49 protein-coding genes and 1 pseudogene (2 of these 50 only partly in view) are annotated in these 57,671 nt (G+C 42.3%); 28 read left to right on the top strand and 22 right to left on the bottom strand.

Annotated features, from left to right (window positions below; genetic code table 11):
- The 3 genes from IPM71_11460 to IPM71_11450 all read right to left on the bottom strand — a co-directional run.
- Window positions 1-804: the beginning of a HAMP domain-containing protein gene (locus IPM71_11460; GenBank protein ID QQS50205.1), read on the bottom strand. The gene continues 831 nt to the left of window position 1, outside the view; the window shows 804 of its 1,635 coding nt (coding positions 1-804); the start codon lies at window positions 802-804; the stop codon falls past the left edge of the window.
- A 41-nt stretch (window positions 805-845) separates the two neighbouring features.
- Window positions 846-1,241 carry a response regulator transcription factor gene (locus tag IPM71_11455; protein ID QQS50204.1) on the bottom strand — a complete coding sequence of 132 codons (396 nt, stop codon included), beginning with the start codon at window positions 1,239-1,241 and terminating at the stop codon, window positions 846-848.
- A gap of 63 nt (window positions 1,242-1,304) precedes the next feature.
- Entirely contained in the window at window positions 1,305-5,384 is a 4,080-nt protein-coding gene (locus tag IPM71_11450; GenBank protein ID QQS50203.1) for a PAS domain S-box protein, read from the bottom strand.
- Window positions 5,385-5,574: 190 nt separating this feature from the next.
- On the opposite strand from IPM71_11450, the gene IPM71_11445 reads away from it, so the two are divergent.
- Complete coding sequence (locus IPM71_11445; GenBank protein ID QQS50202.1) at window positions 5,575-6,495, top strand: DUF362 domain-containing protein; 921 nt, start codon at window positions 5,575-5,577, stop codon at window positions 6,493-6,495.
- Between the two features lie 2 nt (window positions 6,496-6,497).
- The gene (locus IPM71_11440) at window positions 6,498-8,054 is read left to right on the top strand and encodes a 4Fe-4S dicluster domain-containing protein (GenBank protein ID QQS50201.1); all 1,557 of its coding nucleotides are present in this window, start codon (window positions 6,498-6,500) and stop codon (window positions 8,052-8,054) included.
- Between the two features lie 456 nt (window positions 8,055-8,510).
- On the opposite strand, the gene IPM71_11435 is transcribed toward IPM71_11440, so the two are convergent.
- From IPM71_11435 to IPM71_11405, 7 genes are all read right to left on the bottom strand, one after another.
- Window positions 8,511-9,641: a T9SS type A sorting domain-containing protein gene (locus IPM71_11435; GenBank protein QQS50200.1), complete on the bottom strand. Its 1,131-nt coding sequence runs from the start codon at window positions 9,639-9,641 to the stop codon at window positions 8,511-8,513.
- 167 nt (window positions 9,642-9,808) lie between these two features.
- Complete coding sequence (locus tag IPM71_11430) at window positions 9,809-10,225, bottom strand: hypothetical protein (protein ID QQS50199.1); 417 nt, start codon at window positions 10,223-10,225, stop codon at window positions 9,809-9,811.
- Window positions 10,226-10,312: 87 nt separating this feature from the next.
- The gene (locus IPM71_11425; GenBank protein ID QQS50198.1) at window positions 10,313-11,944 is read right to left on the bottom strand and encodes an L-lactate permease; all 1,632 of its coding nucleotides are present in this window, start codon (window positions 11,942-11,944) and stop codon (window positions 10,313-10,315) included.
- Between the two features lie 40 nt (window positions 11,945-11,984).
- On the bottom strand, window positions 11,985-13,040 hold the full coding sequence (locus IPM71_11420; GenBank protein ID QQS50197.1) for a 2-hydroxyacid dehydrogenase: 1,056 nt from the start codon (window positions 13,038-13,040) through the stop codon (window positions 11,985-11,987).
- A gap of 45 nt (window positions 13,041-13,085) precedes the next feature.
- Window positions 13,086-14,165, bottom strand: coding sequence for a [FeFe] hydrogenase H-cluster radical SAM maturase HydE (hydE, locus tag IPM71_11415; GenBank protein QQS50196.1), 1,080 nt, complete (start codon window positions 14,163-14,165; stop codon window positions 13,086-13,088).
- A gap of 10 nt (window positions 14,166-14,175) precedes the next feature.
- Complete coding sequence (gene hydG / locus IPM71_11410; GenBank protein QQS50195.1) at window positions 14,176-15,600, bottom strand: [FeFe] hydrogenase H-cluster radical SAM maturase HydG; 1,425 nt, start codon at window positions 15,598-15,600, stop codon at window positions 14,176-14,178.
- Between the two features lie 8 nt (window positions 15,601-15,608).
- Window positions 15,609-15,851: a CopG family transcriptional regulator gene (locus IPM71_11405; GenBank protein ID QQS50194.1), complete on the bottom strand. Its 243-nt coding sequence runs from the start codon at window positions 15,849-15,851 to the stop codon at window positions 15,609-15,611.
- A 316-nt stretch (window positions 15,852-16,167) separates the two neighbouring features.
- On the opposite strand from IPM71_11405, the gene IPM71_11400 reads away from it, so the two are divergent.
- Window positions 16,168-18,060 (top strand): T9SS type A sorting domain-containing protein, encoded by a 1,893-nt coding sequence (locus IPM71_11400; GenBank protein ID QQS50193.1) that lies wholly within the window; start codon window positions 16,168-16,170, stop codon window positions 18,058-18,060.
- A 146-nt stretch (window positions 18,061-18,206) separates the two neighbouring features.
- Here IPM71_11400 and IPM71_11395 read toward each other — a convergent pair whose 3' ends face one another.
- From IPM71_11395 to IPM71_11365, 7 genes are all read right to left on the bottom strand, one after another.
- Window positions 18,207-19,088: a hypothetical protein gene (locus tag IPM71_11395; GenBank protein ID QQS50192.1), complete on the bottom strand. Its 882-nt coding sequence runs from the start codon at window positions 19,086-19,088 to the stop codon at window positions 18,207-18,209.
- A 16-nt stretch (window positions 19,089-19,104) separates the two neighbouring features.
- Window positions 19,105-19,491, bottom strand: a complete 387-nt coding sequence (locus tag IPM71_11390; GenBank protein QQS50191.1) for a response regulator — start codon at window positions 19,489-19,491, stop codon at window positions 19,105-19,107.
- Window positions 19,492-19,581: 90 nt separating this feature from the next.
- A complete protein-coding gene (locus IPM71_11385; protein QQS50190.1) occupies window positions 19,582-20,040 on the bottom strand; it encodes a hydrogenase maturation protease in 459 nt (152 codons plus the stop codon).
- A gap of 79 nt (window positions 20,041-20,119) precedes the next feature.
- Window positions 20,120-21,574: a Ni/Fe hydrogenase subunit alpha gene (locus tag IPM71_11380; protein ID QQS50189.1), complete on the bottom strand. Its 1,455-nt coding sequence runs from the start codon at window positions 21,572-21,574 to the stop codon at window positions 20,120-20,122.
- A gap of 14 nt (window positions 21,575-21,588) precedes the next feature.
- Window positions 21,589-22,140 carry an NADP oxidoreductase gene (locus tag IPM71_11375; protein ID QQS50188.1) on the bottom strand — a complete coding sequence of 184 codons (552 nt, stop codon included), beginning with the start codon at window positions 22,138-22,140 and terminating at the stop codon, window positions 21,589-21,591.
- 12 nt (window positions 22,141-22,152) lie between these two features.
- Window positions 22,153-22,863, bottom strand: coding sequence for a (2Fe-2S)-binding protein (locus tag IPM71_11370; GenBank protein ID QQS50187.1), 711 nt, complete (start codon window positions 22,861-22,863; stop codon window positions 22,153-22,155).
- Between the two features lie 10 nt (window positions 22,864-22,873).
- The gene (locus IPM71_11365) at window positions 22,874-24,676 is read right to left on the bottom strand and encodes an NAD(P)H-dependent oxidoreductase subunit E (GenBank protein QQS50186.1); all 1,803 of its coding nucleotides are present in this window, start codon (window positions 24,674-24,676) and stop codon (window positions 22,874-22,876) included.
- A gap of 358 nt (window positions 24,677-25,034) precedes the next feature.
- On the opposite strand from IPM71_11365, the gene ald reads away from it, so the two are divergent.
- From ald to hypB, 7 genes are all read left to right on the top strand, one after another.
- Entirely contained in the window at window positions 25,035-26,147 is a 1,113-nt protein-coding gene (gene ald / locus IPM71_11360) for an alanine dehydrogenase (GenBank protein QQS50185.1), read from the top strand.
- A 118-nt stretch (window positions 26,148-26,265) separates the two neighbouring features.
- Window positions 26,266-28,530 (top strand): carbamoyltransferase HypF, encoded by a 2,265-nt coding sequence (gene hypF / locus IPM71_11355; protein ID QQS50184.1) that lies wholly within the window; start codon window positions 26,266-26,268, stop codon window positions 28,528-28,530.
- A complete protein-coding gene (locus IPM71_11350) occupies window positions 28,521-28,769 on the top strand; it encodes a HypC/HybG/HupF family hydrogenase formation chaperone (protein QQS50183.1) in 249 nt (82 codons plus the stop codon). Before hypF ends, IPM71_11350 begins: the two co-directional genes overlap by 10 nt.
- Before the next feature lie 7 nt (window positions 28,770-28,776).
- Entirely contained in the window at window positions 28,777-29,862 is a 1,086-nt protein-coding gene (gene hypD, locus IPM71_11345) for a hydrogenase formation protein HypD (GenBank protein ID QQS50182.1), read from the top strand.
- Between the two features lie 188 nt (window positions 29,863-30,050).
- Entirely contained in the window at window positions 30,051-31,067 is a 1,017-nt protein-coding gene (gene hypE / locus IPM71_11340; GenBank protein ID QQS50181.1) for a hydrogenase expression/formation protein HypE, read from the top strand.
- Between the two features lie 36 nt (window positions 31,068-31,103).
- The gene (locus IPM71_11335) at window positions 31,104-31,445 is read left to right on the top strand and encodes a hydrogenase maturation nickel metallochaperone HypA (GenBank protein QQS50180.1); all 342 of its coding nucleotides are present in this window, start codon (window positions 31,104-31,106) and stop codon (window positions 31,443-31,445) included.
- Window positions 31,446-31,501: 56 nt separating this feature from the next.
- On the top strand, window positions 31,502-32,287 hold the full coding sequence (hypB, locus tag IPM71_11330; protein QQS50179.1) for a hydrogenase nickel incorporation protein HypB: 786 nt from the start codon (window positions 31,502-31,504) through the stop codon (window positions 32,285-32,287).
- 14 nt (window positions 32,288-32,301) lie between these two features.
- On the opposite strand, the gene IPM71_11325 is transcribed toward hypB, so the two are convergent.
- A complete protein-coding gene (locus IPM71_11325; GenBank protein ID QQS50178.1) occupies window positions 32,302-32,841 on the bottom strand; it encodes a ferredoxin in 540 nt (179 codons plus the stop codon).
- A gap of 290 nt (window positions 32,842-33,131) precedes the next feature.
- On the opposite strand from IPM71_11325, the gene IPM71_11320 reads away from it, so the two are divergent.
- From IPM71_11320 to IPM71_11255, 14 genes and pseudogenes are all read left to right on the top strand, one after another.
- Window positions 33,132-34,346 (top strand): IS701 family transposase, encoded by a 1,215-nt coding sequence (locus tag IPM71_11320; GenBank protein ID QQS52827.1) that lies wholly within the window; start codon window positions 33,132-33,134, stop codon window positions 34,344-34,346.
- A 304-nt stretch (window positions 34,347-34,650) separates the two neighbouring features.
- Window positions 34,651-34,995 carry a hypothetical protein gene (locus tag IPM71_11315; protein QQS50177.1) on the top strand — a complete coding sequence of 115 codons (345 nt, stop codon included), beginning with the start codon at window positions 34,651-34,653 and terminating at the stop codon, window positions 34,993-34,995.
- Entirely contained in the window at window positions 34,995-35,408 is a 414-nt protein-coding gene (locus IPM71_11310; protein ID QQS50176.1) for an ATP-binding protein, read from the top strand. The genes IPM71_11315 and IPM71_11310 overlap by 1 nt, the downstream gene beginning before the upstream one ends.
- A 15-nt stretch (window positions 35,409-35,423) precedes the next feature.
- Window positions 35,424-36,770, top strand: a complete 1,347-nt coding sequence (locus IPM71_11305; GenBank protein QQS50175.1) for a 4Fe-4S binding protein — start codon at window positions 35,424-35,426, stop codon at window positions 36,768-36,770.
- A 41-nt stretch (window positions 36,771-36,811) separates the two neighbouring features.
- Window positions 36,812-37,147, top strand: a complete 336-nt coding sequence (locus tag IPM71_11300; GenBank protein QQS50174.1) for a serine kinase — start codon at window positions 36,812-36,814, stop codon at window positions 37,145-37,147.
- Window positions 37,147-37,887: a PHP domain-containing protein gene (locus tag IPM71_11295; protein QQS50173.1), complete on the top strand. Its 741-nt coding sequence runs from the start codon at window positions 37,147-37,149 to the stop codon at window positions 37,885-37,887. Before IPM71_11300 ends, IPM71_11295 begins: the two co-directional genes overlap by 1 nt.
- Entirely contained in the window at window positions 37,884-38,432 is a 549-nt protein-coding gene (locus IPM71_11290) for an ATP-binding protein (protein QQS50172.1), read from the top strand. Before IPM71_11295 ends, IPM71_11290 begins: the two co-directional genes overlap by 4 nt.
- A 116-nt stretch (window positions 38,433-38,548) precedes the next feature.
- Window positions 38,549-38,956 carry a (2Fe-2S) ferredoxin domain-containing protein gene (locus IPM71_11285; protein ID QQS50171.1) on the top strand — a complete coding sequence of 136 codons (408 nt, stop codon included), beginning with the start codon at window positions 38,549-38,551 and terminating at the stop codon, window positions 38,954-38,956.
- Window positions 38,957-38,974: 18 nt separating this feature from the next.
- The gene (locus IPM71_11280) at window positions 38,975-40,768 is read left to right on the top strand and encodes an NADH-quinone oxidoreductase subunit NuoF (GenBank protein ID QQS50170.1); all 1,794 of its coding nucleotides are present in this window, start codon (window positions 38,975-38,977) and stop codon (window positions 40,766-40,768) included.
- 9 nt (window positions 40,769-40,777) lie between these two features.
- Window positions 40,778-42,556: an iron hydrogenase small subunit gene (locus IPM71_11275; protein ID QQS50169.1), complete on the top strand. Its 1,779-nt coding sequence runs from the start codon at window positions 40,778-40,780 to the stop codon at window positions 42,554-42,556.
- A gap of 39 nt (window positions 42,557-42,595) precedes the next feature.
- Window positions 42,596-43,083 (top strand): annotated as a pseudogene (nuoE, locus tag IPM71_11270) (NADH-quinone oxidoreductase subunit NuoE).
- Window positions 43,084-43,534: 451 nt separating this feature from the next.
- The gene (locus IPM71_11265; GenBank protein QQS50168.1) at window positions 43,535-43,828 is read left to right on the top strand and encodes an RNA-binding protein; all 294 of its coding nucleotides are present in this window, start codon (window positions 43,535-43,537) and stop codon (window positions 43,826-43,828) included.
- 12 nt (window positions 43,829-43,840) lie between these two features.
- The gene (locus IPM71_11260; protein QQS50167.1) at window positions 43,841-44,038 is read left to right on the top strand and encodes a cold-shock protein; all 198 of its coding nucleotides are present in this window, start codon (window positions 43,841-43,843) and stop codon (window positions 44,036-44,038) included.
- 196 nt (window positions 44,039-44,234) lie between these two features.
- Complete coding sequence (locus tag IPM71_11255; protein ID QQS50166.1) at window positions 44,235-44,951, top strand: hypothetical protein; 717 nt, start codon at window positions 44,235-44,237, stop codon at window positions 44,949-44,951.
- A 53-nt stretch (window positions 44,952-45,004) separates the two neighbouring features.
- On the opposite strand, the gene IPM71_11250 is transcribed toward IPM71_11255, so the two are convergent.
- Window positions 45,005-48,907, bottom strand: coding sequence for a starch-binding protein (locus IPM71_11250; GenBank protein ID QQS50165.1), 3,903 nt, complete (start codon window positions 48,905-48,907; stop codon window positions 45,005-45,007).
- Between the two features lie 394 nt (window positions 48,908-49,301).
- Window positions 49,302-50,594 carry an O-acetylhomoserine aminocarboxypropyltransferase/cysteine synthase gene (locus IPM71_11245; protein QQS50164.1) on the bottom strand — a complete coding sequence of 431 codons (1,293 nt, stop codon included), beginning with the start codon at window positions 50,592-50,594 and terminating at the stop codon, window positions 49,302-49,304.
- A gap of 277 nt (window positions 50,595-50,871) precedes the next feature.
- On the opposite strand from IPM71_11245, the gene IPM71_11240 reads away from it, so the two are divergent.
- The 4 genes from IPM71_11240 to pyk all read left to right on the top strand — a co-directional run bounded on the left by IPM71_11240 (window position 50,872) and on the right by pyk (window position 54,685).
- Entirely contained in the window at window positions 50,872-51,297 is a 426-nt protein-coding gene (locus tag IPM71_11240; protein ID QQS52826.1) for a winged helix-turn-helix transcriptional regulator, read from the top strand.
- Between the two features lie 87 nt (window positions 51,298-51,384).
- The gene (locus IPM71_11235) at window positions 51,385-52,035 is read left to right on the top strand and encodes an NAD(P)-binding domain-containing protein (protein ID QQS50163.1); all 651 of its coding nucleotides are present in this window, start codon (window positions 51,385-51,387) and stop codon (window positions 52,033-52,035) included.
- Between the two features lie 68 nt (window positions 52,036-52,103).
- Complete coding sequence (locus tag IPM71_11230; GenBank protein QQS50162.1) at window positions 52,104-52,988, top strand: NmrA family NAD(P)-binding protein; 885 nt, start codon at window positions 52,104-52,106, stop codon at window positions 52,986-52,988.
- A 263-nt stretch (window positions 52,989-53,251) separates the two neighbouring features.
- Window positions 53,252-54,685: a pyruvate kinase gene (gene pyk / locus IPM71_11225; protein ID QQS50161.1), complete on the top strand. Its 1,434-nt coding sequence runs from the start codon at window positions 53,252-53,254 to the stop codon at window positions 54,683-54,685.
- 579 nt (window positions 54,686-55,264) lie between these two features.
- On the opposite strand, the gene IPM71_11220 is transcribed toward pyk, so the two are convergent.
- Entirely contained in the window at window positions 55,265-56,449 is a 1,185-nt protein-coding gene (locus IPM71_11220; protein ID QQS50160.1) for a SpoIIE family protein phosphatase, read from the bottom strand.
- Window positions 56,450-56,479: 30 nt separating this feature from the next.
- Window positions 56,480-57,671, bottom strand: the 3' portion of a protein-coding gene (locus IPM71_11215) for a 4Fe-4S binding protein (GenBank protein ID QQS50159.1). It continues 677 nt past the right edge of the window; 1,192 of the gene's 1,869 nt are visible here — the last part of the coding sequence; its start codon lies beyond the right edge, outside the window; the stop codon is at window positions 56,480-56,482.

Here is a 57,671-nt window from a genome sequence, read left to right as displayed (position 1 = left end):
AATCGATTGCATGCCACTAATTACCGACCCTACAACCTCCCGAAGTTTTATGTTCATTTGATCGAGGGCTAACACCAATTTTCCTGTTTCATCTTGCTGATTGATTGCAAGGCTTTTAGTTAAATCGCCATTAGAAATTGCATTGGCAAACCCCATGGCAGATTTTAACGGTTTAGCAATATAATTGACAAGGGTAACAACCAGAATTACCGATACCACAATGGACAAAAGTGCGAGAAACAAGGATACATAATACACCGAGTTACTTTTGCGTATATATTCTTCATGAGCAATCTTAATTTCCCCGCCAACACTCTCCTCAATCATCAACAAATCATCGTGAGCTTCCTGAGCTGCGTCCTGAGCCTGGTTAAATAAACTCATAAAGGCATCTTTATCGATTATCCCATTGTTTAATTGTTTGACCATCTCGTCATAAACTAGTACAATTTTTTGTATCTCAACACCAGCCTGTTGCAATAACTCCTCCTCTTTTTCGGTATCTGCTATAGCTTTTATGCTTTCTAAATCTTCTCTGACTTCATTTGTCACTGCTTCCCACTTTGAGGAGAAAGCTTTGCCATCAAGACTAATCAGGGTGATGGCAAAAACCTGCAAAAGACGATCGCTCATGCCCGCAGCTTCTTCAATTACAATACCATCGGCAGCACGCTTTACACTTTCGTCCTGCAGTTCCTGTAGGGTTCTTAAATCAATGAGCGTATAGGTAATGCAAATACCAAATAGAAGAATAATGATGCTAAAACCAACTATCAGTTTCTGGGCAATGTTCAGATTTTTCATGAGGTTCAGTTTATAATATGTTAAATGATGGAAATGAGTATTTAGAATGAAATTTTTATACCTTCTGGGAAAAAATACCCCCCTTCTGCAACAGTTTTGATGGCACGGTCAAGGTCGCTGAAAAGATTTGTTTTACTTACAAAACCCTTAAATCCGGCACCTATTAATTGCTGCAAATCAACATTTTCTTTATACTGCGAAACCGCAATAATCTTCAGATTCCTGTTTTGCCAGGTAGAAAACTTGGTAGTATCGACTCCATTTAATTCAGGCATATTAATGTCCATCAGCACTACATCTGCGCTAACATTGGTAGCATCAAGAAATACTCTGCCACTGTCTGTTTCTCCTATCACCTGGTAATTCAAGTGGCCTTCGAGATACAGCTTCAGATTGGCACGAAAGGTATCATTATCGTCGACAAGGTAAATCTTCATTTTTGTGCTTTTAATAAATGTATCTAAAAACATTGAAAATATCAATAGCCCTATCCTTCAAATTTAATCTGTGTTTTTATTCGGAAGGCATATTTCGTAACGGATACCTCCCTGACTTGGATTTTCAAAAAAGACTGTACCCCCAAGCGATTTAACCCGGTTCACTATGTTAAAAAGACCCATACTGGTATTGGCATTTCTCTTTTCTTCGAATTGAAAACCTGACCCATTATCGGAAAAATGAAAATAAATATTGTGGACCGAACTTTTATAAACTATGTTCATCTCTGAGGCGCCGGAATGCTTTAGCGTATTATTTATAAGCTCGATGGTTACCCGGTAAAGTGTTATTTCCACATCGCTTTGTATTGGATCCGCTAAGTCGTATGCAAATACTACTTTTAGCTCATTAATTCGCTGAACTTTTTCGATAAATTTTTGAATGGCCACCTTTAATCCAAAGTCAATTAATACATGGGGACTTAAGTTGTTGGCAATAGACGAGGTCTGATCCAGGGCTTCTTCGATTCCTGACAGCAATTGGTCTTTCAGTTTATTGCGAAACTCCTCATTTTGTGTATTCATGTAGGTTTGACTCAGCAGTTTAATGGTAGAAAGAATAGGACCTAATCCATCGTGCAGGTCCTGAGCCACACGCCGTCGTTCCTGCTCTTCTGTCTGGATAATGGCATGTAAAATTTTCTGCTGCATCTGTTTCTGTTCAGAAATATCCCGAACCGATACTGCCCTTAAGGGTTGACTGGTGGATATTTTTTTCGATAAAATTTCTGCCAAAAAAGTCTTACTGTTATTCTTGTATATTTCAACTTCCCATGGCAGATTATAATCCTGCGTAGTTCTATCAATAGCCAATTCTCTGTCTTGAGATGAAAAGAAAGTATCAAAAAAATTTGTCCCCAGAATTTCTTCGAACTTATAGCCAGTAAGTGCAAGAAAAGCTTTGTTCGCGTCAATGAGCACACCATTTTTATGAATGATAATGCCTTCCTGCGAAATTTCTGCCAATTGTTTAAACCGCATCTCACTTTCGGTAAGAGCAATCTGCGAAAGTTTTTGCACGGTGATATCACGGTTTGTGGCCCGAACACCCCTGTAGCTGCCATTTGTATCGGTCACTTGACGGCATACATGCGAAATCCATTTTATTTTACCTTTTCGGGTGAGGATGCGAAACTCTATCGGATTTTCATTTCCTGGCAAATGTTGGAGATTTTTCGAATGTTGCATCCAGTCAAAACGATCCTCTTCGAGCACAATGGAATCGAATAGCTGCGGATTATTGACAAATTCTTCAGCCTTGTAACCCGAAATCCGCTCGCAGGATGGAGAAATGTAAATGTACCTGTCATCCGGTCCTATCCAGTATTCCCAATCGTAGGTATAATCGGCAAGGGCTTTAAACTTGCTATAACTTTCTTCCAGAGCCTTTTCAGCTAGTTTCCGATCGGTAATGTCATCGATGGTGAGCAGGTAAGTTTTTTCATTTTCGCCAATTGCCGGAACGACTGAAATGGTAATATCACGATTTTCAATGTACTCTTTGTTTTGAATTCTAACAGAGGTTTCTATTTTTGTAACGCCCATGCCAGAAGAAATAGCCTCTAATATAATCAGCCGTAGTGTACAAGATTTACAAACCTCACCTGTTCCACAGCCTTGGGGCAAATAGATGGTTTCAATGCAATTGAGCAGGTCGCCCGGCTGTCGATGCCTGACAGAATCTGTATCTAGTCCGCTGTATTGTTTGCCGGTTTTATTGATACGAAGAATTTCGGCATGCTCATTCAGCAGCATCATGATCACAGGAGAATTATCGAAAATAAGCTGTAACTGTTTTTCGTTCCTTTGAATTTGTATTTCGGCCAGCTTAAGCTCAGTAATATTTTTACCAACTGCCCATATATATTTTAATTCATTGTCCTCAGTAATGCCATACCACGAGGCGAGATTATAAGCTTCCTTTCCGTTGCTTAACATGGCATGAGTAGGGAAATTTACAATCTTATAGTTGGCTTGAATAAAGGTATTGATTGCTTCCCTGTATAAAGTATAGTCTAAAAAATCCTTCATTAAAACGCCAATCATTTCATCTTTTGAATTCAAACCAACTGCTTCCAAAAAGGCCCGGTTGGCATCCAGGCACATGGCACTTAGAATAAGATTGTGTTGATCCCGGGTGGGTAGATCGGCGCTTAAACCATCCGGAAGTTTCCAATAAGAAACAAGATCGTTCGATACATTTACGAAATCTGAATAGCGCATTTGGGTGAGGTGCAGCTCGGCTTCGGTGGCTTTGCGTGCCGAAATATCCGATTGTGTGCCGCTCATTCGCAGCGGATTTCCCGCCTTATCCCTTTCAAACACTTTACCGCGGTCCAGCACCCAAACCCAATGACCGTCTTTATGCCGCATTCTTACTTCGCATTCGTAAAATTCTGATTTGCCTAACACATGGCTATGCAGAGCTTCTACCGATACTGCCATATCCTCTGGGTGCACCAACTGGTTCCAGGTGTCGATGGTAGTTGGGATTAGCTCTTTGAGCGAATAACCCAAAATCTCAGCCCAACGTTCGTTGTAAGTGGTAGCACCTGTTTGCATGTTCCACATCCACAATCCCAGCCCGGCACCATTGATGGAAAGTTCCAGTCTTTCTTCACTTTCCCTGAGCGATTGCTCTGCTTCTTTACGCTCTGTGATATCTTCCACAAGGCCAACAATCCAGGTAATTCCCTTTTCTGTATTACGCTCCACAATTTCGCCCGTATCAAAAAACCATCTGTAATTCCCCTGGCGATTAAGAATCCGGTATTCTGCCTCGTAAATTTTTCTCTGGCCAGTAATACATAGCTCCATGCACCTGTCAGCATTTTCCTTGTCTTCGGGATGGATGTATTTTCCAAAATCGTCGATGCAATTAAATTCGTCGGGATTATAGCCTAACATTTCGGCCTTCCTCTTATCAAAAACCATTTTCCCGGAGGGCAATTCAACCTCCCACCAAGCCATATTACCCGAACGCAAGGCCGCCTCAATGCGTTGTGTAAGTTTTTTCTCACTCTTCTCGCGTACTTTTCGGGCCGACACATCACGGTAAACCCATAATTTTTCTATTTGCCCCTCACCCATGCCTACCGGAAAAAAATCGCGTTCAAAAAAACGACCATCCTTTAGTTCGAGCTCTTCGCCCGAAACTCTTTTTCCTTCGCGCAGGATACTGTCGGTGCGGTCGAGAAATGCATCAGAGTTTAAAAATTGATTACTGACGCGTTCGGCTACCTGCCGCGAATTGGCCTCTTCCAGCATTACTGGTGGAAGGTTGAGTTCAAAAAGTTCGCAAAACTTCTTATTGACACGCAAAACAATCCCCTTATACGACTCCAGTATCAAGCCATCGGGTACATTGTTGAACAGATTTGCCAGGCGCTGATTTTGTATACTCGCTATTTGTTCACTCACCACCAGCACCTCGTTCGAACGAAAAAGTTGCTCGTTGGTATTCCGAAGTTCTTCTTCAAGAGCATGCAGCTCTTTGTTTCGTTCGGCGAGCTCGGTATGCTTCAATTCCAATTCTTTTCTCGATTCTTCGAGTTGCCGGTAATGATTCATGTGCTCCAATTCACCACCAGCCTGTGAGGCATAAATTAAAAGCAGGGTTTCTTTAAATAAAGCATCTTGTATGGGTCTTTTAAAAAGCGATACCAGGATTCCGGTAGCCTGTTTTTTTGAATCAAAAAGCGAAACACCGAGGTAGCCCGAAACACCCATTTCTATCAGCATGTGGTCGTCAGGGAATAATTCCGTTACCTTATCAGAATAACAACAGGAAGGATTTCCAATAAGCGTTGCGCAGGGAGTATTGGCCAGTGTATAAGAGAAATTAGCTTGAAGGGCATTCTGACTAAACACCGAAAGGGTTTGTATGTCTGAGTCGTTGCAAAGCTTGCCGATAAAAGTAAAATCAGCCTTCAGTGCCTCATTTAACTGTGTGACAAGCGCATTAAAAAAATCGGTACCTAACTTGTAGGATTTTAGAATTACTGTATGACGTATCAGTTCCAGCTGGTGCAAGAGTTTTTTGTTGTCTTCCTTCAGCAAGTCAAATTCAATTTGGTCTATCATGAACTTTATATTTGGCTTAAACTAAATATACAAAAAGAAAAACGATAGTTAGTCAGTAATCACTGATTAAACCTTCGAAATGTATTCAATCCTATCAATCGTTAAAAAAGCGAAAGTGAATTTAATTAGTAGTTAAAATCTTTCATTTTAGGCAAAAAATGTTCTAATTTGAAGCCCTTAATATTCAATTATGAAACGAAGAGATTTTATCCGCACATCGGTAGGTGCCTCGCTGGCATCTGGGGCACTGATAGGAACAGGAGCATTGAATGAAGCCTTCGGCTCCCCTGCAAACCTGCAAAACTCTTACGACCTGGTAGCCATTAAAGGCGGCGAACCCGATACCATGTTTATGATGGCCATTGCCGAACTCGGTTGCATGGGTCGCTTTGTAAAAAAGGGACAGACCGTAGTGGTAAAACCCAACATTGGTTGGGATGCCCCACCTGAAAGAGCTGCCAATACCAACCCCAAGCTGGTAGGTAAAATTGTGGAACAATGTGTAAAAGCCGGAGCCAAATCGGTAACTGTGTTCGACAATACCTGCGATGAGTGGACCCGCTGTTACCGCAACAGTGGAATTGAAAAGGCTGTAAAAGATGCCGGAGGGCTTGTAGTCTCAGGCAATGACCAGTCGAAATACAGGAAAATATCCCTCCCAAAAGGAAAAAGTCTGAAAACCGCCGAGGTACATGAGTTAATTATTCAATCGGATGTGTTTATCAACGTGCCTGTATTAAAAAACCATGGGGGAGCCACCATGTCGCTGGCCATGAAAAACCTTATGGGAGTAGTTTGGGACCGGGGCTTCTGGCACAAAAACGACCTGCACCAGTGCATAGCCGATTTTGCTACCTACCGCAAGCCCGATCTGAATGTAATTGACGGTTACAATGTAATGAAACGAAACGGACCACGTGGCGTTTCGGTGCAGGACGTGGTGAATATGAAATACCAAATCCTTTCGGCCGACATGGTAGCTGCAGATGCTGCTGCAGTGAAGGTATTTGGATTGGAAATAAGCGATGTGGCACACATCGGGCTTGCAGAACAGTTAATGGTTGGCACAAGTAAACTCGATACCTTGTCAATCAAACGCATCAGTATTTAGGTATGCAGAAACATTTTAAGAAAATAAGGCTTGTGTTGGCCCTTGTTTTCTTTGCAGCTTTTCTGGTTTCATTTGCCGATTTCAGAGGAAATATGCCTTCCCGCTGGCATTCGGCTATTCTATACCTGCAATTTGTTCCTTCGGTAATTAAGTTTTTTACACCCCTTGCTGTGCTTTCCCTGGGGTTTATTGTGGTATTGTTACTTACGCTGCTGGCAGGACGGGTTTATTGTTCTACCATATGCCCACTCGGTGTTTTGCAGGATTTTTTTATCCATATCAGGTTAAAGTGGATGCCGAAGAAAGGACTCCGGTTTAAGCAAGCTCATCGTGTACTTCGTTATAGCGTTTTGGTGCTGGCTTTGATATCACTTTTATTTACAGGTGTTCTTGTTTTCAACCTGCTCGACCCCTATGCTCTTTTCGGGCGCATGGCAGCAAACCTTTATCAACCAGCACTTGGTTGGACTAACAACATCATTGCCAAGCTAATTCCTGCCTCTACCCTGCACGCTGTGAAAATAAATACCTTGCACCTGGCTTCCGTTAGTTTTGCCGGCGGCAGCCTGGCCCTGCTGATTTACCTTTCCATGGCATACGAGCGGCTCTATTGCAACAGCATCTGCCCGGTGGGTACATTTTTAGGCTTGTTGTCGAAAATATCTTTGTTTAAACTGAAAATAAACCCGTCTTCTTGCACCCAGTGCGGAAAATGTCAGTCTGTTTGCAAATCGAATTGCATCAACATAAAAAACATGCACATCGATGAGTCACGCTGTGTGAATTGCTTTAATTGCATTCCAATTTGTTCGGAGAATTCCATTACTTACAAAAAATCAGCCATCGGTCTGGCAAAAAAACCTGTCACTTCCAGCGATGGAGGAAGAAGATTATTTCTGGCCACCACCACAGCTTTTCTTGCCGCAAAAGCACTTCCTGTTTTTGCAGTCAACGAAAATAAATCAGAAGAAGAACACGAAGATAAAATCTGTTTCTTTAGCCGTGGCCCCATTGCACCCCCAGGTGCTATTGGCATTGATCATTTAAAAAGCAGTTGTGTAGCCTGTCACCTTTGTATTGCGGTTTGCCCGACAAAAGTTTTACAACCCAGTTTTCTGGAGTACGGATTTACGGGGATGAACCTTCCGAAAATGGATTTTGCAGTGAATTATTGCAATTACGAATGCCGCAAATGTGGCGAGGTATGTCCGACTGGTGCCATTGTAAAATTGGAAAAGGAACAGAAAAAACTCACCCAGGTGGGCAAGGTAGTACTGCGCATGAATAAATGCATCGTCGAAACAGAAGCAACAGCCTGCGGCTCATGCTCCGAACACTGCCCAACCCAGGCTGTGAAGATGGTGCCTTACTACAACGGCCTGCCTGCTCCTGAAATTGATCCTTCTATTTGCATAGGTTGCGGAGCCTGTGAGTATGCCTGTCCGGTTACCGATCCGCACCCTGCCATATTCGTGGCAGCCAACACTTTACATGTACTGGCAGAAAAACCCAAGCAAGAAGCACTCGAAACAGTTGTGGAAGAAGAATTTCCATTCTAAAATGAGAATATTTGGTCTCGAATGGTTTTGCTTTCCAAGATGGATAAACACACTTTTTTATTAGGTCTACCTCGCTATTTGAAGTTTGCAAAGCATGGTTATTTTTTACACTCACTTTAAGAATACACCGGATTGAACGAGAAAATACTGAAAAGATGCAAATGAAATCCTCCCTCTAAAAATATTTGGCTAAAAATGTCGGTTTTTACCCATACTAAATTGAGTCAAAGCACACACTTTTTAAGTAATTATACGAATACAAATGCACCTGTCTGCACCTTATCTTTGTATCATAAGATTTTGAAAAAAGGTTAGATAAGAGACTATAAGATTTTGATGTAGGGTTTGGTTGGATTTAGGTAGAAAAGAGGCTTCCGTTCCGGAAGCCTCTTTTTATTTTGTATCTACTGTAAATCGCCAATCAGACTGCAATGCAAATCGGTTCGAGGATTCAACCTAAAGCTTTAAAATTCTTTTCGTCAGCGGGTATTCGCCCTTTTGCCTGATCTGTAAAAGATACATTCCAGATCTGATATCTCCGACTTCAATGCTAGCAAAGGAATTGGAAATGGTACCGTTTACAACTATACGGCCAGTCAGGTCGTAAAGATCATAACTCGCTTCGGTTGCCTTTTCGAGCTGCACATATACAACTTCATTTGCCGGATTGGGATATATCCGGGCATAATCGTGAGTAGCAAATTTTACAGGTGTATAAAGAAGAGTATCACCATAGACAAACCTTAAACGACCCCAGCGGCTCATGTTTCGGGGTTCCATAGGCAGGCTGTCGTAATCGTTGGCCCAATATGCCCTGGTTTGTAATTCAAAAAGTCCGTCCAGCTCACGTTCTTTATCGGTTTCTGTAAGTTCAATCGCAAAACCAACCGTTAAGGAATCGATGATTTTAGCTGTAATGTAAGTCCCCGGAGTTGAACCGGTATCAACTAATGTAGTATCGTATTGAACCAAATGGGGGGCAAGAATAGAAAAATCAAGGGAAAGTTTTGAATAGCAGTAGTTTCCATCTTTCCAATGTACCATTTCGCAACCTGCATCCTGCAAGGACCCAATATCCACCCCGGCTTTTTCGCCTTCGAAGTCCGCAGTTCCCCAAACATACCTAATCCAGGCAGTAGAATGAACATAATCACCAGTAATATAAATGCTGTCTTCTGAATCCATCCATTCGCTGGTTTCAGAAAGATAGAAATAAAGTGCAATGGCATCGCGGTTTTCCAGTCCGCTGGCTATTGTCGGGTCAGGTACTCCGTTTTCATACCCGTTTACAAGGGAGTCGTCGAGCTGCCTGAAAAGAAAAAAGGCTTTGCTTTCGTACCAGGCCGATTTCATCATCAGTTCGAGGTCGGGCACAATCAAATCTCCATAATCGGGTAATCCGGTGTAGGAAATAAAGAGGGAGTCTATTACTTTATTGTCAGCAGTATCCGGTAAAGTCCATATGCCATTGGAAAGGGTATCCAATTGAATATCGTACTGTCGATTTTTCGATTTGTACTCCGCTTGTGAAAATGCACTCGAAAAGCCTGAAAATAATGTGAGGATAATTAAAAAATTCTTCATCATAACTGCTTGGTCTTAAAAGCTGCCCGAAAGTAATAACAATTGCACGATTTCTAAAACTTTCAAAAATAAATTGCCCTGATTTAGCAAAGATTAACATTGCTTTTTATCTGAAGATAGCATGGCATTCGGTATCTAAAACAAGGAAGTTTTAGCTCAGTAATAGAGTTTTAAATTAATGCCCAGGTTCCAGAAACAATGGCAAAAACCATATAAGCCAGGTAAATGATATTCACAGCCAGAAGCATAAGGTTAAACTCAATACGCTTTTTCCGTATCTGACGGCGCAACATGATGCCAACATTTGGAACTACTGAAGCCGATAAATAAAATAAAAAATGAATGTTGAAGAGCGAATCGTAAGGCTGAAGGCTTTCGTCGATTTGTTTGGGACCGAAAAGTAAAAGATAGGTAAAAATCAGAAAAGATGCCAGAAAGAGAAGATAGCTTCCTTTGAGGGCAATGGTTGTTATCGGCCTCTTGCGGTGTACCCGAAATGGTTTTAGAATGATAATGGAAACCACAAAAAGTAAAAGCAGACCGAAAACAAAGATTACTTCAAATACACTCTGAAAAAAAACACCCATACTTTGCTTGCATTTGTACACTGCAAGATAAGAAACTCACCTAAGCAAACAAAGTATTTAGCTTCCTTTGCTAAAGTATAGGTTCTCTCAGATAAAGACTGCCATAAGTGCAGCTATAAAGCCAAACACCAACATAGCTCTTACCGTTCTTTTTAAAATATGGCCTTCGATATTTCCTAGGGCCAACACCGACGAAACAGCTACAATGTTGTTAATGCTCACCATAGTACCCATGGTTCCTCCAACCGATTGTAGAGCCAAAATAGTGGTTCGTTCCAACCCAAGCTGTAAGGCGATGGAATCTTGAATGCCTCCAAAGGTCAGATTCGAAATAGTATTGGAACCACTGAAAAAAGCGCCAATGGCACCCAAAAAAGATGCGAAATATTTCCACGACTGACCCGTCAGGTCAGCCAGCGATCGGCCAATGGTAGTTACTGCCGAAGTTTCACCGCCCATCATCATCAGGTTCACAAATACCAGGGCACCCATCAAGGCTAAAGTAGGTTTCTTTAATTGCAAAAGAGTTTCGGACCAAACATCTTGTACTACCTTCTGTTTGGTGGAATAAATTAAAAAAGTGATGATTGAAATTACTCCGAAAGGCAATAAAGACGGAACATACAAAAGCTTATGGGTCCAACCGACAGCTGTTCCGAAAATACCTTCGAGCGATACTACCAACGAAGCACTCACGCGTAAATCGCCAAGCGAGCCAAGATTGAAAAACAAAGCAGGGTGTGTGGCATCCAGAAGTTGCCTGATTCCCAGCTGAGGAATACGGGTTACAATTAAAAGCAGCAGCGTACCCCACAATGGAAACGATGCCTTGATAATCTGGCCAGGCGATGGATTCGCAGAAGGTTCAGTAGTTAACGGAGGGTTATGCAGAAGCTGGCTGTCGCCGATTTTTTCGTGCAATTGGACCTCCGATTTCGATAAACCAAAACCAGACCTTGCCAGCAACACGGTGCCAGCCATGCCTACTGCACCGCCAACCAGCGAAGGGAACTCGTAGTTAAACCGTGCAACCAGGAGATAAGGTATAATGGTAAAAAGAACACTCGACAAAATGAAAAGCCAGTTTCGAAGCACTGATTGTGGTTTTACGACAAAAAGCAATGCAATTGCCGGAATTACAAGCGCTGCCACAGAATTGATCAATGCCGATTTAAATCCAATTTCAAGGGTTTCTGCAGCGCTCAGGTTTATTGCAGAAAACCCAAACCAGGTGGGAGTTCCCACGGCACCAAAGGTTACTGAGATGCTGTTCATGATCAAAGTCAGAATGGCAGTGCGCACAGGCGGAAAACCTAAACCTACAAGAATTGGAGCAGCCAGAGCAGCAGGGGTTCCAAAACCGCTTGCCCCTTCAATAAGAAAGGTAAATGTCCATCCTACCAACATTAGCTGAGCTACTTTATTCTGTGTAAGTTTATTCAGCCATTGCCTGATGATGGTCAGGCTTCCGGTTGCCTCCATGGTACGAAACAAAAACACTGCGCCTGCAATAATTAAAATAGGCGTCCAGGCTACCAGCAAGCCACTCAACACATTGGCATGTACCAAATTGGCATCGTGGCCAAAAACAACCATCAAAATAAAATACAATACTAAAGCAACAAGTGGCAGTGCTTTCGACGATGGCATACTATTTTTGCGGGTCATCAAAAATACCAGCAGCACAATGGGTAGAGATGAAAATAAAAGTTTTACCATTCGAATAATTCGATGTTTTTATCGGAATATATAAACTTGCCTATTTACCTTTAGGAAGCACCATGTTGGGCGAACTGTTCTTTTCGAGGTACTCCTTCATATTTTCGAAAGTAGTTTCAGAAATATTGTTCACCGCCTCCTTGGTAAAGAATGCCTGATGGGCTGTAATGAGCACATTCGGAAAAGTTTGCAAACGCACAAACTGGTCGTCTTGAATGACCTCTTCCGACAAATCTTCAAAAAACAATTCTTCTTCTTCCTCATACACATCAAGGCCGAGGTAACCAACTTTACCCTTCTTCAGCCCCTCTATCACAGCATTGGTGTCAACGAGAGGGCCCCGACTGGTATTCACAATCATCACCCCTTCTTTCATTGCTGCAATGGCATATTCATTTATCATATGAAAAGTTTCGTGGGTAAGCGGGCAGTGAAGCGAAATAATATCGCTTTGTCGGTAAAGGTCCTGCAGTTCAACATATTCTATGCCTTTTTCCATCATTTCCTTATTCGGGAATTTATCATACGCCAGAATACGGCAACCAAATCCGGAAATTATCTGACTAAACACCTGCCCTATTCTGCCAGTGCCAATTAACCCTATAGTTTTACCGTGTAAGTCGAAACCCAGCAAGCCATCGAGTGCGAAGTTACCGTCGCGGATTCTTGGGTAAGCCTTGTGGTATTTGCGGTTGAGCGATAAAATCAGTCCAAGGGTATGTTCGGCCACTGCATAAGGCGAATAGGCTGGCACACGTACCACGCCCATGCCCAGGGCATAAGCTTTTTCGATGTCAACATTATTAAAGCCTGCACAACGAAGGGCAATGAGTTTCACTCCTATTTTGTTCAAACCTTCCAACACCTCAGCATCGAGCTGGTCGTTTACAAACACACAAACCGCATCAAAGCCTTCGGCCAGCGGAATGGTTTTTTTATACATGCGAGATTCGAAATACGATATTTCGTATTTAAAACGGTCGTTTACAAGGTTAAAGGAATTTACCACCCAGGCTTTGGTGCTAAATACTGCGATGCGAAAGGTTTTTACATCTTGTGTCACCGTACTGGTGGTTATGCTTGCTATTGATTTCATTTTTTTGTTCTATGTTGAAGATAATAATTCGTAAATAAATTGTTTCTAACGATTTCTGTTCGAATAATGAAGGGAATCGCCCCAGCTGTCGTAGCCTATGGTATTACCTGCAAGAGCTACTCTTACTTCGAGGCAGTTTTTGCAATCGTCGGCCGAATCGTCGGTGCAGGGTTTATTCTGGTATAAAAGGTAATCGTCGCGATGGCCTCCCGGAGTTATGTTTGGCATAATTATGTTTGCGCCTACTTTCAATGCCTTTTCGCGCCCAAGTTTATCAATGGCTTGCAAAGCCGTTGCAGCAGCAATGTTGATACGAGGCATCATGAGCCGTAACAGGGCTATCATTTTTAAGGCCATCTGAAATCGATCCTCCTGGCTCCAGAGCTGATGGCGGTATTGATAAAGTGGGGTATCAGAATGTTCGAGGTAAGGGCCCATGCCCACCATATCGATTCCAAATTTCTGCATAAAAAGTAAGTCTCCGGCCAAATCGTCAAGGGTTTGAAAAGGGAGCCCTATCATTACCCCGGTTCCTACCTGATAACCTGTAAGGCGCAAATCTTCAAGTGCTTTCAGTCTGGGCTCAAAACGGTGATCTTTGTCTTGGGGATGAATTTTTTTATACAATTCAGGATTCGACGATTCGATGCGCAACAAGTATCGGTGAGCACCTGCCTGGTACCACTCTGCATAGGTTTCGCGAGTTTGCTCGCCAAGCGATAGCGTAATCCGTAATTCGCCCTGAGTAGCAGCATGTATTTTTTCGAGCAGATTTGTAATTCGCTTTGTGAAAGCAGGCGAACTCAACTCGCCCGACTGCAATACCAGGCTGGCAAACTTATTTTTCCAGGCAAAATCTGCAGCTTCTACTATGCTCTCATCCGAAAGGTTGAAACGATTGATATTCTCATTGTCGTTTCGGATGCCACAATAGAAACAATTTTTGGAGCATATATTCGAAAACTCTATCAAGCCCCTGAAGTAAACGACATTGCCTACCTCTTGCTCCTTTACTGCAGCTGCCCTTTCGAAAAGCTTTGTTTTCTCCTGATCTTTCAGTCCAAGTAAAAACACCAGCTCGTCGCGGCTAAAAACTGATTGATTTAGTAATGTATTTAAATCCATTCCTGAGGTACTAAAAATATAAATCACGTTCGCCTTGCCTGATCCGGTCTAGCCTGTTACGAATTTCTTTGACATTAGCCTGACCCTCTAGTGTTTCAAGGTTTTTTTCTATCATTTGCCATCCTTTGTCAAAGACATTCAGCGGTGCATAATCCTCGAGGTACTCGGCCAGAGTTAATATGGCATTGGGCGAACAAAAGCGTTTTATGAACCCAGGCACCGAGAACTCCATAAAGTGTTCGCCGGTTCGACCAAGGCGATAACAGGCAGTGCAAAATGAGGGTAGGTAATCCTGGCTTAACAGTTCTTCAATCACTTCGCTCAGTGCCCTGTCGTCGTTAATCTTAAACTGTTCCTTGTTCAAATCTTGTTCGTTTTCCTTTTTGGCATAAGCTCCCAGCTCAATTCGGGTACCTCCATCGATTTGCGAAACACCAAAACGCATTACTTCCTTACGCACAGCAGCATTTTCGCGGGCTGTAAGTATCAGTCCGGTGTAAGGTACTGCCAATCGAAGAATGGCAATCAGACGAGTAAATTCTTCGTCGCTTACAAGGTATTTTTTTTCAAATTTGATGTCGGAAGCCTCTTGCAACCTGGGAAAAGAGATGGTATGCGGGCCTACATTATAACAAGCTTCGAGGTGGTTGGTATGCCTTACCAGAGAGAGTACCTCAAAGCGCCAGTCGTATAGGCCGAAAAGGGCTCCAATGCCCACATCATCCAAACCGGCCTCCTGTGCACGGTCGAGCGAGGTAAGCCGGTAATTGTAATCGGCTTTGCGTCCGCTTAGGTGGTATTTCTTGTATTCTTCGGGGTGATAGGTCTCCTGGAAAACCTGGTAGGTACCAATACCGGCTTCTGCCACTGTTTTAAAACCTTCAATTTCAAGAGGAGCAGCATTGATGTTTACGCGACGTATTTCGCCATTGCCCTTTTTTACTTTATACACTGTTTGTGCGGCATCGGCAATAAATTGGGCATCGTATTTCGGATGTTCGCCAAACACCAATATCAACCTTTTCTGTCCTGTGTCTTCAAGGGCTTCCACCTCACTCACCAGTTTTTCTGTCGACAAAGTAGTGCGCTCGGCAGCCTTGTTGGAGGTCCTGAAGCCGCAATACTGGCAATCGTTTGTGCAAAGGCTGCCCACATACAAAGGGGCAAAAAGCACAATGCGGTTGCCATACACACGCTCCTTCAACTGGCGGGCTCCCTCCTTAATTTCTTCAATCAGTTCCGGATCGGTGGCAGCAATTAGCGAAGCAGTTTCAGCCAAAGTGAGTCTTTCTTTATCAAGCGATTTGGCAATTACCGAACGGATGTATTCTCTGTCGGTATTTGCACCGTGAATAAAACTCCAGATTTCATCTGCATCAATAAACGGCTGCATCGGTACATCGGGAATGCGGTACTTTTCGGGCTTAAAAATCATATGAAAGCTTACTTGTATGTCGTTAAAACCGACTTTACCTGTACTCCTTCCAATCGACCTAATTTACCGGTAAGAGAATTGATCTGGTCGCTTGTACCTTCGAGTATCACCGTGATGATACTAACCCCCTTGTCGCGCAGACCCTGGCGTGCAATGATTAAATCGGAATACACCGATAGCAAATGGTTCATTGCATCGATGTGTTCTTTGTTTTCGACAAGGATTACGGCAGCTCCAAATCTCTTTTCCATCAGCAATTCTTTTGGATCAGACTAAAAAGGAAATCTTCGGGTAAGAAGTCGGTTACCAACCCTCAGAATTTTCTGTTACAAAAATAACAATAATTCATCTGCTTCAACGAACGAGAGGAAAAAAAGTTGGATCAGGCAGCTAATATTGATTTTATAATCTTGATGCATTCAACTTTATCTATCTAAATATATGATAGTTAGAAATTTTAACATCAGCTTAATAATAATCTCCTTTAAACTTAACTCCTTTCAAAGATTTACTTCACAATGCTGCTTTAACTTGCCGCTGTTAACTAAACCTTATTTAGAAAATATTATGAAAACAAAAGCTTTACACTTAATTAACAAACACTTATGGAATGTATCTATTTATACATTCTTTGTATTGTTTGCATTATCACTCACATCGGTTCAGGCACAACCCGGATACGTAGCCGGCGATTTCCACCAACACACCACATTTACCGATGGTTCGTGGACAATGCCCCATGTATTTGAAAAATGCGAATACTATGGACTCGACTGGTGGGCCAACAGTGAGCATGGTGGCGGATTTAACCGCGATGGACGTAACTCGGGAGCAGACCTGGATACTACTGTTTATTGGGATCAGGATACTACAATATCCATTCTGGGAACGGTATCGATGAGTGGTGGCCATCAAAACATGTGGCGCTGGCAATCTCTAAGCCAGTTTTCTTTTCCACTTTGCAACGGATTACGGGCGCAGCATCCAAACAATCTTATTATTCAGGGATATGAAATGAATGTTCCAGGTCATGAGCATGGCAGCGTGGCCATTATTGGCGAACAATTTAACAAGAACAATAAAAATGTTGATGCGTTGGCACAATTTGAATACATGTTCGACAATTCTGACCGGGATGTAACAGGAGGATTGGCCATGGGATGGACAAAATCTACCGCCAGCAACCACGAAAAAACCCTTGAGGCTGCAAAATGGCTGCAGGATAACCACACCTATACTTCGTGGTTAATTCCCGCTCACCCCGAGAGACAAAGAAAATATACCATTTCTCATTTCAGGGATATGAATAACATTGCCCCCGATGTGTGTTTTGGCTTCGAAAGCATGCCCGGACATCAGAAATCTGCAGGTCGCGGAGGATATAGCACAAGCGCTTTTGGTGGCACCTATGGAGGATGCGGCTATTTTGCAGCACGTGTAGGTGGCCTCTGGGATGCCATGTTAAGCGAAGGACGCAACTATTGGTTGTTCGCCAGCTCAGACTTCCATGATATCGACGATGACTTTTATCAGGGAGAATACCAAAAAACATATACTTATGTAACCAAAAAGAACAGTTACCCTCATCTGCTCAATGGTTTACGTTCAGGCAATAGCTGGATTACCAATGGCGACCTGATTGATTACCTTGGTTTTACTGTTTACGAGGGTCAAAAAAAGGCTGAAATGGGCCAGAATCTGGCTTTAAAAGCCGAAAGTATTTCAATTGTAATCATTGTTCACGACCCCAGTGAACCTAACCACAACACTTACAGTAGTTATAATACACCTACCCTTCACCATATCGATCTGATTGCAGGAAAAGTAAAAGGAAAAATAGATCCTGCCAGTCCGGAATATGCAATAGACACAGTAGCCACAACCAGCGTAATTGCACGCTTTGATGCTGTGGGTGGTGTAACTGATGCCAATGGATTAACCAGTATGCAATGGAAAAATAAGGGCAATGGCTGGTACGAAGTTACTTATAATATTTATCCTGTTGAAAAAGATATGTACTATAGAGTACGTGGCACCAACCTTGAGTTAGGTGTGGCCAACGAAACCGACCCCAACGGAAACCCTCTTGCCGATGCACTTATGGGAGCTAACGATGGCGCCAAGGCTTTTGCTGATTTGTGGTTTTATTCAAACCCAATTTTTGTCACTGCATCGAAAAAAGCAAATTTGAAATCGACCGAAGAAGAAAACTTCATTCATCCCTTGTCGGGTGAAGTAAGTTTATATCCAAATCCTGCCAGCGATCAGGTGAGTATTAGCAACGAATCAGGCGAAAACATTTTAGTAACAGTGTTTGATATCACTGGCAAAATGGTTAAGTCATTTGCATCTGCTGACCTGGTAATTGAAATGGACGTAACGGATCTTGAAAAAGGCAATTATGCAGTTGTTTTGAAGTCGGCCAGTACAACAAAAACCATTCAGCTGCAGAAAAAATAAACGCTCGACCTTCATTCTTTAACTCCAGACTCACGCAAAGAACAACGAAGGAAAATAATACCTTTCATTATTGACAGGAGTATGCATAAAAAAAACAGGAAGACTTCTCTTCCTGTTTTTTTTATTACGTATTTTTTAAAACAGCTCTACTGAATGATAGATTTTCGTATATCACCAATTTTTTTCTGAAGAGTTTCCAATTCTACAATCCATTTATCCATTTGAGCAATTCCTGCCTTTGATTCTGCATTGTAATTACTTGTAACATTTATTTCTATTGCCATAAAAACTTCGTGCAAATCTTCGAGCATCACAATATATTCTTTCACTACTTCGTTGGAGCGGTAGTTGCTGAGCATCATTAGCAGGTTGTTGAGTGAATACTTCTGGTCGATAAGACGCTCAATTACCTCGGCATTGCGACTCTCGATAGCCACATGGGTTCCAATATAGATGGCTTCTACCCAGCCACCCAGAATTATGACAGATGCTGTAGCGAAGCGTTCATTGTCTTTGAGATAGGTTTCTGTTTCGTAGTAAACTTCGTTGGCAATAGAGATCAGCGAATCTTTGTTGGTAAGATTGTTTTCGAACCTCTTGGCGGTTTGTTCAAAAAAACTGCCTGGTATTCCCATTTGTTCGGAAAGAGATTGCATGGCGGTGAAATGACGCCCTGCTACTTCGAATTGTTCAAACACCCTGGCATAACTAAGATCCACTGCAAACACACCCAGGTTCATGGCTTTCTTATAACTTGTCATGTAGGCGTTAATGTTTTCAGGAGAGTTAAGAAGCTCTTTCGAAAAAACCGTTCCGGCGGTTTCAAATAAAGTCGAAAGCTCCACAGAAAGATACATGTTATAGAATATAGGTATCCCTGCTCCCACGGTGTCAAAATCCTGGAATACAGCATTGGTATCGGATAGGTCAACGCTGTCAAGTCCAATTTCCTTGCCCTCTTGACCAGCTCTTTTACAGGTGATAGCCAACAATGCTACCATTAAAATTAGTATTACATGCTTTTTCATTCTTCTCCTTTTTACACTATTTACTTAAAAACAGTTGGTTAATTTTTTCTATCAGCTTGTCAATTAAAATTGGCTTTGAGATGTAATCGTCGAACCCAAATTGCAAATATTTTTCTCTATCATCGGACATAGCAAAAGCAGTTTGCGCAATAATTGGCAATGCAGGTTTTTTAATTCTTATTTCGTTCATTGCCTCTATTCCGCTCAGCATGGGCAATCTTACATCCATCAGAACCACATCGATGTTTTCTATTTCAGAACACATGTTTACTGCTTGCCGGCCATCGCGGGCGGTAATAATCTTTGCTTTCGAAGAAGCAAGCAATTCGGTAAGAAATTCCATACTAATGTCATCATCTTCTACAATAAGTATAGTCTTGTCTTCCCAGTTTGGTAAAAGCATTTGGTTTGGTTTAGTTCACAAAAGATAATCAATTCAGCTGCAAGTTACAAATATCCGTTTTTTGAAATGAAAAACTTTATTAACGATGCATCAATTTGTGAGATAGCCAGAAATTGTTTTTTCCATAAACAGGCAGGCCTTATGTAAATTTTCCTTTGCCTGCGTGCTTAATCCTGCCATAAACTCCCATTCATAACCTTTAATATGAAGTAAGTAAGCTTTGGGTATACTTTCATAAATGCTTTGACAGAGGCCAAGAATATACCCGGGCGATACGGCATGCATGCTGAAACCGGCGTTCATATTAGGTTCGAGAATCTCGAGTTTAAACTGATCTACCTCTTCAAGCGAGGCATCGGCATAGATAACAATATCAAATTGGTTCAGGTCATAGGCGTCTTCAATATTCAACTGATAATTGGTATCAGTAAATACCGAATTATACTGATGTTTCTTTGCCCAATCTTCGATGTGTTCTGCTAACAATATTCCCAAGCCATCATCCTGACGACCCGGGTTACCATATCCATATACCAGAATTTTCTTCATGCCTTAAAAATAAAAAATCAGTCAAAGCCGATAACAGCAAGGTGTGTTATTGCTTTGACTGATTTGAATGCAGGGCTTATCAGATGTTTCGTTTTTTCTGAATCAGCTTATTGTTACTGTCGTAAAGAGCTATTTCAAGTGGCATTTGTCCAAGTGCATGGGTAGCGCAACTCAAACAGGGGTCGTATGCTCTGATGGCTACCTCTACGGCATTCATCATTCCCTCTGTTATTTCGGGTTTTTTGGACATCTCGCGCACTGCTACCTGGTTCACCGCATTGTTCATGGGCTGATTGTTGTTTGTAGTAGACACAATTAGGTTACACATTTCAATCTGGTCATGCTCGTTAATTTTATAATGATGGAAAAGTGTACCACGCGGGGCTTCAATGAGACCTATTCCTTCAGAGCGTTTTTTCCCTTTGACTACTAGTTCTCCTTCCATGAGGTCTTCATCATTTAAAAGTTCTTTCATTTTCTCTGCAGAATGAAGAATCTCTATCAACCTTGCCCAATGGGCATGCATAGGCCTATGACAGGGGTTTCCGCCATTGTAGTCCTTAAACAACTGAAACTCTTTTTGTGCCAGTGGAGTATCGATAAATTCTGCCGTATTCATTCGTGCAAGCGGTCCTACGGTATACCAGCCAAGCTGTTTACCAAATTCCTTCAGGTAGGGAAACTTCATATAACTCCAATTGCGTACTTCTTCGTCGATGTATTTTGTATAATCCTGGTAATCGATGTCGTGTAGAATAATATTTCCTTCCTTGTCTACAGCCCTTAATACCCCATGATACAAATCCAGTGCACCATCCCTACGCACAAGACTTAGGTAACTGGATGGAAATTCGCAAAATAAGTCAATGACAGCTTTGTTTTTCTTATGGTAGTCTTTAAAAAACTCAAGGGCATCCTGTGCCCAGGTAATCATATGGTCGATATTCATGGGTGCTACACCATGAAGGAATTTATCTTTATCGGCCTGAGTAAGGTGTTTGTTAATGCCTCCGGGAATAGCCCCGGTTCCATGTATTTTCTTACCCGCTGTAGCTTCGATAATTTCCTGACCGAATTTTCGCATCATCACTCCCTGAACAGCTAAATCTTTATTGGCAAAGGCAACTCCAATTACGTTTCGTGTGATTGGGTCGCTATCGATGCCAAAGAGCAAATCGGGAGAAGCGAGATGAAAAAAGTGCAGGGAATGTGACTGAAACATCTGACCATAGTGCATCAATCGACGCATCTTCTCTCCAGTGGGGGTAAGACCTTCACCTGTACCTGCACCTACAATAACATCCAGGGCTTTGGCGGCTGCAAGGTGGTGGCTAACAGGACAAATACCACAAAGGCGCTGCACAAGCACCGGGGCTTCCCAATAGGGCCTGCCTTGCACAAAGCGTTCAAAACCCCTGAATTCGACAATATGCAGGCGGGTTTGATTGACATTCCCTTCGTTGTCGATATGGATGGTCACTTTTCCGTGACCTTCTACCCGGGTTACGGGTTCTATTGTAATTTTTTGTCCCATAGTTAAGGCTTTTTTTAGTCGTACTTAATCACATCATAAGGCATCTTCATGGCATCGCCTGTTACCAGGGCAATCAGTGCTTCCCAAATAAGGTCGGCCCGTGGGGGGCATCCAGGTAAATGATAGTCGATTTTTACTACCTCATGACAGGGATAAACTTTATCGAGAAGAATAGGCAATTCAGCATCGTTTGGAATAATGCGGGCCTCGTTGCTTTGTCTGACAGTAACTCCATTCAAATAGGCCTCTTCGAGGCATTCACGCAAGGGTATTCCGTTGCGCATGGCAGGCAGTCCACCCATAATGGCACACTCACCTACCGACACAAGAATTTTACAATTTTCCCTGAAATCTTTTAGTACATGCACATTTTCACTGTTGCAACACCCTCCTTCTATCAGGCCAATATCGCAGCGCCGCGAAAACTTTTTTATATCGTCAATAGGCGATTTATCGAATTCAACCAGTTGAATCAGGTCAAGAATGCGCTCGTCGATATCGAGTAATGACATGTGGCAGCCGAAACAGCCTGCCAGCGATGTGGTTGCTACTATTGGTTTACTCATGATAAGCGTATTTTAAGTGTGTGAAATGATTTTTTCTACATCGGAACCTATAGGCATCTTATCATACTTGCGCTCACCTATGGGTATATCAAAACCCTTTTCACGCACCAATAAGGCACCTACAGGACAAACATCCATGGCTTTCTGTGCTGTTTCGGGAGTAAGCTCTTTACCCAACTTAGGGTCGATACCTATTTCGACCCGGCTACCTCTTTTCTTATAGGCAAAAATGGTTCTTCCCTTTTCGTCTGTAATAGCCCGAATACAGCGTTTACAGAGGATACACCTATTTTGATCCTTTATAAGCAATGGGCTGGTGGCATCCACGTCGCGCTGCGGAAAAGCAAAAGGGTAACGAGGTACCATTATTTTATAACGATAAGCCAGTGCTTGTAATTCACAAATACCTCCTTTTTCACAGGACGGACAGAAATGGTTACCCTCCACGAAAAATAATTCTAAAATCGCTTTGCGTAAGGCATCAATTTCTGGAGTATGGTTTTCGATTACCATTCCATCAGTTACAGGCGTTGTGCAGGCCGTCATCATCCGGCCATTTATCTTCACGCTGCAAACACGACAGCTACCTTTGGGTTTTATTCCAGGGTAATTGCACAGGGTAGGAATATAAATACCATTCTCCCTGGCGGCTTCGATCATGTATGTATTTTTTTCGGCCATACACTCTATGCCATCAATTGTAAATCTTACTATCTGATTCATACTACCTGCTTTAAATGTTTGAAACTCGATTGGTAACTTCGCAAGCCTCTTTTACAGCCTTCGAAAGGTCGAATCCGCTATCGAAATCTTTGGATTTCTGAATCTTTTCTTCGAACAAATGCCTAAAGTTTTTAAGAGAAGTAAGAATCGGATTAGCGGCAGTCTGACCCAGGCCACAGCGACTAGCCTTAAGTGTCTGGCCCCATTCTTCCATATCTTTCAGATCTTGCATCACACCTCGTGCATCGAGGATTTTTTCCAGTTTATGTTTTAATATTGTTGGCAGAATACGGCAAGTAGAGCAACTTCCGCACGATTCGTCGATAAAGAACTCGGTAAAGTTAAGCACAACATCGATCAACAAATCGCGAGTATTATCGAAGATGATAAGTGAACCTCCGGTGGCAAGATCTTCGTAACCCAAAATACGTGAAAAACCTTCGGGATTAATAAGTGCACCCGATGGGCCTCCTACCTGCACAGCCTGAATCCCTTTAAAAGGGGCTCCTACCATGTCGAGAATATCATTCACCGAAAATCCCCATTGCACTTCATACACCCCCGGGTGGCGGCAATCACCCGATACACTCAGAAGCTTTGTTCCGGTCGACTGGGCTGTTCCGAATGACCGGTACCAAGCCCCACCGTTTAAAATTACTTTCACAGCTGCACAAAGTGTTTCCACATTGTTTACAACTGTAGGTTGATCGAGGTAACCTTTTTCGACAGGAAAAGGAGGCCTGTCGCGAGGTTCGCCGCGCTTACCCTCGGCCGATTCAATAAGCGCCGATTCTTCGCCACATACATAGGCTCCAGCCCCGAACTGAATACGAATCTCAAAATTAAAGCCTTCTTTACCTAAAATATTTTTCCCCAGGTATTTTTTATCTCGGGCATTTTGAAGAATCTCTTCGAGGTAATTCTGCAAGTACTTGTATTCGTAGCGAATATAGAGTATCCCCTCCTCAGCACCCACCGCATAACCGGCAATCACCATACCTTCGAAGAGAAGCCGCGGCAGCTCGGTGAGTATGACACGGTCTTTAAATGTTCCCGGCTCGCCCTCATCGGCATTGCAGAATATATATTTACTCTCACCCTTGGCATTTCGACAAAATTCCCACTTCAATCCGGTAGGAAAACCTGCACCTCCGCGACCACGGATGTTGGAATCCTTTATTTCGCGAATGACTTCTTCGGGCGTCATGTGAACGATTTTCTTAATAGCTTCGCCCACCTTATATTCTGGATCGAGTATAGGACCTATTTTACGAATATTGTTGCTAACCACGGTTTTAACCAGCTCGTTACGGTTGGCCCCATCGCCAAAGGAGGCAGAATACATATCACCTACATTCTTATTTTCCTTGATATCGCGGATTAATTCTTTCACCCTAAAAGGAGTGAGCTTAGTAAAAACCTGGTTGTTAATCAGCGCAGCTGGTTCCTGGTCGTTCATTCCAATACAGGCTGTTTCGTACAAACCAATTAGTCCATCAGGAGTAACCTCGCCGAAATGAATTCCAGCCTCCTTTTCAAAAGTTTCGGCCACTTCCTCACGCCCCATCATTTGGGCCACAGCACTATTATTCAAATAAATTGAATATTTTCCTGTCGGTTTCATCGAGAAGAAGTGATAAAACGAAATGGTTTGCTCCACATCGACCTCCGACATCTGGAGCCCATGAGCGATCAGGGATACACTCTCGGCCGATATATAACCAAACTCCGACTGGATATCGATCAGGATATCCATCATACGGGTTTTATCGTGGTTATACTTTTCAAGGGTTTTTTGGGCAAAGTTTTTCATTTTTGAAGGTGTTTATTTTAAAATATACCAATCGTCAGAAAACCTTATTCCCTTATTGGGGAAGCCTTACAAACAACATCTTGCTGATAGCGGTTGTTATTTGCTTCACACTAAAAATAGGATATTAGCTTTTGATACACAATATTTTCGATAATTTAGAATTATTTCAAATAACACATATGCTTGAACCACAGACAATAGTTCTAAGATCGATGATTAAAATCATACCTGTATCTCCCATGCGCACTGACCAATATCATTCTCGCGTTGGTGTATCTTTCATTAGCTTAGAGCAAGATTTGGAGGGAATAATTTACACATATAGCCGAATATAACTATTTACCAAAAACAAGATAATATGAAAGTAGGTTGCTTGAAAGAAATTAAAACACACGAATACAGAGTAGGCATGACCCCCTCTGATGTGAAATCGTACGTTTCCCGCGGACACGAAATACTCATTCAGGTAAATGCAGGTACTGCAGCTGGCTTTGATGACAGTGAATACATCAAAGCCGGTGCTAAAATGGTTGCTGCACGGGAAGATATTTTTGCCAAATGCGATATGATTGTAAAGGTAAAAGAGCCACTTCCAGAGGAATACCCCTTGTTTCGGGAAGGGCAAATACTCTACACTTACCTTCACCTGGCAGCCGACCAGAAACTTACCGAAGCCATGATGAAAAAAGGCATTAAAGGTGTTGCCTACGAAACCATCGAAAACGAAGATGGCCAGTTGCCCTGTTTAAAGCCCATGAGCGAAATAGCCGGAAGACTTGCCACTCAGGAAGGCGCCAAATACCTCGAAAAAACCTTCGGTGGACGTGGTGTATTGTTGGGAGGTGTGCCAGGCGTATCCCGTGGCAAAGTAGGAATAATAGGTGGTGGTGTGGTGGGTACAAACGCATGCAAAATTGCTACCGGCATGGGTGCCGACGTTACCATTCTGGATGTGAATGCCGACAGGCTGGCCTACCTGGATGATATTTTTGGATCGCGAATTACAACGCTTTACAGCACCGAAGCGAATATCGAAATGGTGCTTCGCGAAAGTGATTTACTTATTGGTGCGGTTCTACTCGCCGGAGCCAAGGCTCCCACCTTGGTGCGCCGCGAACACCTTAAACTTATGAAGAAAGGTTCGGTAATTGTGGATGTAGCTGTCGATCAGGGTGGATGCGTAGAAACAATTAAACCCACCACCCATGATAATCCGGTTTATGTAATCGATGATGTGGTGCACTATGGAGTGGCCAATATGCCAGGCGCTGTGGCTTTAACATCAACTAAAGCACTTACCAGTACTACTCTGCCTTACGGGCTTATGATTGCCAACCATGGTCTGGAAGAAGCCTGCAAAAAATCGGAAGCCATTACCAAAGGAGTAAACCTTTACAAAGGCCATATCACCTACCATGCTGTAGCAGATGCCTTTGGAATGAAATATAGCGATCTGAAGAGCCTGATTTGAAAATCAACCTGTTTGATTCCTACTTAAACAATGTCCGCATGACACTACAGGTCTGCGGACATTGTTTTTCAATCATCCGGGTTTGGCTATATTCGTAGTTTAAAAGCAGTATCGCTTGTTGAAAAAACCAAAAATAGAAACAATCCGCCTTCGGGTTTACGGACTCATTCAGGGTGTTGGCTTCAGACCATTTGTTTACAAACTGGCTTCCGAATTAAAACTAAATGGTCTGGTGTATAACCAAAATACTGGCGTTGTAATAACTCTTCAGGGCGAAAAAGCCAGAATCTTGCAGTTTATAGATAGGCTTACAAAAGAAGCTCCACAAGCAGCTCAGATTGAAAAGGTTGAAAAAGAAACCATCCTGAGTCAGAGCTATTTTAATTTTTCCATTGCAGAAAGTCAAAAAGTAGATAAGTCTATCACCCGAATCAGTCCGGATATTGCTGTTTGCGCCGATTGCCTTTCCGATATGCAACTGCAAGCTCACCGCTTAAACTATCCCTTTACAAATTGCACCAACTGTGGCCCAAGGTTTTCGATTGTTGAGTCAATTCCGTACGACCGGAATAACACAAGCATGAAAACCTTCGAAATGTGCCCTGTTTGCAAGGCAGAGTATCACAATCCGCTGAATCGTCGGTTTCATGCCCAGCCGGTGGCATGCAATTCATGTGGACCGACTTATTGCCTGCATGAGGCAGGTAATGCACACCACAACTTTACCAACCTGATCCTGCAACTTGCTAAACTGATAGACCAGGGCGGTATTGTAGCCATGAAAGGACTGGGAGGTTATCACCTTGCCTGCGATGCCCTGAATGCCAAGGCCATCGAAAAGTTAAGAAAAGTAAAAGTGCGCGATGGTAAACCTTTTGCTTTGATGGTCTCTTCGATAGAAATTGCCAATCATTTTGCAGCAATATCAGAAGAAGAAAAAACTGCCCTGCTTTCTTGGCAACGACCCATCGTACTTTTAAAGTCGAATGTAAAAGCAGTAACAGGCATTGCCGACGGATTAAAAAGCCTTGGCATCTTCCTTCCATACATGCCACTGCATCATCAGCTTTTTCAACACCTTAATACACAAGCCCTGGTTATGACAAGTGGCAATATCACGCATTGCCCGATAATTATAGAGAATCTGGAAGCGCTGGATGCTTTTTCCCTTAAAACAGATGCAGTACTCACGCATAACCGGCCTATCGTAAATCGTCTCGACGATTCGGTGGTACAGTTAATAGGCAATAGAACGCAAATCCTGCGCAGGGCCAGAGGCTATGTGCCTACCCCATTGAAACTTTTGTTTGAAACAGAAGGTATTCTTGCCACCGGGGCGGAACTATCCGGTGCTTTTTGCATAGGCAAAGGAAGAGAAGCCATAATGAGCCCTCACCTGGGCGATTTAAGAAACCTTGAAACACTTGACTTTTTCGAAACCACATTGAACCGTTACAAAAGTCTCTTCGAGTTTCAACCTAAGCTTGTGGTTTGCGACCTTCACCCCGATTACCTGAGCACACGGCTTGCAGAAAACACCAAATTGCCTGTAATACGGGTTCAGCATCATCATGCTCACATAGCCTCTGCCATGGCTGAATTTGGTTTGGACGAAGAAGTAATTGGTGTAGTATACGATGGTACTGGTTATGGCACTGATAACCATTCATGGGGCAGTGAAATTATGGTGGCCAGCCTAAGCTCTTTCAGTCGAAAATACCATTTCGAATACATCCCTGTTCCGGGAGGAGATAAAGTGGCCGAAGAACCCTGGCGTAGCGCACTGGCTTACCTGTATGCCTACTTTGGAGAATCTATTCCAACCACCCCAAGATTTATTCATACCATAGGCTCGCAAAAAATAAATCTATGCCTTCAGGCCCTCGAACAGAAGATAAACACTCCCTTATCATGCAGTGCAGGCCGACTTTTCGATGCAGTTTCTGCCTTATTGGATGTCTGTAAGCATGCTACTTACCATGCGGAGGCACCCATTATGCTCGAAAACTGCACAATTGAAGGAATCACCGATAGCTATCCGGTAAAATGCGAGCCGGAAATAGTATGGAAAGAAACATTTATAGCCATGCTGGAGGATCTGAATAATCAAGTACCTGTTTCGGTAATCAGCACCAAATTTCATAACACGATCATTCAGGTGACCTTTGAGGCAATAAAAAAAATACATCAGCAAACCGGCATCACCAAAGTGATTCTCAGCGGAGGCACATTTCAGAACAAATACTTATCGGAAAATTTATTAGCTTTACTTCACCTAACTGGCTATGAAACTTACATATCGGCCCAAATTCCTGTCAATGACGGTGGTATAGCACTGGGACAGATGGCCATAGCCGCAAAACAACTTGCCTTATGTGTTTAAGTGTACCTGCAAAGATTCTTAACATCGAAGGCTCAAACGCCAAAGCTACTGTTGGAGGTAGCATAATAAATGTCAGCCTTCAGCTTGTCGAAAACATTGAAATTGGTGATTATGTGTTGGTGCATACCGGATTTGCACTCGAAAAAATTGATGCCAAAACTGCCCGGGAAACCTTGGCCATGCTTACCAGTATGGTGGAAGAAAATCCGGAAGACATGATCCGGTTTATCGAAATCTGACCTCAACATGCTAAAATACCTCGATGAATACCGCGACAAGGACCTCGCACAGAACCTCGTGGCGCAGATTAATTATGCCTCAAAGAAAAGCATACGCATTATGGAAGTATGCGGAGGACATACAATGGCCATACGCAAATATGGCATTCAGAATTTACTTCCTCCCACAATAAAACTACTCTCTGGTCCGGGCTGCCCTGTGTGTGTAACCAGCAGAAGTTTTATTGATAAAGCAATAGCTTACAGCGCTATGCCCGATATTATTATTACCACTTATGGCGACTTGATGCGGGTACCAGGTACCTCTTCCAGCCTTTTAAAGGAGAAAGCCCGCGGAGCCGATGTACGCATTGTGGTTTCCACACTCGATGCAGTTAAAATTGCCAAGGAGAACCCGGAAAAAACCGTTATTTTCCTCGGAATAGGTTTTGAAACCACTACTCCACCTACCGCAATAGCGGTATTAGAAGCCAGTAAAATAAAACTAAAGAACTTTTTAATTCTATCGGCACACAAGCTCATGCCTCCTGCCATGGCAGCATTAATCGACGAAGGTACACTCATTGATGCCTATATCGGTCCCGGCCATGTAAGTACCATTGCCGGATCGAAGATTTATAAACCACTGGTAAACCAATACGATATCTCGGTAGTGATATCGGGTTTTGAGCCAGTTGATATTCTTCAATCGATTTGGATGTTGGTGAAGCAGATAGAAAGCGGCATCCCTTCTGTAGAAATTCAATATTCACGGGCCGTTAGTCAGGAGGGTAACCTGAAAGCACAAAATCTGGTGAACGATGTTTTTGAACCCTGCACAGCATTTTGGAGGGGATTAGGTGCCATTCCAAAAAGTGGATTAAAATTAAAGCCTGAATACAATTCCTTTGAAGCAGAAAGCTTATTACCACTGGAAATAGCAGAAAAACCCGAACCCAAAGGCTGTCTGTGTGGTCAAATTCTTAAGGGACAAAAAATCCCGACTGATTGCAAGCTTTTTGGTAAAACTTGTACACCTGAAAAGCCTGTTGGTGCTTGCATGGTTTCTGACGAAGGCACCTGTGCTGCCTATTTTAAATACAACGATTACTAAAATTGAATTGAGTTCTATCCTTCTATCTGATAAAGCTTTTGTTTTAGGCAAATCCTGATTCGGCTTCTATAAAGTAAACTTGATGTTTATAAAAAAACCAGGCTGCGAGTGAAAGTACACAGCAATCTTAGCTTTTTCATCACAAAAAAGAGTAATTTGGAATTGCTAAAATCTATTTATTCTTTTTTATGTCAACGGACACAATACTCATAGGCCATGGTGCGGGTGGTATGCTAAGCCATAAACTCGTCCACGAACTCTTTCTAAAACATTTTAAAAACAAACAACTTGCTGGATTGAGTGATGCCACTATCGTGAAAACCACATCGCATACAGCCTTTACTACCGATTCGTACGTGGTCGACCCGATTATTTTTCCCGGAGGCGATATTGGAAAATTGGCCGTAAGCGGTACTGTAAACGATTTACTTGTCAGTGGGGCCTTGCCTCAGTATTTGAGCGCAGGCTTTATTATCGAAGAGGGGCTTCCAATGGAAACCCTTGAACAAATTGTAAAGTCCATGGCCAGGGAAGCCAAACATGCCGGTGTTGAAATTGTTACAGGCGATACCAAAGTGGTAAAAAGAGGGCAATGTGATAAACTCTTTATCAATACCTCCGGAATTGGAAAAGGGATTGAAAACATGGAACATCTCTGGAAAAAACCTGAATTAAAGGCTGGAGATAAAGTGCTCGTTTCAGGTTACCTGGGCGACCATGCCATTACCATACTGGCAGCCCGCAACAACATAACTTTCGAGGAAGAAATCGTTTCGGATGCAGCCCCCCTTAATAATCTCATTCTGCCCCTTTTCGAAAACTTTGGTCACTCCATTCGGTTTATGCGCGACATTACCAGGGGTGGCCTGGCTACCATTTTAAACGAGATATGTGAACACAAAAATATTGGTGTAGAACTTAACGAATCATTATTGCCAGTAAGAAATGAAGTAAAAGGTATCTGCGAGATATTTGGTTACGATCCGCTCTACCTGGCCAACGAAGGAAAAGTAATGATGATAGTGGAACAGAATGCTGCTGAAGCTGTGCTTGAAAAAATGAAAGAATCGGATCTGGGAAGGTATTGCGCCATGGTAGGCGAAATAACCAGTAGCTTTCCGGGAAAGGTAAGGCAGTTGTCGGTAATCGGTGGAAGTAGAATAGTGGATATGCTCCAGGGCGAAATGCTTCCAAGAATTTGCTAATAAAAATCAACATACTAATTTCTTCAATGTACACAAATGCATGAATTCTCTCTCGCTTCCGAAATAGTCGACATGGTGGAGCAAGCCGCAAAAAATGCCGGCAAAGGTAAAGTTACCTGCATCGAATTGGAGATTGGTGAATTAGCGGGCGTGGAAGAATCTGCTTTATTGATAGCCCTGGAAAGCCTTACACTCCATTCAATGTCGAAGGGAGCACAAATTATTACCAAAAATACTAAAGGCAAAGCCATATGTTCAAACTGTAACTTTGAATACGAATTGCAAGATTTATTTACGCTTTGCCCAAAATGCAGTGGTTTTCGAAAGCAAATCATCTCCGGAAAAGAATTTAATATACTGAGTATTGAGGCTGAATAAGCCAGGAGAAATAAAAAGAAATTGATAGTTTTACTACACTTCAAAATACTTTGACTATGTGCGATACTTGTGGATGCAGCGACAATGAAAAAGGATATACACTGGAAAAACCAGGTCAGAAGCCTACCAACTCCGGGAATGATGTCCACGATCACGACCACAGTAATGGTCACGGTCATGGACACGGACATGGTCATGGGACAAGTGAACCAATTTTGCTTTCAACCCCGGTATTATCAAAAAACAACCTGATAGCCGAAAGGAACCGTGGAATTTTCGAAGCAAAAAATATAAAAACCTTTAATCTGGTAAGTTCGCCCGGAAGCGGAAAAACCACCCTGTTGGAGAAACTCATTCCAATTTTGAAGAAGCTAAAAGAAGTGTATGTAATCGAGGGCGACCAGCAAACAACCAACGATGCCAATCGCATCGATCAGGCTGGGGCCATGGCTATTCAGGTAAATACCGGAAAGGGTTGTCATCTCGATGCAATGATGATTCATGATGCCCTTCTTCAATTGAAACCCACCGAAAACAGTTTGCTTTTTATCGAGAATGTGGGAAATCTGGTGTGTCCATCACTATTCGATCTGGGAGAAAACTCAAGAATCCTTATTTCCAGCGTAACGGAAGGCGCTGATAAACCCCTGAAATACCCTTATATGTTCGAAAGTTCGCAACTGTGCGTAATCAACAAAACAGACCTTCTCCCCTACGTCGATTTTCGAATAGACCAATTTAAGACCAATGCTTTGAGAGTAAACCACCATCTCGATTTTGTGGAAGTATCAGCCACAGGTGGTCAAGGCATCGAAGAGCTGGTAAAATGGATACTGGCGTAATCCAGGATGCTAAACTATTTTCGGTCGAAAAACACATTCTTAGAGCTTGCACTCAGCGGAATGCCATAAATAATCTTCACATCATTGCCCATTAGACCAAGTTCTTTAGCTGCCATACCCACTGTATACATAATCCGGTTGTCCACACGATGATCCATTGCGATGCTTACTGCCGAACCAATGGCAATGCCTAAATCACCTGTATTGAATGCACAAGGCATCTCGGGATGCAGTTCTTTTGCAGCACAATTTTCGAATCCACACAAACCGCAATAACCCAAGCCAAGCGAACCAAAACGGGTTCCGATGAGCACCATCACTTCGGCCTGTTTAATATTCAGGGCATCGCGCGAAAATGCTTGTCCATTGGGCAGTCTGGCACCTATCTCACTCATTTTATCCGAAAGGAGGGCAATAGTATCACCATCCACAATTATCATTTCTAGAAAATCCATACCTCGTCCCTTGGGAGCCGTTCTGGCAGCCAACATCATTTCTTCGGCTATGCGCAGTACGCAATTTCTTTTAATTTCATTTTCTGAAAGAATTGCCATACCTTAAGTCATTAAAAATATTAATTCTACTTTAACAGATTAAACAAAACCCTTGTAAACATTGATATTTCAAGGAAATTCAGTATCTTCAATGCACAGAAAAACAGGCTTATCGTTCCGAAAAATGTTTAATACAACGTAAAAATAATAATCGATATGGAAAAACACTGACCTCTGTAATAGAGCGAGTTAGTGTTCACCTTAATGATTATCAGCATGTATTTTGTAATTCAACAAAGAAGTTCTTTGACAAAGCACAGCAATATTCATTAGGAATAATACAAAGTCAGATGCGCAATATTGAAAGAATAAGCGAAGATTTGGGAGCTAACTACCATCAAATGCAGCACTTTATAACTGAGTCTAACTGGGATCATCGAGTTTTGATAAATCAAGTAGCCCAGGAAGTAAGCCAGGTTTTACCCAAAAGAAAACTTACAGGATTGATTATTGATGAAAGTGGTTGGGTAAAAAAAGGCGACCATAGCGTAGGCGTTGGACATCAATATTGTGGGAATGTAGGGAAACTATCAAATAGTCAGGTTGCGGTATTTGCTTGTTTAAGTAATGGGGATTTTGCATCAATGGTTGATGCCCGACTATACCTTCCCAAGGCTTGGTGTGACGACAAGACAAGATGCGAAAAAGCAGGCGTTCCTGTAAAGCACCGAACATTTAAAACTAAGCTCGAACTGGCATTAGAAATTATTCGCCAGCAAGTAACCAATGGCATCATCTTCGATTTTATTGGAGGCGATGGTTATTATGGTAACGATGTGGATTTTGCCAGCAGCATAGATTTGCTTGGTTATCTGTACATGCTGGATATCCATAAAGACCAAAAAATATATTTGGAACGTCCTGACTTGGCTATTCCCGAGCGAAAAAGCAATAAGGGTCGTGAACCCAAGAAATTAAAAGCAACTACAGACGAATTAAGTGTATCAAAATATTTACAGACTTTAAATGACGAAAATTGGCAGCGTATTAGTGTTCGTAATACAGCCAAAGGAGTTCTTGTAGCTGACTATCATTTTATAAAGCTTTGGATAATCAATAACAGTAAAATGCAAGTAGAGCAAAGGTTACTGGTTATCCGTAAAACGAAAACCAAAGAAGGCAAGGACGAAATAAAATATTCTTTTACCAATGCTAATCTTGAACAATACACTAAGAAAGCTATAGCCTATATGCAAGCACAACGGTACTTTGTAGAACATTGCATAAAAGAATCAAAACAGATACTCGGGCTAGACCAGTTTCAGACACGAAAATGGCTTGCATGGCAACACCAGGTTGCATTAAACTTTTTGGTCTCGTCATTTATTTTAAAAGAAAAATTGCATTGCTTTGATGATTTACCTTTACTATCGGCTCGTGATATTAAAGAATTTATCACTTTTAAACTTTATAAACAGATGACCGAAGAACAAATGATTGATAGAATTTATGACCGGCATTTAAAACGACAGCGTGATATAAATTACTCATATTCAAAATTGTAAATCTGTTAAAGTAGAATTAAGTAGATTCTCTTTGTATCCAATCATCATAAGCCCTTTACTCGCTAGGGATCTTTCCATTGTATTGACAAACTTAAAGGCAATTCGAAATAAAAAAAACTGATAAGCTCGAGTACTGGAAATTTATACTAATTCTAAATAGCCCTGAAAGTGGCGCAGAACGTGTTATTCAAATAACAAATGATTTCGCATCCTTTATCTGATAAGGGTTTTAGTATTTTATGTTATTCAAATAACAATAAATATTAATATATTTGCAGCACATTTCGTAGCAACAAACCGATCGATGCATATTGAAGAATTAATAGGGATTGTGGAGGGAGAAGTAATTCAACTTGGAGATTCGGAAGAAAATACCGTAGAACGAGCTTTTGCCTCTGATCTGATGAGTGATGTACTCACTTTGTCAACCGATTCTTTGCTCCTGATAACCGGCATGGCGAACATGCAAACCATTCGTACAGCCGAAATGGCAGAAATCAAAAACATCCTGTTTGTGCGCGGCAAAAAACCTACAGAGGAAATGCTTCAACTGGCCAGGCACGAAAAAATCAACCTTTACACTACCCGGAAATCAATGTTCGCTACCTGTGGCCAATTGCATCAGGCTGGCTTAAAACCTGTGTACTAATGAAAATGGAATACTCCATCGAGGGTGGCGATTTTACTAAAGCTGGTCTGGCTTCGAGTGCAGTAAAAAAAGTGCTCAAACAATTGAACATAGACCCTGCACAAATAAAACGAATTGCTGTAGCCATGTACGAGGCAGAAGTAAACATTGTGGCTCATGCCTATTCTGGCATCATGAAGGTAGAAATAGATGCTAAAAAGGTGTATATGCGCTTTGTAGATAAAGGACCGGGAATTGAGAACATTGACAAAGCCATGGAGGAGGGTTATTCCACCGCAAGCGAAGCGGTAAGACAAATGGGCTTTGGTGCCGGAATGGGATTACCCAACATTAAAAAGAATGTAGACGAGATGAAGATTTCCAGTGAAATCAACAAAGGTACAACCCTCGAATTAACCACATTTCTGAATTAAAAGAAATAGTTATCTATGAACGAACCGACCTTCCACCATGCACTTAAAATACTCGAAGAAGTATGCACAGGATGTGTGCATTGCACGGTGGTATGTCCAACCGAGGCATTGCGGGTTCGGAATGGAAAGGCCATTTTAAATGAAAACCGCTGTATCGATTGCGGCGAATGCATGAATGTATGCCCTGTGAATGCAATTATTGTCGAACAAAACGATATAGCCGAAATCTTTCCATACAAAGCCAGGGTAGCATTGGTTTCGTCCATATTTATCGGCCAGTTTCCCCGCCATTATCAAACCCGCAAAATTTACAGCGGCATGCTCGAACAGGGCTTTACCCATGTGCATGAATCGGAACACGGAGCAGGAATACTCATTGAACAGATTAACCAATACATAGCTCAAAATAGCCAAAATAAACCGATTATCTCATCCTTTTGCCCTGCCATTGTAAGACTCATACAAGTAAGATTTCCCAGCCTGGTCGAAAACATCATGCTGCTAAAAGCCCCGCTCGATCTGGCCGCACTGGCTTTTAAGAAAGAACTGATAGAGAAAGGCTACAAAGAGGAAGAAATAGGCATTTTCTATGTTACGCCCTGTGCTGCTAAAATTGCTGCCATTAAAAGTCCGGTTGGAGAAGAAAAATCGGTTATCAACGGGGTTGTGAACATGAATGAACTTTATAACAAAGTGTATTCGACGCTCAAAAAAGAACAGTATTCAAGCTGCATTATTCCCGAGAAAGAACAACTAAAAAGCGAAGAAATGGGCTGGAGCCTTACTGGCGGAGAAGCAGCCTACATACAGGGAAGATGCCTGTCCATTGATGGCTTGAACAATGTAATTGAGTTTTTAGAAGGAATAGAAAACGGAAAGATTACCAATTTCGATTTTATCGAAGTGCGTGCCTGCGACCAGAGTTGTGCAGGAGGCATCCTGACAGTGGCCAATCGGTTTCTCACCAGAGAAAGGCTTGACGAGCGAATTGCCAAATACCATCATGATAAATCGGAGGGTAAAATTTTCGACAATAAAACCATCGAAAACCATGGTAGATATATACGGGATCACATCAGCATAAACAGCATCGAACCCCGTTCGATGCTAAAACTGGACGACAACATGGAGGCTGCATTAAAAAAAATGAGCCGGATAAAAAAAATTCTTTCTTACCTACCCGGTATAGATTGCGCAGCCTGTGGCTCACCCACCTGTCGCACACTGGCAGAAGATGTAGTGCAAGGTACCGCACATACCTCCGATTGCATTTTTATCCAAACCTCACTCAATGTGCCTCCCAACGAAGAAATAAGAGCCGAAACAATTTGGGGTAAAGACCGGTTCAGAAAACTCTTGTAAAATCAGGCAGTAGAAAAAATTATCCATACACCGAAGCAAATATGAAACTAATAGAAGTTATCGAAAAATTGGGTTGGAAAGTAATTTCAGGACAAGACCAGCTGCACAAGACTATAAGCGGAGGGTATTGCTCCGACCTTTTAAGCGATGTCATGGGCACTGCCGAAGAAGGACAGGTGTGGATTACCATTCAGGTGCACAAAAACATTGTGGCAGTAGCAGCCCTGAAAGAGCTTGCCGCGATTTTACTTGTAAAGGGACTAAAAGCCCCGGAAGAAACTTTAGATGCTGCTCGCAGCGAAGGAATACCAGTACTTCAGACCAATGAAACAGCCTTCGAGGCAGCGGGTAAATTATACCAATTAATAAATGCCTGATGAAATGGTATCGCGCCGACCTGCATGTTCATTCTGTGTTATCGCCTTGTGGTGATCTGGATATGAGTCCGACGCGAATAATTCGTGAGGCAAAACAAAAGAAACTCGACATCATAGGCATAAGCGACCACAACACAAGCTTGCATGCCGAACTGATGGTGGAGCTTGGAAAAAAAGAAGGCATTGTTGTTTTCCCGGGTGTTGAAATATCTACACTCGAAGAGGTGCACTGCCTGGCGTTCTTTGAAACGATTGAAGCAACTAAAACATTCCAGAAATTTCTGGACGAGCACTCGGCTCAAATTGCCAACAATCCATCGCGTTTTGGTGAGCAGTTCGTGGTGAACGAAAAGGAAGAAATAATTGGCGAGGTGGAAGATTTGCTGATAATGGGACTTACTGCCTCCATCGAGGAAGTAGAAAGGAAGGTTCATTCCCTCAAGGGTGTTTTTATCCCGGCCCATATCGACCGAAAAATCACCAGCATCTTTTCACAAATCGGCTTTATTCCTCCCGGACTGCAGATAGATGCACTGGAATTTTCGGCCGCCACTTCGCGCGAAACGGTGCTGAACCAAAGACCTGAACTGGAAACTTACAGCCTTATTACCAATTCAGACTCGCACTACCCCGACCAACTTGGCCGGGCATTTACAGAGTATTACCTGCAGGAACCTTCTTTTAACGAATGGAAAATGGCCTTGAACAATATTGAGGGTAGAAAAATCAGGACGAAATGAAAGAAATCTCGATGCATATTCTCGATCTGGTGCAAAATTCTATCCAGGCACAAGCAAATAATATCGGTATCGAAATTAACGAAAACCAGGGTGATGACAGTTTTGTGCTAAGCATTACCGACAATGGCCAGGGGATGGACGAAATAACACTCAGCCGCATCATGGATCCTTTTTTCACAACAAAGAACAAGAAAACCGGACTGGGAATACCCCTACTCCGGCAGCATACCGAATTAACAGGGGGAAGGGTTGAAATTGAGAGTAAACCAGGAATAGGAACACGCATAACAGGCATTTTTGGCTATTCGCATCTCGACCGCCAACCACTTGGCGATATAATTGGCACCATTACCGGATTAATTAGGTCATATCCGCAGCTTGATTTTGAATATACCCATAGATTGAACCAACAGCATTTCGATTTAAGCACTTTCGAAATAAAAAAAGAACTGGAAGGTATATCGATAGCCAATGGCGAAGTGATAGAGTTTATTAAAGAGATGATATCCGAAAACCTTAAGGCGCTTCAAACAAGCCATAAGTAAATATTTAAATGCATAATTAGAATCAATATAAATAAGTCTGCTTCAACGAATTAATTGAGATTTGAGATATAAAAGAAAAAGAAACGAAATAAATTTAATAGACAAAAAGCAATCAAATGGGAAAAGTTAAAACACTGGAAGATTTGCGAAAGCTGAGAGAAGAGCTTAAAAGCAAAACAAGTCTGCGCGACAGGAGTGAGAACCCCGACGCCATTGTTCAGGTAAAAGTTGCCATGGCAACCTGTTGCATTGCATCGGGTTCGAGAGAAACCATGAACTACCTGGCCGACGAAATGGAAAAAAGAAACATCGAAGCCGTAGTGACACAAACCGGGTGCATGGGTTATTGCTATGCCGAACCCACAGTAGAGGTGAAGCTACCAGGCAAGGAGCCAATCGTTTTCGGTTATGTAAACGAGAAAAAGGCCGACCTCATTATCGAAAAATACATCAGAAGCGGAGAACTGGTCGAGGGCATTATACCCATGAATTTCCAGAGCATAGACCCCGAGGACAATAAATAAAATACGGAGGAAAAAACAATGTCAGATTACAAAATACACTTACTTGTATGTGGAGGAACCGGCTGCAAAGCATCAGAAAGCAGCCTGTTAAAAGACAATCTCCAGCTTGAAATCAATAAACAAGGGCTCGAAGATTTTGCCCAGGTAGTTCAAACCGGCTGTTTTGGCTTTTGCGAAAAAGGGCCTATCGTGAAAATAATTCCCGACAACACTTTTTATACCCAGGTAGCACCTAAGGATGCCAAAGAAATTGTTGAAGAGCATATTGTAAAAGGTCGTAAGGTTGAGAGGCTATTGTATACCGACCCCGACAAAAAAGAAGTCGTGGCCGACTCGAAAGGCATGGGTTTTTACAAAAAACAGCTCCGCATAGCTTTACGCAATTGTGGAATTATTGACCCGGAAAATATTGGCGAATACATTGCCCGTGGCGGATACGAAGCACTTGGCAAGGTGCTTACCGAAATGACCCCCGAGGAAGCAATCAAAACTGTGATAGACTCTGGTCTTCGTGGTCGCGGTGGCGGTGGTTTTCCTACCGGACTCAAATGGGACTTGACACGCAAAGTGAAGAGTGATAAAAAATATGTGGTTTGCAATGCCGACGAAGGTGACCCCGGAGCTTTTATGGATCGCTCGATTCTCGAAGGTGATCCGCACTCGGTAATCGAAGCCATGGCCATTAACGGATATTGCACTGGTGCCGACGAAGGTTTGGTATACATACGTGCTGAATATCCACTGGCAATAGAACGACTAAAAATCGCCCTTAACCAGGCACGTGAAACAGGATTGCTGGGTAAAAATATTTTTGGTACCAGCTTTAGTTTCGACATCTCCATGCGCTTTGGTGCAGGAGCTTTTGTTTGCGGAGAAGAAACAGCGCTGATCCACTCCATGGAAGGCGAGCGTGGCGAGCCCACACTGAAACCACCTTTTCCCTCGGTTGAAGGTTATATGAAAAAACCAACCAACGTAAACAACGTTGAAACCTATGCTAACATACCAGTGATCTTTAACAAAGGACCTAAATGGTTTGCAAGTATCGGAACCGAAAAATCAAAAGGCACCAAGGTATTTGCTTTGGCTGGTAAGGTCAACAACGTAGGTTTGGTGGAGGTACCCATGGGTATCACCCTTCGTGAAGTAATCTTCGAAATTGGTGGTGGAATTAAGAATGGCAAAAAATTCAAAGCCGTTCAAACCGGCGGTCCATCAGGCGGCTGCCTTACCGACGCCGACCTTGACACCCCAATCGATTACGACAACCTTATTGCTGCCGGATCGATGATGGGAAGTGGAGGTATGATTGTGATGGACGAAGACGATTGTATGGTGGATGTGGCCAAATTCTTCCTCGAGTTTACCGTCGAAGAATCCTGTGGAAAATGTTCTCCCTGCCGCATCGGAAACAAACGTCTGCACGAAATACTTGCTAAGATTACCAAAGGCAAGGGCTCTCAGGCCGACATCGACAGATTGATTAACCTGGGTAATGTAATTAAAGATACATCCTTGTGCGGTTTAGGTCAATCGTCGCCCAACCCGGTTTTAGCTACCATTAAACGTTTCAGGAACGAATACGATGCCCATGTAAACGATAAAAAATGTCCTTCCGGCGTATGCAAAGACCTTATGACCTATTTTATTATAGAAGAAAACTGCGTGGGTTGTACGGCTTGTGCCCGTGCATGTCCGGTAGGTTGTATTGCAGGTGAACGCAAGGAAGCACACATCATCGACAGTTCGCTGTGTATTAAATGTGGCGCCTGTATGGATAAATGTAAGTTTAACGCAGTAATCGTAAAATAATCAGAGACAATGGAAACAGTAAAACTCACAATAGATAACAAGCAAATTGAAGTTCCGAAAGGAACCACTATTTACAAGGCTGCGCGCAAACTGGAGATAGATATTCCTGTATTGTGTTACATGCACCTGGAAGACTTAAGCATCGAACACAAACCTGCCGGTTGCCGTATCTGCGTGGTAGAAGTAGACGGACGCCGCAACCTGGCACCATCCTGCTCCACCGAAGCGGATAATGGCATGGTGGTAAAAACTCACTCTTTAAGAGTGCTCAATGCCCGCAAAACCGTAATGGAGCTTATTTTGTCTGACCACCCAAAAGATTGTCTTTCGTGTGCTAAATCCGGCAGTTGCGACTTACAATCGATTGCCCAGAAGTTAGGTATCCGCGAAATTCCCGACCAGGATATCGCAGAAATGTCGACCTACCGGAAAGACTTCTCCCCCTCCATCATTCGCGAAATGGATAAATGCATCATGTGCCGTCGCTGCGAAACCATGTGCAACGACTTCCAGACTGTAGGAGCCCTATCAGCTGTAAATCGCGGATTTATGTCGGTAGTAGCCCCTGCCTTCGAAATGGAAATCGAGGATTCTCCCTGCACTTATTGCGGTCAATGCGTGGCAGTGTGCCCTACCGGTGCACTCACCGAGGTAGACCATACCAGCCAGTTGATTGCCGACCTGGCCAACCCGGAAAAAATGGTTATTGTGCAAACAGCACCTGCTGTAAGAGCTGCTCTTGGAGAAGAATTTGGAATGCCAGCCGGAACAAGTGTCACCGGAAAAATGGTAACCGCCCTGCGCGAACTGGGTTTTGACTATGTATTCGATACAGATTTTGCCGCCGACTTAACCATTATGGAAGAAGGCACCGAATTACTCGATCGTCTTACGCGTCACCTGAACAACGATAAAACGGTGAAACTGCCCATACTCACCTCATGCTGCCCAGGTTGGGTAAACTTTTTCGAACAGCAGTTTACCGATATGATCGAAATACCTTCTACAGCCCGTTCACCTCAGCAGATGTTTGGCTCCATCGCCAAAACCTATTTTGCTGATAAAGTAAAGGTAAACCGCAAAGATCTTGTAGTGGTTTCAATTATGCCTTGTTTGGCTAAAAAGTACGAATGCCAACGCGAAGAGTTCAAAGTAGATGGTAACCCTGATGTGGATTACTCCATTTCAACCCGCGAGCTTGCTGCATTGATTAAACGTGCCAACATGAACCTTGCCGACATGGCCGATAGCGATTTCGATGCCCCAATGGGCGAATCGACAGGTGCTGGAGTTATTTTTGGAGTTACCGGGGGTGTAATCGAAGCTGCCACGCGGACTGCCTACGAACTTCACACAGGAAAAACGCTTCAAAAAGTAGATTTCGAAGCTTTGCGCGGACTCGAAGGTATTCGCGAAGCCACTGTCGATTTTAATGGTCTACCCATAAAAATCGGTATTGCACACGGATTGGGCAATGCCCGTAAACTGCTCGAAGATATCCGTGCCGGAAAAAGTCAATACCATGCCATCGAAATTATGGCCTGCCCCGGCGGTTGCATCGGTGGTGGCGGACAACCATTGCACCACGGCGACTCGTCGATTATACAAAAGCGTTTCGAAGCAATCTATAAAGAAGATGCCGGAAAAACACTTCGTAAATCGCACGAGAACCCCTATATACAAAAACTCTATGCTGAATTCCTAGGTAAACCTATGAGCGAGAAAGCCCACCATTTGCTTCATACGCATTATGTCGACAGGGAAAAGAAAATTACCTACATGAAATAAGCTATTGAAGTAATATTATTAATTCGTAATTTAAGGAATATGTCAAATATAAAAGTTGAACTTAGGAGAGATCAGATTGAAAAAATCAAAGAAATCTGTCAGTCATTCCAGAACGATAAGGGTGAGTTAATCAACGTTCTTCACAAAACACAGAGCACCTTTGGGTACCTTCCTGCCGAAGTGCAGGAGGTAATTGCGAGGGAAATGAATGTGTCAGTGGCCAAAGTGTATGGAGTAGTAACCTTTTACAGCTTCTTCACTATGATACCAAAAGGTAAGTATCCGGTGTCGGTTTGCACTGGTACTGCTTGCTATGTTAGGGGTGCTGAGAAAGTACTGGAAGAATTTAAAAAGCACTGAAAATACAGGTTGGTGAAACCAGCAGCGATGGCAAATTCTCTATTGCCTGTTTGCGTTGCGTGGGTGCTTGTGGTTTAGCACCTGTAGTAATGGTAGGAGAAAAAACCTATGGCCGTGTTTCTCCGGAAATGGTGAAAGATATTATTGCCGAATACCAGCAGGACTAAACTGCACGAAACTTTTCTACAACAAACCCTGCCCAACAAGCAGGGTTTGTTGTTTTTTTGAAACAACTGGAGTATACTGTTTTCGAAAGACATAAAGCCATTGCAGAACGGGCATTCTAATGAGAAAATATTCGTGCCAAAAACATTTCTATGAAAAAAAGAGGAATTTTTTACTGAATCTCCGGAAGAAAGATTAAATTTGCCTCAAAATAAGCCATGAATATGGCTCAGTGTATTAAATAAATTGCTTTAGCAACAAAGTACAGGAAACCAGCCTTACATACCCTTCTCTCTTCAATCCGTGAAGAAAATCGAATCCATTTCTTTTTTTATGTCCAGATCAGAAGCCAGAGCAAAGATGTTTAGGCAACTTTCCGCACCATATAATTAAGGAATAAAACCCAACTGGGTATTGCTCAATAAATTAAACTATTATTTTAAATTTTGTAAGATGAACATTTTTATTGGAAACTTAAATTTTCGTTTAAGTGAAAACGAACTAAGAGAAGCCTTCGAAAAATTTGGCGAAGTTAGTTCAGCTAAGATTATTACAGACAAAAACTCTGGCAGAAGCAAAGGTTTTGGCTTTATCGAAATGGCCGACGACGAAGAGGCTCAACAAGCCATCGAGGCACTCAATGGTACCAACTTAGGTGGCAGAGACATCAACGTTAACCAGGCACGCGAGCGTGTGGAAGAAAACGGAGGTGCAAGAAGAAGTAACTTCAAAAGAAGGGAATATTAATACCTCCCTGAGATGAAGGGTACAGTAAAATGGTACGATACCACAAAGAACTTTGGCTTTATTTTATCAGAAGACAATAAAGACATCTTTGTGCATCGCTCCGGTTTGAGAGATCCGAAGCAAACCCTCGAACCCGAACAGAAAGTTGAGTTTGAACTGGGCGAAGGCAAAAAAGGGCCAATTGCTGTAAATGTAAAAATTATCGATTAACTGTTCGAATTGCAACATAATAAAAGCACACTTAATCAAGTGTGCTTTTTTTTTCATTATTATTGAAAGAAAATAGAGAATTACTCCCTTGTATAGAAACAATATATCTTGAACTTCGTATTCTTCCATAAAATATTTTGCGAATCTGTTCGATTCATTACTTTTTATTAACGATTTAAAAAAAATCGGGACGATAATGGCTGCTAAGAAACTTTTTATTTTCGCTTTAATCCTTTTGAATATAACGCTTTACGGCCAACAGGAAATTGATAGCCTTAACCTGAATCTGATCCCCTACAAAAAGGTTAGAAACTATATTCTCGAAATTAAAAACCAAAACATTTGTCTCTTTAGCGAACTTAAACCTAGTTGGAAATCAGATTATTCCAATACCGGCTACCATATTCAGGAAAAAACATATTTTGTTAAAGATAATCTTTCAAAGGTTTGGGATAAATACCGAACCACCAGCCCTGCCGAAGCCTGGCATGGAAAAAAAGTAATGTTTGGTTTTATGTTCTCAAAAAAGAACAACGAACCTGTTTTTGCAGGAGATGACTTTGCAGAAATCGATACGGGACAAGTGATTTTTTTAAATCTCAAATTATTAAAGTTCTACAACCTTGCCATGGCCTTTGAAATTATTTCGGTGAATACAGAGAACAAAACAATTGAGTTTAGCTACATCGACGGAAATGTATCAAGCGGTAAACAAAGCCTGCAATTTCTTACAACTGCCGATGGATATACGCAAATAATTCACAGCAGCTTTTTTGCAAGCGATTCGAAACTCCGCGATAAGGTGCTCTATCCTTTTTTTCATACACGCACTACCAACGAATTTCACCGCATAATGCGTAAAATTATTTCTCAGGACTCCGCATCCAGTTCCGAACTAGCGCAGCTGAAATAAAAAAGGCCGCCCTATAATAGAGCGACCTCACTTCTTGAAAAAAAAACGATGAATTACTGTACAAAAAGTTTTTCCTGGTAATAATCCATGCTTATTGCATTTCTCACTGTAATAAAATAAACTCCCGAAGACAGATCTTCAATATTCAGGGTGGCCTCTGAACCAGTAAATTCTAAAACCTGAATAAGCTTTCCTGCAATAGTAAAAAGACTTACATAATAAGTCGAAACGGTCTCAACTGGCAAACTGATGGTAATCTCATCCTGCAGAACGGGGTTTGGGTAGATTCTCATACGTGATTGATTATAGCTTACATTGTCCATAGAAGTTGCTGATTTATTTGTTACCCAACCATTGTCGTACCAACTTTCGGCACAGATATTTTTCAGGTCTGGTGTTTGTGATGCACCTTTGTTGCTGAAAATTACATTGGCACAGCTTACGCCCGGAAGGGTATAGTCGTACCAGCCATCGCCATCGCTGTCGGTCATTGGCTGTCCTGGCCAGCTTGTTGTCAGGCTTACCGGACTTGTGCTCCAGTAATATATGTACACATTGGCCCAGCTCGATGGCTTGCGGCAATGAAGTGTAAGTCCAACAGGTCCTTGTCCCGGACATTCGCCCGGACAGCTTGTATACCACTGGCTGTTGCTGTAATACCAACCCGCATTGCTGTATAGGTTACCCGTCTGGCTGCCCGATCCGTTGTTGAATACCATGCCTACATTTACCGTTTCGCAGTTTACATGGTAGTACCAGTTAGTTGTTCCCAAACGTACCATGTTCACTCCCGGCCAGGTCCAACCAGGGAGACCTGTGCCATTGGCATTGAACAGGTAGATCTTTACTGTGCTCCAGTTGTTCTTGTTGTAATAGAAAATGGTGTCGCACTGGTTTTCGACAAGGGTATATTGTTCGTCTATCTCGTTCGAATAGCCATTTGCGTTCGATGCGATGGCACGTAGGCGGGTACTGGCTGTAAGGCTTATGCTGCTAGTGTAATTGCTTCCCGTGCGTGGGTCGTTGCCATTGAGGGTGTATTTGATCACTCCCGACTTGGTAGCACTCAGGCTTACATCCAGGGTACCGGTAAATTCCTTTCCGGTTGGGTTCACTGTCAGCACCGGCTTCGGATAGCTAATTGTATAGGTCTGGTCAATTTCGTTCGACTCACCAAAACTATTGGTGGCAATAGCTCGCAGTCGGGTGGTAGTTGTAAAAGTTAAACTACTTGCATAGGCCGAACCACTGCGAGGATCGCTGCCATCGGTGGTGTAACGGATTACTCCAGAATTGGTAGCCGAAAGCGTTACTGTCACTGTGTTCTCGTAGCTTCCTCCAAGGGGCGAAACCGAAAGTACAGGCACCGGTGCAGTTGGACAATCGCCCGGACAGGCATCGTACCATTGTTTGGTGTTAAAGTCGTACCAGCCTTCGGTGGTGCGGGTAAGGTCGGCGGTTTTTAAGCTCCCCCCGTTGTTGATTACTATACCCGTCTGTACGCTTTCTTTGATGGTGTATTTGTACCACGATGAACCCTGCTCGCGTTCCATGTCAACACCCGGCCAGTTCCAGCCTGGTAATGCTCCTTTGGTAGCCCAGTTAAATAAATAAATGTTTACATCGCTCCAGTTCGCAGTATTTTTGAAATGGACTGTTACTTCTTCCACATCGCCAAAACTATAAGTTCGGCTCACCACATCCGACTGGTTGCCTTTCGAATCAATGGCAATGGCCTTTAAACTGGTGTTTTTATAAAGCTTAATAGTTCCAGAATACAAGGTGGATTGATTTGTTGGAGTAGTCCCGTTAGTTGTATAATAAATATTTACTGAGGCTCCTGTGGCGGTCGTTGTTGCATTCATGTTCACCTCTATGGTATCGGAATAATTACCATCTGGTGGAGTTACTCCGAGTGTTACCTTATCGGAGGAGTTATATTGCCCAACATACACATGCTGAATGGGAGTCTTAAAAACGTTGCCCTTTATATCCGTTGCTTCCACATAATAATCCACCAATACATTGGATAACCCTTTTATCTCGGCATAACACAAATCGGCTATTTCGTCGGGGAGAATAAAAAAATCGATATTGGGGTTGTTGGTCACATTTCCTTTCGGAAAGGTCTTTTGAGTCATTGTAAGCGATGCCCAATCTGCTACACCTTCACCTCCGGCATAAGTGTCGTTTGCATTGTCAGAAAGTGGATTCAAACCATCATCGTCTGTACGGTATTTTAGCTCAACCGACTGCAGTCCACTTACATCATAAGCAAAGGTCCATACATGAAAATCGGAAGAACTTTGAGTTACTTTATATCCGTAAACAGGTCCAAATTCTTCTCCACCAGGATTATAAGGAAAACGCTGGGGAATAAACACAGTAGGACCTGTTCGGTCAGTACCAGAATGTTTGCTGATTTCATTTTTAGCAAATGCTATGGCATGATTGCCTGCCAAGGATTGCTTCACTTCCATATCGCGGCTATCGCCATAATACATATAGCAACTTGCCAGCGAAGGAAGGAAAAAATGCCAGGCCTTTTCCGCATCACTTGCAGATGCATCAGGATAAATTATCTTGGCAATATTGGTACCGCCAGCCAGGTCCTCTGCCATCCATACGAAGTTTTCTGCTGCGGTGATTACCGCAAAATTGCGGGCATCTTCAGTCCATCCATTCGGATCAAAACGATAATTAGTTTTATCGTACAAAGGCCATAGCCAATTGATAAACTGTGGATGGCCCCAATCATTCTCGGCATTCACCCACGATCCGTCTTCTACTCTTACTACATCATTTTCCGGAGCCGGATGATCGTTCAAAAACTGTTGAATGGTAGTAGGTGTATAGCCCTTATTTGCAGCTGCCTGTGTAAAATTAGGCACTGCTTCTTGATAATAACTACTTCCGCCACCCCAGGCATTATCACCATCATGTGCCAATAAAACAATTGAGGGTTGTGCCGGATTATTGAAAGGTGCTATGTGCGCATCGATGAGCTCTGTCCCCTGAGCCGAATATCCATCCTTGTAACTTAAAACATCGTCCATTGGCACTACAGTAATTTTATATTCGACACCAGTTTCAGGGTCGACATATTTTGCTTTGTGTGCCTGATAGCTATAGGGAGCTGCATTGGTTCCTCCCCTTCCATCTTCTGTACCACTCCAATAGTTAACTCCCTTTGTAGATACTTTATCAGCTTTGTTCGGGGGTGAAATATTACAAACACTTGTTCCATAGCTAAGAGGGAAATCATCAAGCGTGCGCGATAGGTGACTGTTGGCCACAATGCTCCACTCAAAACCCTCCTGCACCAATACCTTTATAATTCTTTCAGAGAATGAACATTCAGCAGGCCAATATCCTTTGGAATACGGATCTCCAAAATTCTCAACAGAGATATGCTTATTGGCTTGCAATTCTTTCGCCAACGAACGTTCGCTGATTAGAGGAGATAGCGCATGGTGGAAGGTAAAACCAACCATATCTAAGCGCGGAGAGCCTCCGGAAGTTTTCCAACCTTTGGCCTCACGGAAATAGTTTTGCCAACCCGTTTTATAGCCAAAATAGTCTGCGGCAGCAAGACTGTTTACGTTCTCCATCAGACAGCCCGAATAATTCACCTGAGCGCCGGCTTCAGGAAGATGTTTGATGCGATCAACTGAGTTACGGGGAGTCCATTGGTAGGCATTTACACGATCGGCTTTGCCAAATACTTCATTTTGAAGGTCGTGCATAGGATGAGCCTTGCCATCGCTGTAAATGTTTCCTCCACTATTCAGCAGGTCGTACGATTCGCGCACTACCTGATAGCGGTTTGGGTTCGCCTGACTCTTTTCGGGCCAGTAAATAGGCTGTTGCATGTGCCACAGGTAAGTTGTGTGTACCTGAGCCATTAGGTTGCCTGCCACAAACAAAAGTACAGGCAACAAATTAAGTTTTTTCATAGATAAGTTAGTTAGGGTTAAACTATCACGCAAAGTGTGTCGCCAGCAAATTCTACTTTTAAAATTATTTGAAGAGAGCAATCAAATAAGATTAGAGATTAAAGTTGCTTTAGAACAGTGCGTTAACGTGTCCAAGGTATTGATTCTCCTTTACTTACGGGAGCAATATAAATTCAGATATGTCCTAATTTCAATTTAGGAATTGAAATTCAATGCATTATGCTTATTCGGCCAGAAGGCCAATCTGTATTTAATATTAAATTAGTCTTAAATGTGTCAGGTATCAATTTATAGCACGCTACGCAGCACTTCTGAAACCATAAAGAGTGTGTCAGAAAAAAAAGAAGCTACTCCAAAAAGGAATAGCTTCTTTGCATAACTCTTCATGTGTATATTAACCGCGTATAACCTGCATTAAATCCGATTTAATGTCGTCGATGTGTTCAATGCCTATAGAAAGCCTCAGCATTCCGGGTTCAACCCCTGCGGCTTTTTGCTCGGCAAGGCTAAGCTGCTCATGGGTTGTAGTACTAGGATGAATAATAAGCGTTTTACTATCGCCAATATTGGCCAGATGGCTGATTAGTTTTACTCCATTCACAATTTTTTCGGCAAATTCCGTCCCACCTTTTACTTTGAAAGTAAGCACACCCCCAAAACCTCTTTTAAGGTATTTCTGGGCTATTGAATGGTAAGGACTGTTTTTAAGTCCCGGATAGTTCACCTTTTCTACCCAATCCTGCTCTTGCAACCATTGAGCAATTGCAAGTGCATTTTGTGTAATCCGGTCCATACGCAAAGACAAAGTTTCGAGGCCCTGTAACAATAGAAATGCATTAAACGGACTCAGCGCATTTCCATAATCGCGCAAGCCTTCTACCCTTGCCCGGATAATAAAGGCTATGTTTCCAAACTGGCTTTCCGCACCAAAAATATCCCAAAAACGCATCCCATGATAACCTTCTGATGGTTCGGTAAACATAGGAAACTTTCCATTGCCCCAATTAAAATTTCCACCATCTACAATTACTCCACCAATACTGGTTCCATGGCCACCAATCCATTTAGTGGCAGACTCCACTACTATGTTGGCCCCATGCTCCAGGGGACGAAACAGGTAACCAGCAGCGCCAAAAGTGTTGTCAACAACCAAGGGTATCTGGTGTTTTTTTGCTACTGAAGCAATTGCTTCAAAATCCGGTACATTAAACTGAGGATTTCCAATGGTTTCGATATAGAGCGCCTTGGTATTGGAATCGATTAGCTTCTCAAAGTCTTCAGCCTTATCGCCATCGACAAACTTCACCCCAATACCAAGCCTCTTAAATTGCACTTTAAATTGATTGTAGGTCCCTCCGTACAGAAAAGAAGTAGAAACAATGTTATCGCCCGATTCAAGAATGTTGGTAAGTGCCAGAAACTGCGCCGATTGCCCCGATGAAACAGCCAGAGCAGCTACTCCACCTTCCAGAGTAGCTATTCGCTTTTCGAATACATCGGTAGTAGGATTCATGATTCTTGTGTAGATGTTACCAAACTCCTGCAATCCGAAAAGCCGTGCAGCGTGCGCCGAGTCTTTAAATACATAGGAAGTAGTCTGGTAAATAGGCACAGCGCGCGAAAGTGTTTCGTCAAGCTCATGCCCGGCATGCAATTGCAATGTCTCGAAATGGTAAGATTGTGACATAATATTCTTATAAAATTGTTTAACAAATAAGTTTTTAGCCATTCCAAAGTCTGGCTTCATTTAATCAGATTGAACCTACATAAACTATACTTTGCTTCAGAAAAAGTTATTATTCCTGCAAATCAATCTGATTTTTGCTCAAAGAAAAACAATTTCTCAGAAAAAACAGATAATATTGAAGTATTTTTTCATACCATTCCTATCTTTTTTGTAGGCTTTAAAAATTAATTTGAATTTGTTTGTATATACAAATATAAACTTTACCTTTGCAAGCACTATGACATGCGACCGGAGTAAATATTGTGGATGTCTTTATTATTCAGCTAACGCTTTGGCGCGTATTATGACCAAGATGGCGGAAGAAGAGTTTGCTGTTACCGGGCTTGCCCCCTCGTACGCCTTTTTGCTGATGACAGTCAATGCCAGGGAAGGTATACAACCAAAAGAAATCAGTGGTATCATGCAACTGACCCCATCGACGGTAACCAGACTTATTGAGAAAATGGAACACAGGGGTTTGCTCACTCGCCAAACATCGGGTAAAAATACAGAAGTGTACCCCACAGAATTGAGCAGAGAATTGGATGAAAAAATAAAAACTGCCTGGATGGGTTTGTTTCAAAGGTACTCAGCTTTATTAGGCGAAGAATCAGGAAAACAACTCACTGAGCAAATAAACAATGCCATCACTAAACTCGAATAGAGTAGAAAAATAGAACAGCATAAGGGCTTAATCGGCCCTTTTTTAAGAACTATATATTTGTATGTACAACCAATTTAACAATCAATTATGAAACACAAGAAAATTGGAATTATCGGATCGGGTATTGTTGCCCAAACACTGGGAAGTGGATTTGCAAAACATGGATTTGAAGTAATGCTCGGAACAAGAGACACTTCGAAATTAATAGAATGGAAGTCGAAAGAAGGCCAAAATGTAAACATTGGAAGTTTTGAGCAGGCTGCAAAATTTGGCGACATGATAGTGCTGGCAGCAAAGGGAACAGTGGCCAAAGAGGCCTTGAAAATGGCAGGAGCCGCTCACCTCAGAGGAAAAACCATTATCGATGCCACCAATCCGATAGCCGACTCAGCACCCGAAAATGGTGTGCTCAAATTCTTTACCAACCTCGACAAATCGCTTATGGAAGACCTTCAGGAGGCTTTTCCCGAAGCAAACTTTGTAAAAGCCTTTAATAGTGTAGGTAGTCCGTTTATGGTGAATCCTCCGTTTAAAGAAAAGCCTACCATGTTTATTGCAGGTAACAACGATGCCTCGAAAAAAGAAGTGACCTATCTCAATGAATTATTTGGATGGGAAACCGAGGATATGGGAGATGCTGCCGGAGCAAGAGCCATAGAACCTTTGTGCATGTTGTGGTGCATTCCTGGTTTACGTGAGAACCGCTGGAATCATGCCTTCAGACTAATAAAAGTCTAATTCCGAAAGGAAAATTCCTATAAAGAAATCAGAATTGAAAAAATAAATAACCAAAAAAACGAAAAAATATGTATGCAATAACAGGAGCCACAGGCAATACAGGTAAACCAATTACGGAAGCACTATTGGCAGCAGGAAAAAAAGTAAGAATTATTAGCCGAAGTGCAGAAAAAGCAAAAGAACTCACCGATAAGGGAGCCGAACTATTTGTAGGTGAAACTTCCGACTCAGAAGTTCTAAATAAAGCCTTTCAAGGAGTAAGGGCTGTGTATGTAATGATTCCGATGGATTGGAAATCGGACAATTACACTGCACACCAGGAAAAACATGCCAAAGCCATGGCAGAAGCCATTCGAAAAAATGGCATAAAATACGTTGTCACACTCAGCAGTCAGGGTGCTCATCTCGAAAAAGACTCGGGAGTTGTTTTAGGATTGCATAAAATGGAACAAATCTTCAATTCCATCGAAGGAATCAACGTATTGCATCTCCGACCGTCTTACTTCATGGAGAATACTTTAGGAATGATAGGTCTTATTAAACAAACAGGCATTATGGGCTCACCGCTGAAAGCCAACCTACCCCTTGATGTTATAGCTACCCGCGATATTGCACAATATGCGATAAAAAGATTACTGGCACTTGACTTCACAAATAAAACGCACCAGGATCTGTTGGGAGCACGTTCTGTGACCTATGCAGAAATGACCAAAGTTTATGGGTCAGCAATTGGCAAGAAAGACCTGCAATATGTGGAGTTCTCGTTTAATGACTTTAAAAAAGGGCTTATCGAAAACATGGGAACTTCGGAAAACGTAGCAGACAATTTCAATGCATTTATCAAAGCTGCCAACGATGGTAAAGTAATGATAGCGAAGCGCACTGCCGAAAGCACTACACCCACCACCATCGAAGATTTTGCACACACCTTTGCTTTCGTGTATCAACAATAAAAAAATATTCTATTCACTAATCAGACAGGGACAACCATAGGAGTTGCCCCTTTTTTTTTAACATTGCATAGAAAGGTTGTTAAAAAACCTCATGAATGAGAGTATCGACTCAGAAGTTTGAGTAAAAAGATTGATTTTTAAAAAGAAAATTGAAAAATCAGGTTGAATTAGAGCTATATTTCAAGCCTTATCTGTCGCTATATTTAGAATATCGTTCTATTTTTGTAACTTCTAATTTCATCATTAATAGATAGCCTCCTAACATGCACACGAATCATCATTCTCTCACAAAAATTATTGCTACCATAGGTCCTGCCTGTAACACCAAAGAAACATTAAGGAAAATGATCCATGAAGGAATTGATGTGGTAAGGCTCAATTTCTCGCATGGTAAGCATACTGATCACGAACCCGTTATACGAATTATTAAGGAGTTAAACCTTGAGCTGGGAACAAACGTTGCCATATTAGCCGATTTACAGGGCCCAAAATTACGTATCGGAGAAGTGGAGAATAATGGAGTTATCCTCGAAAACGGTAGTCACATTAAATTTGTATCGGAAGAGTGCATTGGCAGTGCTGAAAGAGTGTTTATGAGCTACAAACCCCTTCCAGTAGATGTGAACCCGGGAGAAACCATACTGGTAGACGATGGTAAAATAAAACTCGAAGTAGTTTCGACCAATCGAATCAATGAAGTTACCCTAAAGGTTATCAGCGGTGGAAAGTTATCTTCAAAAAAAGGAGTAAACCTGCCAAATACAAACATTTCCTTGCCTAGTTTAACCGAAAAAGACATTAACGACGCCAATTATGTGCTCGATTTCGATATTGACTGGATAGCACTTTCGTTCGTCCGAAATGCCAAAGATATTGCCGGCCTGAGGGAACTTATTCATAAAAAAAACAAACACACTAAGATTATAGCCAAAATCGAAAAGCCAGAAGCAATAGCCGACATCGACAATATAATTGATGCAACCGATGGGGTAATGATTGCCCGAGGAGATTTAGGCGTGGAGACTCCTTTTAATCAGGTGCCAATTTTGCAGAAACAAATTGTGCATAAATGTATTTTAAAAAGCAAACCGGTAATTATAGCCACCCAGATGATGGAAAGTATGATTACCAACTTCAGGCCTACCCGTGCAGAAGCTACCGATGTTGCCAATGCTGTGATTGAGGGTGCCGATGCACTCATGCTGAGCGGAGAAACCTCGGTTGGTGAATATCCGACGGGGGTAATCAGGGCAATGCAAGACGTAATCAGTGCTACCGAGAACAAAGGTTTTGAACTAAGCCATAACCACGAACCCGACCCGCGCAACCATAGTTACTTACCTGATTCGGTATGTTACAATGCTTGCAAAATGGCCGATCTAACAGGAGCAAAAGGGATTGTAGTATTTACTTATGGTGGAGGTTCGGCTTTTAAAGTTGCAAGCAACCGACCTAAAGGAAACATATATGCTTTCACCCCATTTAAAAATGTAATGACACAATTGAATCTCATTCGAGGTGTACAGTCATTTTACCTCGAACCTGAATCGACTATAAATGATTCTATTAAAGTAGCTACCCACATTCTCAAACAAAACAAATTAATTAAAGCAGACGATGTGATGGTATTTATTGGTGGTATACCTATGGTAGAAAAAGGTCCGGTTAACATGATGAAGATTGTAAAAGTCTTATAGTAGTTTATCTTTCTTTCCAATTAACAGATACCGAAAAGGTAACTGTCTGAAGGCATTTCGGTAAATTCCAAATTCATACCGCGATATCGTACGACGGTAAATACTCATTTCATTTTTGGGGTTTTACTCTCATTTTTAGGTATTTGCACCAATACCCCAAGATAGCAATGGGCCGTATATTTGTATAAAGAAACATTTAAAACAAGATTATTTTTTTTCATAGATTTTCATGTAGGGTTTGGTTGGATTTAGGTTGAAAAGAGGTTGCCTCACCAGGCAGCCTCTTCTTCATTTAAACAAGGCACAATAATTTGATTGATAAGAAGAAACCAGACCAGAAAGAATTAGCTCTGAAAAAAGTAAAATCTTATTGACGGAAAACACACAAAGTATTTTAGGGAATTATACCTCACAATTAAGTGATACCACCAATAACATCCCCTTAGAGTCAATCGTATATTTGTACATAGAAACATCAATCGAAAAGGGATAACATTTCATAGTTTCATGTAGGGTTTAGTTGGATTTAGGTTGAAAGAGACTGCTCATCGCGAGTGGTCTCTTTTTTTTCATCCCAGACTAAAAGAAATTAATAACTACCTTCTTCAGAAATTTTTCTTCCAGTTGGTAAGCTATCCGCTTCACCACCGTTCTTCTGATTTCGAGGTCAACATTGATAGATGGGTCCTGATGGGCAATGTTGATGCGGGTACCGACAAAAAATCGAATTTCGTCGCTTTCGGTAATCAGTTTCACTACCTGATCAGCAGGACCACGCCCCAACTTAGTATTGTTATTGTAGGTTTCGAGAATAAGCTCCACCTTGCGTAAGGTAAGAATACCTTCGGTGAAAAGATCAATGCCTTCAATATAAGATAAAGGCGGAAGGTCGGGATCGGCAAACTCCTGGCCATCTTTCACGGTAAGTTTGCCTTCGCGGGCAATAATATCGCCGGTGGTTGCACCCATCACTATTTTACTGCCTTCAAACTCGATTACACGCTGTGCAAAACCAGCATCATCAGTCTTGTGGTAAGGTGGTCCTGTGCAAATAAGCAGTACACGGGGTTCGCGAAGGTACACAACTCCGCAACTGATATCGTCTTTCGATTGAAACCCATCGTTTCGAAAAGCTGTGCTAATAATTCTTGAGGCCAGTTGGCGCGCCGAAATCTGAGGATAGCGCTTGGACATATCGACGCTAAATTTACCTACCTCTTCTATACCCCATCCAAAGGGATACCTGGGAGTTCCTAAACCCGACTGAGTCACACCATCGGATGTAAACACTATGCGATCGCCCAGTTTACCCTTAAATGTACAAACCCTTAACTTCTTGCCACAATTCCGCTCACTTTCCAAAACAATGGATTGTCTTTGGAGAGGCATGATTTCGCGATGACGGATGACAAGTGTTTCTGGGTTATCGTATTCGAGTATAGTAATAGTGCCATCGTAATTCATATCGATGACCGTAAAAGTGGCATAGCTAATCTTCCGCTCACTGCATTCAGGAAGTGTATTCATGATTATTTCGGCAGTACGGCCTGGTTCTTTATGCTCTTTGGTAAAATTAAGAGCCATGGTTGCAGTAAGCGTAGCCAATACGCTGGCTTTCACTCCGTGCCCCATTCCATCGGAAAGAACAACCACAATCCGGTTTTCTTCCTTTACCTTGCCGGCCAGAAACACATCACCACAGATACGTTCGCCCTCATGGTTTTTTTGTTGACAATCGATTTCTATAAAAAATTTCTCTGCCATTGAATGCTCATAGTTGAAATTAAGTTTAGATCATTGAGAAATTTTTCCCTGATTGTCTGTGTAGATTTTCATTATTGAGTTTAGCATACGTTCAATATCGGAAGCTCCCTCACCAAGCAGGAAACCTATCTGCTGCACCATCGAAAGGTTTTTATCGATTACCTCAGAAACCCTTTTCAACACTTCTGCCTTTTGTACCTCTGGCGCGCTCATATCGCGCACAATGGCTCCGGCCACCTGATTTTCTCGAATGGGGAAAATGGATAAATTAAGCAATAAATTATCATGTTGCACATCGCGGCCGTCAATGCTTTCACCTTCGGTGAGTACGTAGGAAAAGAGTTTACAAATATCTTCTTTAAAAATCTTATGCAAATCAGCACCTTTGAGTCCAGGAATCACTTCGCTGATTTCTTCTACCTCATCACCCAATATCGAACAAAAGGTTTTATTGGCTTTTAAAATGCTCATCCGATAGTCTACAAACACAATTCCAGCCCTTAGTTTTTCGAGCATGGCGTCGGTCAGATCAGAGGCCTGTTGGGCTGTATCGTGCTCGGAGCGCACTTCTTCTTCCTTCTCATTGAGAGCCTGCCGGGTTGCTGCCAGCTTTTCGTTTAACTCCTTTAAGGTTGAACTGTAATTTTTACTGGTTTTAATCGAATAGGTTGAACACATTTCAGGAATGACAATGCCTTTGGTCAGGTTTAAAACAAACTCCTGGCAGGTGGAATAGCCACATTGTCCGCAATTAATATTTGGATTCTGCTTCCAACCCATCGATTCTAGGGTTTTTTGAATAGCCTCTTCAGGTGGTTCCGGTATGCGCTGGTTGTTTGGTTTGAATTCTCTGCTTAAATCGAGTGAGAGGTAAGTCTGAAGGTTATCATACCACTCTGATCGAAAAAAATTTGTGAGCCGCTTATTGGCATATTTAATCACTAAGTGCTCTTTAAACAGCTTGTTGCCTCTTCCTGTAATACCTGGCCCGGAGAGCGAATTTCCATAAGTAACGTGAATATGCTTGTGTATAACATTCACATTCTCTTCGAACTCATCGATTGACTCGAGCATCTCTTTCTTCCCTTCCACAGCAGCTACTTCTCCTGTGAGCAGATTCTCGTCGATATCGGCAGCTTGGAGAAATCCATTGCGTATAGGATACAAACTACCTTTATAGCCAATTGGGCCATCGAACTCGGAAAATTCTACTGTACGTTCG

This window comes from Bacteroidota bacterium, from assembly GCA_016699695.1.
Lineage (GTDB): Bacteria > Bacteroidota > Bacteroidia > Bacteroidales > UBA10428 > UBA10428.
The sequence above is the reverse complement of the archived record's forward strand: the minus strand, read 5'-3'. Positions and strand labels throughout refer to the sequence as shown.

What these genes read in the sequence shown, in the direction of transcription:
- IPM71_11455 (QQS50204.1), bottom strand. Translation starts at nt 1,241, where the DNA reads ATGAAGATTTACCTTGTCGACGATAATGATACCTTTCGTGCCAATCTG.
- IPM71_11450 (QQS50203.1), bottom strand. Translation starts at nt 5,384, where the DNA reads ATGATAGACCAAATTGAATTTGACTTGCTGAAGGAAGACAACAAAAAA.
- IPM71_11445 (QQS50202.1), top strand. Translation starts at nt 5,575, where the DNA reads ATGAAACGAAGAGATTTTATCCGCACATCGGTAGGTGCCTCGCTGGCA.
- IPM71_11440 (QQS50201.1), top strand. Translation starts at nt 6,498, where the DNA reads ATGCAGAAACATTTTAAGAAAATAAGGCTTGTGTTGGCCCTTGTTTTC.
- IPM71_11435 (QQS50200.1), bottom strand. Translation starts at nt 9,641, where the DNA reads ATGATGAAGAATTTTTTAATTATCCTCACATTATTTTCAGGCTTTTCG.
- IPM71_11430 (QQS50199.1), bottom strand. Translation starts at nt 10,225, where the DNA reads ATGGGTGTTTTTTTTCAGAGTGTATTTGAAGTAATCTTTGTTTTCGGT.
- IPM71_11425 (QQS50198.1), bottom strand. Translation starts at nt 11,944, where the DNA reads ATGGTAAAACTTTTATTTTCATCTCTACCCATTGTGCTGCTGGTATTT.
- IPM71_11420 (QQS50197.1), bottom strand. Translation starts at nt 13,040, where the DNA reads ATGAAATCAATAGCAAGCATAACCACCAGTACGGTGACACAAGATGTA.
- hydE (QQS50196.1), bottom strand. Translation starts at nt 14,165, where the DNA reads ATGGATTTAAATACATTACTAAATCAATCAGTTTTTAGCCGCGACGAG.
- hydG (QQS50195.1), bottom strand. Translation starts at nt 15,600, where the DNA reads ATGATTTTTAAGCCCGAAAAGTACCGCATTCCCGATGTACCGATGCAG.
- IPM71_11405 (QQS50194.1), bottom strand. Translation starts at nt 15,851, where the DNA reads ATGGAAAAGAGATTTGGAGCTGCCGTAATCCTTGTCGAAAACAAAGAA.
- IPM71_11400 (QQS50193.1), top strand. Translation starts at nt 16,168, where the DNA reads ATGAAAACAAAAGCTTTACACTTAATTAACAAACACTTATGGAATGTA.
- IPM71_11395 (QQS50192.1), bottom strand. Translation starts at nt 19,088, where the DNA reads ATGAAAAAGCATGTAATACTAATTTTAATGGTAGCATTGTTGGCTATC.
- IPM71_11390 (QQS50191.1), bottom strand. Translation starts at nt 19,491, where the DNA reads ATGCTTTTACCAAACTGGGAAGACAAGACTATACTTATTGTAGAAGAT.
- IPM71_11385 (QQS50190.1), bottom strand. Translation starts at nt 20,040, where the DNA reads ATGAAGAAAATTCTGGTATATGGATATGGTAACCCGGGTCGTCAGGAT.
- IPM71_11380 (QQS50189.1), bottom strand. Translation starts at nt 21,574, where the DNA reads ATGGGACAAAAAATTACAATAGAACCCGTAACCCGGGTAGAAGGTCAC.
- IPM71_11375 (QQS50188.1), bottom strand. Translation starts at nt 22,140, where the DNA reads ATGAGTAAACCAATAGTAGCAACCACATCGCTGGCAGGCTGTTTCGGC.
- IPM71_11370 (QQS50187.1), bottom strand. Translation starts at nt 22,863, where the DNA reads ATGAATCAGATAGTAAGATTTACAATTGATGGCATAGAGTGTATGGCC.
- IPM71_11365 (QQS50186.1), bottom strand. Translation starts at nt 24,676, where the DNA reads ATGAAAAACTTTGCCCAAAAAACCCTTGAAAAGTATAACCACGATAAA.
- ald (QQS50185.1), top strand. Translation starts at nt 25,035, where the DNA reads ATGAAAGTAGGTTGCTTGAAAGAAATTAAAACACACGAATACAGAGTA.
- IPM71_11350 (QQS50183.1), top strand. Translation starts at nt 28,521, where the DNA reads ATGTGTTTAAGTGTACCTGCAAAGATTCTTAACATCGAAGGCTCAAAC.
- hypD (QQS50182.1), top strand. Translation starts at nt 28,777, where the DNA reads ATGCTAAAATACCTCGATGAATACCGCGACAAGGACCTCGCACAGAAC.
- hypE (QQS50181.1), top strand. Translation starts at nt 30,051, where the DNA reads ATGTCAACGGACACAATACTCATAGGCCATGGTGCGGGTGGTATGCTA.
- IPM71_11335 (QQS50180.1), top strand. Translation starts at nt 31,104, where the DNA reads ATGCATGAATTCTCTCTCGCTTCCGAAATAGTCGACATGGTGGAGCAA.
- hypB (QQS50179.1), top strand. Translation starts at nt 31,502, where the DNA reads ATGTGCGATACTTGTGGATGCAGCGACAATGAAAAAGGATATACACTG.
- IPM71_11325 (QQS50178.1), bottom strand. Translation starts at nt 32,841, where the DNA reads ATGGCAATTCTTTCAGAAAATGAAATTAAAAGAAATTGCGTACTGCGC.
- IPM71_11320 (QQS52827.1), top strand. Translation starts at nt 33,132, where the DNA reads ATGCGCAATATTGAAAGAATAAGCGAAGATTTGGGAGCTAACTACCAT.
- IPM71_11315 (QQS50177.1), top strand. Translation starts at nt 34,651, where the DNA reads ATGCATATTGAAGAATTAATAGGGATTGTGGAGGGAGAAGTAATTCAA.
- IPM71_11310 (QQS50176.1), top strand. Translation starts at nt 34,995, where the DNA reads ATGAAAATGGAATACTCCATCGAGGGTGGCGATTTTACTAAAGCTGGT.
- IPM71_11305 (QQS50175.1), top strand. Translation starts at nt 35,424, where the DNA reads ATGAACGAACCGACCTTCCACCATGCACTTAAAATACTCGAAGAAGTA.
- IPM71_11300 (QQS50174.1), top strand. Translation starts at nt 36,812, where the DNA reads ATGAAACTAATAGAAGTTATCGAAAAATTGGGTTGGAAAGTAATTTCA.
- IPM71_11295 (QQS50173.1), top strand. Translation starts at nt 37,147, where the DNA reads ATGAAATGGTATCGCGCCGACCTGCATGTTCATTCTGTGTTATCGCCT.
- IPM71_11290 (QQS50172.1), top strand. Translation starts at nt 37,884, where the DNA reads ATGAAAGAAATCTCGATGCATATTCTCGATCTGGTGCAAAATTCTATC.
- IPM71_11285 (QQS50171.1), top strand. Translation starts at nt 38,549, where the DNA reads ATGGGAAAAGTTAAAACACTGGAAGATTTGCGAAAGCTGAGAGAAGAG.
- IPM71_11280 (QQS50170.1), top strand. Translation starts at nt 38,975, where the DNA reads ATGTCAGATTACAAAATACACTTACTTGTATGTGGAGGAACCGGCTGC.
- IPM71_11275 (QQS50169.1), top strand. Translation starts at nt 40,778, where the DNA reads ATGGAAACAGTAAAACTCACAATAGATAACAAGCAAATTGAAGTTCCG.
- IPM71_11265 (QQS50168.1), top strand. Translation starts at nt 43,535, where the DNA reads ATGAACATTTTTATTGGAAACTTAAATTTTCGTTTAAGTGAAAACGAA.
- IPM71_11260 (QQS50167.1), top strand. Translation starts at nt 43,841, where the DNA reads ATGAAGGGTACAGTAAAATGGTACGATACCACAAAGAACTTTGGCTTT.
- IPM71_11255 (QQS50166.1), top strand. Translation starts at nt 44,235, where the DNA reads ATGGCTGCTAAGAAACTTTTTATTTTCGCTTTAATCCTTTTGAATATA.
- IPM71_11250 (QQS50165.1), bottom strand. Translation starts at nt 48,907, where the DNA reads ATGAAAAAACTTAATTTGTTGCCTGTACTTTTGTTTGTGGCAGGCAAC.
- IPM71_11245 (QQS50164.1), bottom strand. Translation starts at nt 50,594, where the DNA reads ATGTCACAATCTTACCATTTCGAGACATTGCAATTGCATGCCGGGCAT.
- IPM71_11240 (QQS52826.1), top strand. Translation starts at nt 50,872, where the DNA reads ATGACATGCGACCGGAGTAAATATTGTGGATGTCTTTATTATTCAGCT.
- IPM71_11235 (QQS50163.1), top strand. Translation starts at nt 51,385, where the DNA reads ATGAAACACAAGAAAATTGGAATTATCGGATCGGGTATTGTTGCCCAA.
- IPM71_11230 (QQS50162.1), top strand. Translation starts at nt 52,104, where the DNA reads ATGTATGCAATAACAGGAGCCACAGGCAATACAGGTAAACCAATTACG.
- pyk (QQS50161.1), top strand. Translation starts at nt 53,252, where the DNA reads ATGCACACGAATCATCATTCTCTCACAAAAATTATTGCTACCATAGGT.
- IPM71_11220 (QQS50160.1), bottom strand. Translation starts at nt 56,449, where the DNA reads ATGGCAGAGAAATTTTTTATAGAAATCGATTGTCAACAAAAAAACCAT.